Below are 57,671 nucleotides of genomic sequence, written 5' to 3' on the forward strand. Positions count from 1 at the left end.
GAGTTTCTGTATCATCAGCAGTGCCTTTTCGGCTCTGGGACGGTCGTTCTGCAGTGCTTTTTCAAACTCACGGCGCGCATGTGCCCAGCAGGCCAGATGCGTGATGTCCTTTTTCTGTCCATACTGCTGGTATGCGGCATACCCATCCGTCTGGAGGTAACCCTTAAAGTTATCCAGCATGGATTTAGGCACGTGGCCACCACGTGAAGGATTATAGTCAAACAGTACGGTCCTGTCCAATGGGCAGTGGTATACCCAATACCAGCCCTGATGGGCAGCGCCTTTTTTATCGCTATCGAGTACTTTTATGGGTGTCTCGTCAGCCTGCAGGTAACCTTTTGTTCTTGTATCGAAGACCAATTGTTCATAAAGTGGCTCAAGTTTGATCAGTGCCTCCTTTGTCCAGCCTTCGATGGTCGAGGAGGCGACCTGTATGTTCTCCCTGGCGAAGATCTGCTTCTGGCGGTACAGTGGGAGATGGTCCTGGTATTTACCGGTAAGTATCATTGCCAGTAAGCCTCCTCCGGGGGTACCTCTGTTGATGACACGTTCGGGAAGTTCGCCGATCTTAACGCCATCTCCATTTTTAGGCGTGTATTTATAGCGGATATAGCGTTTGATATAGAACTTTGCCGGCTCGCACTCCAATTCTTCGGTGATTTCCTTTCCGATACATACCATATCCGATAGGTCACCTTCGGGATAGATCCTGATCTCTTCTACAGGTAGATGTTTAGGTAACTTAGCACGTCCCTTATGGTTAGGGCGCTTGCGTGTATACTCGATCTTTTGTTTGGTTTCTTCCTGCTGTTGCTCTACTTCTACAGACCCTGCTTCAAACGGGAGTGCGATCTGGTTGGGGTCGCACTCAAAACGCTCACGCTTCTGTCCGAACTGCATGCGTTTGTACATGGCAAGCTGGGATTCCAGATATCCGATCTTTTCGTCTTTTATGGAGGAGTCTTCGGATAGGGCTGTGATCTTTTCGTCACGCTCTTTCAATGTACGGTCACGGCTGGAAATAACCTTCAGAAGGTCTTCTTTCGAGAGGTTTTCCAGCGCTGTTTCCATAGCCTAAAGATACGGTTTTTTCTGCGCTCCTGCAATCAAAAAAGCTGTTTTTGTGGCAATGAATAACGTTTTTTCTGTATGCTTTTTACAACCTGGACGCCCTCGATGAGCAATACCAGATCGCTCCATGACAGCTCACCTTTTTTAAGTGAAGATGTACCAAAAGTCCCCTGCTCCAGCCGTTTGTAATACAGCACAAAGCCCCCGTGTTCCCAGTGCAGAAGTTTGATATGGGTACGGCTTCTGTTCAGAAACACAAATACCTCACCACCGGTCGGCTGGCGATGCATCACTGATATGACCAGGCCGCAAAGACCGTCAAAACTCTTGCGCATGTCGCAGTGTCCGTCGTAAAGATAAAAACGGTGAGAAGACCCCAATGAAAACATATCAGTAAAGACGTATCAACTGGGAAAGTAGACCAAGATCGGTATTTACCTTGATACGCACCCCATTGGGGTAGATAACCTCAACATCGCCTTTTCTGCCGGTATTATCCATTGCTATAAAGCCCCCGCTGGATGTATCGTTTTCTTTACTACGAGAAAACCAGTAATAAAATGTAGCCTCATTGATGCTATTTTCCGCGCAGTAGCGTTTCTTGCTCAGGCCGCTCTGCTGCCAGTCTGCTATCATAGCAAACATCTGAACTCTTTTTTCTTCTTTGCTCATCCAGCAAAGCTACCCACGGCATAGGATTATTCATAGACGTGGACCATAGGGCGGATACGACATATTGGAGTACGATATCTTTGAACTTTTAAACATGTTTTAATATAATTAGACACTAATGTTTAAACCTATCAAATAACATGATAATTTAAAGCGCTACTATAAATTATCATGTTATTTTAAAGTGGCACTTTTAATGAATTTTTCGGTCGGTAATCCATTTTCAAAACCGCGAAAAAAGCTCCTAAATCCAAATTTTTCAAGTAGACGCCTTGAGGCTGCGTTTTCTGGATGTATAATACCAATTATATCTTTTGTGGGGTCGATATACTGTGCAAGATTTAACAAGTCCTGACAAATTTTTGATCCTAATCCCTGTCTCCAATATTCTTTCTTTAGAAGATACCCAATCTCAAAGACCGTCGGATCATCGAGATAATACACCAATTTGCATTCACCTAGAACATCTTTTGTGTTTTGATCTAACACCTGGAAGTAACCAATTGAATGTTGTTGGTTGTTGATCGATAGAATTGAGTTAAATTTTGCCTTAGATTGAATGCCATCCATCCCGAGGCCAGTAATATAGTACATTACTTCGGAACACCGAACTAATTGTTGATAATCGGGTAAATCATCTTTTACATATTTCTTTAATTCAATAACGCGTTCCATACTCACTAAGATACACTTTTTGCAGTCTCAAATAGACACCGTCGATTTCTAGATGAAAATAGGGCGAGAGAATTAATTAAATCACATATATAGTATTCAAGGTCCTAACAATATTTAGGACCCTGAATACTTAATTAATTTTCGTAGAGGTTGTTCGATGAATCGATATCTGCTAACCGTAACGACGGGTCGATTTGTACTTTGACAGGCTTCTTGGTTACTTTAATGTTGTAATTCGGATTTGTCCAAAACCAATCTTCAAGCGTTGTTCTGGTAATGCCTTGGTACATTACTAACTGCTCGGTAGGCTTTTCTCCACGCATTTCGCGAAGCGGAATGTAGAAGAGCTCTTTGCTACCGTCTTCGTATTCCACGAGAAGATCAAGTGGCATAGCGAAATTTGATTTGTTCGTGAGGCGAATTTCGTTTTCGGTAACGCTCTCAATAGCATAATCTATTGTCCGAGTCGTATTGATAAATAGGTTAAAGTACCATTTAAGATTCATGCCTGAAGTTTCTTCTGCCACGCGTTTGAAGTCATTTGGCGTAGGATGCTTGAACTTCCAACGGTCGTAAAAGCTTAGAAATGTTTTTTGAAGATTCTCTTTACCGATAATATAACCAAGCTGCTCGGCAAGAACTTGTCCTTTATTGTAAGCTGCATTTCCGTAGGCATAGTTCGTATCGTAATAGTCTGCAAGTAGGCTTATCGGTTCCTCTTTTCCCGAGAGCGCTAGTTTGTAATACGAGCGGTATGCATTTATCACAGGATTACTCTTGAGGGCTCCCTTTTTTTCGAAGAGACTTTGAAATGCATACTCTTCAATATAGCTGGTGAAGCCTTCGTCGAACCATTCGTCAACAGTTTCGTTAATACCGAATAGTTGTTGGTACCAGGAGTGAGCTGCCTCATGGAAAATTACGCCCACCAAACTCTTAATGTCACGCCCTCCTGTAATAAGTGTGGCCGTTCCATATTCCATCCCACCGTCTCCTCCTTGAATAATACTGTACGTAGGCCATGGGTAGGCACCAAAGTGCTCCCCACAATAATCAAAGAACTCAGTGGACAGCGACAGTGCTGTTTTCCAGTTTTCTTTGACTTGTTTGTTTGTCGGCAAGTAAACCGTATAGATGGTCGTTCCTCCATTCGATGTAGCGGAGTCTACTTCAAATTTAGGATCTGCCGCCCATACGAAATCGTGGATGTTTTCTGCTTTGAAATTCCAAGTTGCTTTGCCATTCTTCGCGGCAATTTTGGCTTTCTTGTCGTAACCTTTAACCTGTAGCGGGTTTTGGAGTCTGCCCGAAGCGCCCACAACATAGTCTTTGTTTAGGTTTATGGTGACATCGAAGTTGCCGAATGGAGCGATAAACTCGCGCGCCACGTATTCATCCAGATGCCACCCAAATTCATCGAATTGTGCCATTTTCGGATACCACTGCGCCATCGATAACGCGACACCCTCTTTCGAGTTGCGCCCACTACGACGAATTTGTTCGGGAATTTGGGCTTCCCATTTCATTTCGATGGTTGCGGTCTTACCCTGGGTGATAGGTTGAGCTAGGGTGACTTCTAGAATAGTTCCATCAACTTTATAGTTTGCGGCTTGACCGTCAACGGTAAGGCTGCCGATCTTTTGATAACCGATCTGATCGGGCTTCAATACAGCAATGCGGCTTTGGTACTTTGGATTTTCTCTAGTGCCGATATTGGTGCTCATGCGCGCATCGGGGTCGATGATGTTTGTCAACCGGTAATCCATCATGCTGCCAGGTTGAAAGGCATTAAAATACAGGTGAAAATAGATCTTAGGAAGATCATGGTTTGAATTGTTGGTGTATTTTAGGGTCATTTCACCAAGGTATTGATAGTTTTTTTCATCTACCTCAACGTTCATTTTATAATCCACGTGTTGTTGCCAATAGCCGGGACGCTGTGCTGAGGCCGCCGTTGCCAATAGCGCTAAAACAGTAAAAAGTATGATTTTTTTCATATTCGAGTTTAGTTATGCATAATAATATTCCACGCCGTGTGTCTTTAAAACGTGCATGAGGGAGTCCAAGTCATCGGAGGCTTGAAAAAGTTTATTTCGCCAGTAGCGCTTAGGTTGCTTTGCATCCTTCACGAAGATCATGATCAGATTTCCGCCGGAGCGAGGCACGTTACGGATATATCTTATCGTACCGAGGTCAATATCTTGGGCTTTGTTTTTGAAACTGATCGACAAGCGATCTTTTTCGATTGTCCACCGGGAGGGGTTGGCGCTCCATTTTATTCCTAAAAATAGAGATAGGGGCACACTGAGAAGGACGACAATAATTTTTAGTACTTCTTGTATGGGCAGTCTAGCTACTAAAAGTGCCGCCATACACACGCCTGTTAATAGCAGGATCATGTATTTCCCTCGATGTAAGGTTGCAATTTCAAAGTTGACTTCGCACATGCTTCAAAATTAACAAAGCCCATTTAAAAAACGACGTTTTTGCAAAGATTCATTTGAAAACTGGTGCCAGCGAGTAAAAAAAAACGCCTCAAAATAGATTGAAGCGTCACGATCATGCACCAAATGATTCTAGAAATTAAAATATTTCGCAGGGTTTACTTTCCTACTATTAACGAGTACTTCGTAGTGCAGATGCGGTCCTGTACTGCGCCCCGTGCTGCCCAGCAATCCAACGATTTCGCCTGCTTCCACATATTCTCCTTTTTTTACGCGTGTGCGTACTAAGTGCGCATAGCGTGTTTCATACCCATTACTATGTTTCATCATCACGACATAGCCGTAATTCCCTTGGTAGCCCGCGAAAGTTACTTCCCCCTTTGCTGTTGATTTTACCGGATCCCCGGTTTTTCCTTTAAGGTCGACGCCCGAGTGCATTTCTCGACCGCGATTGGTAAACGGATTTCTACGGTATCCGAAGGGCGAAGTAATACGACCGGGGTGGGGCGTACCTAGCGGCATTCCTTCAAGTCTGTTTTCTAATTTTATGAGTTGCTCTTTGTAAAATTGAGATAGCTCAATGAGGTAGTCGTCACTTTCTTCTTCGATAGGTCCTCCAACGTTTTCCATCTTGATCGCCTTGAGCCCACGTTTCTTCATTTTTTGATTGATACGTTCTAAGGTGCTGTCGATCGAATTGAAAGATTTTTTCATTTCTTCAGCCGTCGTCTGGCTGTCGAACTCATCTTTTTCGAGTTGACGATTCTGAGCTTTCAGGTCATTAATTTGGCGACCATAAACTGTGGTATAACGTTCTGAGGTATATTGTCTGACCGCGAAAATTGCAGTTAACACGATAGCCGATATCAAAATAATTGATGAAATCATTACTTTTTTCCAATGGGTGACAACGACTGTCGGGACTTGTATTTTTTTTGTAGATGTACCATCCGGTTCGACGAAGAGCACGGATGTTTTTTTCTTTAGCATATCTCCTTAGTAAAAACATTTTATGTTACGGTGCACAAAAGTAACTTATCATGTTGTTTGTAGTCAATATTTTACATTTTTTAACATTTTTAACACCTATGGTTATTGTTAAAAATTGACCAACTTTGTGAATGTCATTTTCTCAAAAACTGATAGATTGGTACCAGGTCAATGGACGTGAATTACCTTGGCGGACAACGTCTGACCCTTATGTTATATGGCTCTCGGAGATCATCCTCCAGCAGACGCGCGTGGAGCAGGGGTTACCCTATTTTTATCGGTTCCTCCAAGAGTTCCCGATTGTAACAAAATTTGCCGCCGCAGACCAAGAATTCATTCTGCGCTTGTGGCAGGGCTTGGGGTATTATTCCAGAGCCCGAAATATGCAAAAGGCGGCCAAAATGGTCGTTGAGGAATATGGAGGAGTATTTCCCGGTGGCTATGATCAAGCGATTCGACTGCCTGGGGTCGGCGAATATACGGCGGCGGCAATAGCTTCATTCTCTTCCAATGAGCCCCGGGCGGTAGTGGATGGAAACGTGTATCGCGTGTTGTCCCGTTATTTCGGGGTTTCCGAGCCCATCAATAGCTCGGCAGGTAAGAAACTGTTTGCGAGCCTCGCCCAACAGATGCTGGATGTGCGGGATCCGGGAACCTACAATCAAGCCATAATGGATTTTGGCGCGCTGCAGTGTAAACCCAAGAATCCCGGCTGTGATCAATGTGTATTTAGGCTGGAATGCGCCGCTTACCAATCCGGACAGACACATGTTCTTCCGGTGAAGATCAAAAGCCGCGTTAGCCGCGATCGTTATTTTCATTATTTTCTGATTGCCGATCAGCACGGGTTGCTCATGGTACAGCGCGGCGATAAAGATGTCTGGGCGAATTTATATGAGTTTCCTTTATATCAGACAGATACAAGCTTGCCGGTTGATGAATTATTCAAAGAGCTTTCGGATTCGAGTTATTTCGGCCAGCCGATAACGTTAGATAAGATCGGTAGGCAGGTGAAGCACGTGCTCAGCCATCAAAATATTTACGCCTGTTTTTATTTGGTGCGTGGATTCTCTTCGATAAAAGATAAAAAGTGTTTAGGGGACTACTATATGTGGGATAAAATAGATAATTTAGCTAAACACAAACTAATATTCTCGTTTCTGGAAGAGAACAAACATCTGATTGATACTAAATTATAGAAATGGCGAGCGTTAATAAAGTTATATTGGTGGGGCATTTGGGTAAAGATCCCGAAGTAAGATATTTGGATGGCAATGTCACGGTGTGTAGTTTCTCCTTAGCGACTTCAGAAAATTATAACAAGGATGGAGCCCGCGTGCAGCATACGGAATGGCATAATATTGTCATGTGGCGAACGTTGGCCGAGATGGCCGTGAAATATCTGAAGAAAGGAAAGCTTATTTACATTGAAGGGCATCTGCGTACGCGTAACTTCGAGGATCGCGATGGTAATCGACGTTTTGTAACGGAGATTGTGGGGGAAAGTTTCAAACTCTTGGGGCGTCCTTCGGATTTCAATCCCCCGGCGAAGGAACCTACAGAAACCCAGAATACCGATGAAGCGGATAAAAACCAGGACGTAGATTTCCTAGAGAACAACGACGATAACGACGGTTTGCCATTTTAAAATTGTTGCTCGAGCACGGAAAAATTCAGTGTGCTCGCGGACGACTTTAATTATTTTGCCGTATCTTTGGCCTTATGTTGCAGGATAAAATTAAGCAGTATACAGGAGAAATTAATGCTTTTCAAGCTACCTCGGCGGCCGATGTGGAGAACTATCGGTTGAAGTTCCTTGTTGCAAAAGGCATCATTAAATCGTTATTCGAAGAATTTAAGACGGTATCGATCGAGGAAAAGAGAACTTTAGGAAAAGAATTGAACGAATTTAAACAGCTTGCTGAAGCCAAATATTCCGAATATCAATCGTTATTCAGTGGTACCTCCCAAGAAGTAAAAAGGGAAGAAGGGGATCTAACTCTTCCGGGGACTGGCTTTCAGATGGGGTCCAGACATCCCTTATCGTTAGTCCGTAAGGAAATTGTCGAGATTTTTAAAAAGCTTGGTTTTATCGTTGCTGAAGGGCCTGAAATAGAAAATGACTGGCATAACTTTTCAGCTCTAAATTTTCCACCGGAGCACCCTGCTCGTGATATGCAGGATACTTTTTTTGTCGAAAAGCAAGAAGGGAACGATATTGCGCTACGTACGCACACCTCTTCGGTACAGGTACGATTAATGGAGATGGGCAAACCACCGTTTCGTGCTATTATGCCCGGCCGCGTGTATAGAAATGAAGCGATTTCTGCACGTGCACACTGTTTCTTTCATCAAGTAGAAGGACTCTATGTGGATGAAAACGTTTCTTTCGCCGACTTAAAACAAACCCTTTTCCATTTTGTGCAAGAGCTATACGGTGAAGGAACCAAAGTGCGTTTCCGCCCGTCGTATTTCCCTTTTACCGAACCATCAGCGGAGATGGATATCTCCTGTACTATATGTAAAGGTGCAGGGTGTCAGCTTTGTAAACATTCCGGATGGGTAGAGATCCTAGGGTGTGGTATGGTTGATCCGAATGTGCTAAATAATTGTGGAATTGACAGTAAGAAGTATTCCGGATTCGCCTTCGGGATGGGCATCGAACGTATTACCAATCTGAAATACGAAATTCGCGATCTTCGTCTTTTCTCGGAGAATGATGTTCGATTTTTGTCGCAATTTGAAACTGAAATCGTTTAAAATCCTGAAGATTGGTACTGTAGCGCATAATCTAGATGATAGTGCTTGTGTTAACCAATCCTCACCAGAAGGGTGTAAGCGAAACAGCTGGTCCTTAATTTATCAATCAAACTAAAGTTGTCAATTCGTTCAAAAGAGCACTGTGGAAAATGATCTTGTCATATTAACAATTAAAAAGTCAGCGCGGGACCTATTCCGGCGCTATGGATATAATAAGACCAGTGTCAATCAGCTTTCAAAGCACGCAAATATTGCTAAGGCGACGTTTTACAAACATTTTTCCAGTAAAGAGCTTATTTTGCATCAAGTGCTCTTGGATTACATTCGGGAAAATGTGCAAGATATCTTAAACAAAAATGTGCGGGAAAAAGATCTGTCCACTTTTCTAGCGAATACGATATTAAGAGTCAGCCGGGTCACGTATACAGTATGTAACGAATTTGTTGGATGGGAATTTATCCGAGAGTCTGCAAATGCGCAGGAGTTCCTCAAGACCCTGTCGGACGACTTAGAGTTTTTGTTGCTAAGTTCCTTTATTCAAAATGATACTATTGCCCAGACCGTTCCCGAAGAGCGGTTAACTTTTTTAATAAAATCGAGTAAGAATATCGTTTTTTCATTTGCATTCACGGCCGTGACCGAAGCAGATGTACGTAAGAACTTTATCTCCTTTCAGAAGGAAATTCTCCCTTACCTTGTACAAGCCACCCTGCTTTAACGAATCGAGATCGTATTCTTTAAAGGTGCCATGGCTCAAGATTAAAGATTCCAATGAACGCTAACTAAAAAAAGCGTATTTTTGCAGCCATTATGGGTAGAAAAATTCCACAGGATAAGCGGTTTATTGCGGATTTAAGAATCCTAGATATTGCCGAAGAGGGCAAAGGTGTTGCCAAACAAGATGATTTAGTGATGTTCATTGAGCATGCGGTGCCGGGTGATTTGGTGGATGTCGAACTTTTGCGTAAGAAGAAAAGTTTTGCGGAAGGGCGTCTCGTAGCAATAAAGGAACCCTCGGAACATCGCGTGGAGCCATTCTGCCCCCATTTTGGAACCTGCGGCGGGTGTAAGTGGCAGCACATGGAGTACAAAGCGCAGTTGCTTTTTAAACAACAATATGTTGAAAATGCGCTTCGCCGCATCGGTAAAGTGGATACCTCCTCCATGGAAAAAATCCTTCCTTCTCAGAAAACCGATTATTACCGTAATAAGCTAGAATTTACTTTTTCGAATAAACGCTGGTTAACTTCGGTTGATCAAGAAGTTGCTCCCGAGCAGATGAATGCTTTAGGGTTTCATGTCCCGGGCCGTTTTGATAAAATTTTGGATATTGATCACTGTTTTTTGCAGCAGGACCCGTCGAATGTTATTCGAAATGCGGTAAGAGACTTCGCTATTGCGCATAAAATTTCTTTCTACGATTTACGTGCGCACGAAGGTGCCTTGCGTAATTTGATAATCCGCACCTCTTCGACCGGAGAAGTGATGCTGATTGTAGTTTTTGCATACCCTAGCCAGGAACAGATAGATGCGCTGATGGGATTTATACACGAAAAGTTCCCGAGCTTAGTTTCCTTACTCTACATTGTCAATGAAAAACGCAATGACACCATTTTTGATCAAGAAATAATTACATTCAAAGGGCGCAACTATATTTACGAAGAGATGGAAGGCCTAAAGTTCAAAGTCGGACCCAAATCTTTCTACCAAACGAATTCCGCGCAGGCCTACGAGCTTTACAAAATAATACGTGAGTTCGCCGAACTCTCGGGCGATGAGCTTGTTTACGATTTATATACGGGGGCGGGCACCATTGCAAACTTTGTCGCAGGCTCAGCGCGTGAGGTGGTAGGCGTGGAATATGTTCCCACAGCGATCGAGGATGCGAAAGTAAACTCGCAAATCAACGGAATTGGAAACACTAAATTTTATGCCGGCGATATGAAAGATGTCTTGACTGCCGATTTTGTGGCGCAGCATGGACGTCCAGATGTCGTTATTACGGATCCGCCACGAGCAGGGATGCATGCAGACGTAGTAAACCGAATTCTGGAAATGGAGGCCGTGAAGGTAGTTTATGTGAGCTGTAATGCTGCTACCCAGGCGCGCGATTTGGAGATACTACAACAAAAGTACGACGTGCTTCGGATAAAGCCTGTCGATATGTTTCCGCATACTCAGCACGTGGAGAACGTGGCACTGCTCAAACTAAAGGCATAGTGTTTGCAGCGGAAATAGTTTAAATGATGTTGGACTTATAATTTTATATTTTGGATATAGAAGACTTAATAGCTGCAAGCGGGACCCAGGGGGGTGATAAGGCTACAACTAGCCCGTTGAATAGCTTAAAAATAGATTTAGATTTTTACGCAGACTCCATCAAAGAGGTTTCTGACGAAATGCGTGCCGAGCAGTATACAGCCTACCCAATCTTTATAGCCCATCAGCATACGGTCAAAATCGGGGAGTTGTTGTTGAACCGAGAAGAACTGCAGACACAGTGGTCTATCAACGTAAGCTCGTTAGAGGAGTTTCTCGAAGCGGGCGTCATCAAGGAAGACCGCAAAGACTATTTTATCAAACATTATAAGAAGTCAGAAGATTTTATGTGTCTCTTCGTGGTTATTCCCGAAGGCGCAAATTTTGTTTTTTATCCATACCCTTCACTTAAAAAGTAGATTTAGTACTTTTTAACATTGTCTCGATCAAACATTTGTTAATTTTAGTCCGAATGTATATTAAAATTAAAAATTTATGCTTGCTGCTGGGTACGGTAGTTTTTTTCGTTCTTGGAATGAGCTCGACCACGGCGCAGTCAAACGGGATCTCTGGATTTGTCGTAGAAAAGGGCGAGAGCACGCGCATCACGGATGTGAATGTGATGAATATGAGAACCAAAAAATCCACGAGAACCAATACCTTCGGGGTTTTTATCATAGATGCCTCTGTGGGGGATAGCTTGTTATTTACAAAAACGGGCTACGGTCCAGTAAAGACGCGGCTTTTTACCGAAGAGGATATTCTGATCGAATTGCAACAAGGTTTAACCATCGAGACCGTCGTTATCAGCCGCCAGACCAAAGAGGCCGAAATGCGTGATATGTTAGACGACTATCGCAAGAAAGGTGTCTACAATGGCGGGAAAAATACATTCGGCACCTATTTAGGTAGCCCAGCTACTGCCCTTTATAATTTATTCGGACGCGACGCAAAGAATGCTAAGCGGTTTGCTAAAGTTATGGACAGGGAACTCGAACAGTCACAAGTGGACCGGGTATTTAATAAAGGTTCTGTGGGTAAAATAACAGGGTTGGAAGGGGATGAATTGCAGTCGTTTATGGATCTGTATCGTCCTTCTCACAGTATGGTGCAGCGATGGGGGCAATATGATTTCTTGGCGTATGTAAAAAACTCTATGGAAAGCTGGGAGCGAAATGGTCGGCCTCGATCTACACGTCTTCCGAAATTAGAAATTCCCCCTCAAGAGAAATAATTATTTCCCTTTTTGTGTCGGTATTGATAATTAAAACACTTTTGGCATTTCCTTTGTTTAATAATATGCGTATTAAATAAAAGTACGAAGTAAATTAGGTTGATTATGAAAATGAATAAAAAAGTAGCTGTTTACGGCTTATCAGTAGCAACGTCCGTGATGTTGTTAGCGAGTTGTTCTACGATACAGAACACGAGTAGCACGACAAAGGGTGCCGTGATCGGTACTGCTGCGGGTGCTGGACTTGGCGCCTTAATCGGTGGTAAAGCGGGTAATACTGCTGTTGGTGCGCTTGCGGGTGCTGCAATTGGGGGGGTAGCAGGTGGGCTTATCGGTAAAAAGATGGACAAGCAAGCAAAGGAAATTGAGAATACTGTTGCCGGTGCAGAAGTAATCAAATCCGACGAAGGTATCATTGTAAAGTTTGATGAGGGTATTTTGTTTGACTTTAATAGTTCAACATTAAAATCAGCAGCAAAAGAAAATATTGCAAACCTAGTAGCGACATTAAATAAAGAGCCAGGAACGGAAATCTTGGTCATTGGCCATACAGATAATGTTGGTACGTTGAATGCAAATCAAAAAGTTTCGGAATCTAGAGCTGCAGCAGTGAAAGCATTTGCAGTATCTGAGGGATTAACAAATGGTCGTATTAAGACCCAAGGTAAGAATTTTTCCGAACCTATTGCATCAAACGATACGGATGCAGGGCGTGCGGAAAATCGCCGCGTAGAGATTGTAGTCGTTGCTGGCGATGATATGGTGAAAGAAGCAGAACAAGAAGCTGCGCAATAGTTACAAATCGGTACATTGTTTTTCGATATAAATAGCAGCTCGCCGAGCTGCTATTTATATTTTTAGTAGGATTTGCACTTTAAACAGTGATGTTAAATTTCAATCTCAATCTGCCAAAGTGTCATCATTCTAAGTTTTTATTCTTAACTTTGTAGTCTTTTAAAATGTGCTATGCTAGAATTGGATCATATTACAAAAACACACGACGAATCGCGTCAAGGGGAAGTATTAGACATGCTTCCAACAGGTAAATCGCAAGGTAGAAAATTGTATATTGAGAGCTACGGGTGTCAGATGAATTTTTCTGACAGTGAGATCGTTGCGTCGATTCTGTTGGATAAGGGGTTTGAGACTACTAAAGATTATAAACAAGCAGACGTAATTTTTATCAATACTTGTTCGATCCGTGAGAACGCCGAGCAGCGTGTGCGCAATCGACTCAAAGAATTTGAATCCGCAAAAGCGAAAAATCCAGGATTGATTGTCGGCGTGCTAGGCTGTATGGCCGAACGTCTGAAAGCCAAGTTCTTGGAGGAAGAAAAATTGGTGGACGTGGTGGTCGGTCCAGATGCGTACCGCGATCTTCCCAATCTAATCGATAAAGCAGACGACGGTACCAAAGCGGTCAATGTGCTGCTTTCTCGCGAAGAGACTTATGCGGATATCAGCCCTGTTCGCTTAAATTCGAATGGGATTTCGGCATTTATCTCTATTATGCGTGGCTGTGACAATATGTGTTCATTCTGCGTCGTTCCGTTTACGCGTGGCCGCGAGCGTAGTCGCGATGCATACTCTATTGTTCAAGAGGCCCGTGATTTATTTAACAAAGGGTACCGCGAGGTAACGCTACTTGGTCAAAATGTCGACTCCTATAAATTTACCCCCGCCCAGCAAGAAGGGCAGGAGCCGAAAGCTACCATCAACTTTGCAGAGCTATTAGCGCGAGTTGCTGATGTCAGTCCAGAGCTGCGTGTGCGCTTTTCCACATCTCATCCTAAAGATATCACCGATGAGGTCCTTTATACGATGGCTAAGTACGAGAACATTTGTAACTATATTCATCTCCCAGTGCAATCTGGCAACTCTAGAGTGCTTGAACTGATGAATAGAACCTATGACCGCCCTTGGTATATAGACCGTGTAGAAGCCATTCGTCGTATTATTCCAGAATGTGGAATATCTACCGACGTGATCACCGGTTTCTGTACTGAAACAGAAGAAGAACACCAAGAAACATTGTCGATGATGGATTACGTGAAGTATGACTTTGCTTATATGTTTGCGTACTCCGAGCGTCCGGGGACTTTAGCCGCAAAACGCTTTGAAGATGATGTTCCCGAGCTCGTGAAAAAGAGACGCTTGACCGAGGTAGTGAATAAACAACAAGAGCATAGTCTTTTCCGTCAGCAGAATTTTGTAGGAAAGGTTCATAAGGTCCTTATCGAGGGTTTCTCGAAACGTTCAGATTTGGACTATTGCGGTCGGAATGACCAAAATACCATGGTTGTTTTTCCTATCGATGCACGTTTCAAGCCGGGTGAGTATGTGCATGTATTGGCTGAGCGTTGTACGTCAGCAACATTGATGGGACGAATTATAGACTAATTTTTAGCATATAAATTCCAAGGAAGTAGCGTGGATAATCAAGATATAAAAAATAGGTTTGGAATAATTGGTAACTCGCCATTACTCAACAGAGCATTGGATGTAGCCAAGCAGGTTGCTCCTACAGATATCTCTGTGCTTATACAAGGAGAAAGTGGATCGGGGAAAGAGGTTTTCTCTCACATCATTCATCAGCTAAGCGCACGTAAACATGGATCGTTCATCGCAGTTAACTGTGGTGCGATTCCCGAAGGAACGATCGACTCGGAGCTTTTCGGGCACGAGAAAGGTTCCTTTACGGGCGCGCATGAGGCTAGAAAAGGCTATTTCGAGGTGGTCGACAGTGGTACAATTTTTTTGGACGAGGTTGGTGAACTTCCAATGGGTACACAAGCACGCTTGCTACGGGTGTTGGAGTCCGGCGAATATATACGCGTTGGATCTTCCAAAGTTCAAAAAGCGAACGTACGTGTGGTGGCCGCTACGAATGTTGATGTTTACGAAGCTGTAAAAAAAGGAAAGTTTCGCGAAGATCTTTACTACCGGCTTAACACTGTTCCCTTGCGCATACCTTCTTTACGTCAGCGCAAAGAAGATATTAATTTATTGTTTAGAAAGTTTATTGTTGATTTTTCGGACAAGTACCGCACACCGGGTATGCAGCTGACACCCGATGCGCAGGAAATGTTGATGAATTATCAATGGCCAGGGAATGTGCGACAGTTAAAAAATATTGCCGAACAGATCGCTGTACTGGAACAGGAGCGTATCGTTACTGGTGCGATCCTCACTAAATATCTTCCGACCGAACACGTGTCCTCCCTTCCGGTCTTTTTTAAAGACAAATCGAAGGAGGATTTCTCGGAACGAGATCTCCTTTACAAAGTGCTTTTTGATATGAAAAAGGATATGGTAGATCTTAAGAAGTTGGTTGTTGAACTCATTCAAAAAGGCGTAAACACCAGTACTTTTGAAAAGAATTCTCCTTATATCAATCAGCTGTATGACGATGTGCAGCATAACAAGCAAGCTTACTTGAATGACGAGGCACCTCACCCAACCTTGACCATACATAATCCTAAGCAGGCGCCAAAAAGCAATAGTGATTATATGTCGTATGAGACCGAGGATGCTGAAGAGGTGGAAGAGTCTCTATCGCTCGTTGAAAAGGAATCCGATCTTATAAAAAAGGCACTCAAGAAGCATAAAGGGAAACGGAAAGCTGCAGCAAAAGAACTTGGTATTTCCGAGAGAACTTTGTACCGAAAAATTAAAGATTTAAACTTAGATTGATAACTTAGCGTCTATGCAAAGAAATGTTACCCTTATATCTATATTAGCAGTTCTCTGTTTAGGGCTGTTTAATCGGTGTGGAGTAAGCTATAGTTTAAGTGGAGGCTCTATTCCGGAAAACATGAAGACGGTAAATGTGCAGTATTTTGAGAATATAGCACCAATGGTTTACGCAACACTGAGTCAAAATTTCACCGAAGGATTAAAGGAAAGAATTCGGAGTCAATCGCGCTTGAGTCAGGTTAATGGCGAGGCCGACGCTACTTTTGAAGGGCTCATAACCGGATACGATATCAGTCCCGTAGCAGTAGAAGCAAATTCAGATAGGGCAGCAATGAACCGTTTAACGATTACTGTAAAGGTCACTTATACCAACCGCCTGGATGAAACCGGTGAAAGTAATTTTGAAGAAAGTTTTACGCAATTTCGGGAATTTGCGGGTACCGTTGCTGCACAAGAGGAAACTTTGAATGGCGAAATTATAAAATTGTTAACCGAAGATGTTTATAATCGTGCATTTGCAAATTGGTAGGTAATATGGGGAATACAGGTTTATCTTTTTCATCTTTATATCGACAGGCATTAGCAAATCCAGTAGAAGTATCCCTGGAAGATTTGGAACGCCTTATTTCCAAATATCCATACTCACAACCACTGTATTTTGCGCGCGAACGTCGTCGGTATATTAGCGATGGTACGACCGGTGAGTTAGCGGCGCACACGAAGTTGCTAGCTAGTAGCCCGAATTGGTTGTTCGAATATTTACACCTACCCCTCGAGCAAGTGCCAATGGTAGATGTGGTCGACGACGACTATGTCGCCTTTGAAGATGTTGAACCAGTGGATTCGGAGCATGCGCCAACGAAGGAGCCTGATCAGACGACGGAAATAGAAGCGGCGGACCAAGAGGATATGCCGGGAACTGAGCCGCTAGAGGCAACAGATCGCGCGGACCACGAAAATCCAATTCCACAATTTAAATTTGAAAATTTAAACTACGACCTTTCGCGCTCGTCTCAAGAGGACGACTTGCACTCCTTAGTGAATGAAGGTATTGGTGGGGGTGACTTCTTTGCCCTGCACAGTAAACCGGTCACCGGCGAGACTGCAGAGGAAGGCGCTTCGCGTGCGGAGAAAGCAGCACAAAAGACAGAAAAGGAGAAGGAAGAGGATATTAGCTTATACAACGACGAGCTTATGCCTTATAGTTTTCGTTGGTGGTTGCATAAAACACGGCTTGAATTTGCCGAAACCTATCAACCATTTGCAAGTCCCAGTTTACCGATAAAAAATAAACCGGCTTTCGATGCTTCGGAGTTAGATCGCGTTATTCTAGACCAGCAGATTAGAGAAAGTATAATTCATTTACAGGATCCCGAGGATAAACTAAGTGATGCTACAAAACAGCGCGCAACGGCGCCGCCAGCCGAGAGCCGCACGACAGAAGTTATAGAGCGTTTTATTCGCGAGGAACCGCAAATACAACCTCCTCCTGCAGAACAACTGAACATGGAGAATAAAGCACGGAAAAGTTCAGAAGAGCAATTTGATTTAGTAACAGAGACATTGGCAGCTATTTATACTGACCAGGCAATGTATGTGAAAGCGATCGAAGTCTACAAAAAATTAATTGTGAGATTTCCAGAAAAAAAATCGTATTTTGCGACCCAAATTAAAGAATTAGAAGAAAAACTATATTAACGAAATAAAACAATGCAAACATTTTTAATTGTCCTGATTGTATTAGTAAGCGCCTTGTTAGGTTTGATTGTATTGGTTCAGAACCCGAAAGGCGGAGGGTTGTCGTCGGGATTTTCGGGTAGCTCCAACTTAATGGGCGTACAACGTACCGGAGATTTTTTAGAGAAAGGAACTTGGGGACTAGCAATTGGCTTGATGGTATTTTGTATAGCCCTGAATATACTCGGTCCTTCTGCTGGAAGCTCTTCAGCTGGCGGCTTAGGAAGCCAAATTGAAGCGCCTGTACAAGCTCCGCCATTGAATCTAAACAATGCGCCCGTGCAAGAACAAACACCTAGTGCAGCAGAGGTACCTGCAGCGACAGATTCAGCACAATAAAACGCCGTTTATAAAGATACCAATAGCTTCACATAACTTTTATGTGGAGCTTTTCTGTTTTAAGTGACAGGTTGGCACAGCAGTGCTATGCACTGTCAATTTTGATGACCCAAAAGTGCAAAAATGGCAAGAAATATCTCCTTTTTTCATTTGGCATAGTTGGTGCTATTACTATGGTAAGTTAAAGTTAGTATAAAATAAAACTAGATAATTATGGCATTAAACATTAAACCTATTGGAGACCGAGTGGTAGTAGAAGCCGCTCCTGCAGAGGAAAAGACAGCATCAGGACTTTACATTCCGGACACAGCCAAAGAAAAACCATCTCAAGGTGTAGTCGTTGCGGTTGGAACGGGAAAACCCGAAGAACCTCTTACCGTTCAAGTAGGTGATAAAATTTTATATGGTAAGTACGCTGGAACAGAAATCACATATGAAGGGAAAGAGTATTTGATTATGCGTGAGACGGACATTTACGCGGTATTATAATAAAAGTTCATAGTAGATTAAAATAGAGAATAATTCAGCCGGGCCCGGACAATATCGTTTCTTAGCTCGTGCTTGACTTCGATCAAAAAAATAATAATAAAAATGGCAAAACAAGTAAGATATAATGTTGAAGCTCGTGACGCACTGAAAAAAGGTGTTGATATACTAGCAAATGCGGTTAAGGTAACTTTAGGCCCTAAAGGTCGTAATGTAATTATCGAGAAAAAATTTGGTTCACCGATGATTACTAAAGATGGTGTTACCGTAGCGAAAGAAATTGATTTAAAAGACGCACTAGAAAACATGGGTGCTCAGATGGTCAAAGAAGTTGCTTCGAAGACTGCTGATCAAGCAGGTGACGGTACAACGACAGCTACAGTTCTAGCGCAAGCTATTATTGCTCCAGGTTTAAAATCTGTTGCCGCGGGTGCTAATCCAATGGATTTGAAACGTGGTATCGACAAAGCGGTTGCTGCGGTTGTACGTAATTTAAAGAGCCAGTCACAAGAAGTTGGCACTGATAACAATAAAATCAAACAAGTTGCTACGATTTCAGCAAATAACGATGACGTAATCGGTGCTTTGATTGCGGAAGCAATGGAAAAAGTAGGTAACGATGGTGTTATCACTGTTGAGGAAGCAAAAGGAACGGAGACGGAAGTTAAAACTGTAGAAGGTATGCAGTTTGACCGTGGTTATTTATCACCTTACTTTGTTACTAATTCAGACAAAATGGAGGTTGATTTAGAGACCCCTTATATCTTGATTTACGACAAGAAGATCAGCAACATGAAAGAATTGCTACCTATCTTGGAAAAACAAGTACAAACTGGTAAACCATTATTGATTATTGCTGAAGACCTTGACGGCGAAGCGTTGGCTACATTAGTAGTTAATAAAATTCGCGGTTCACTGAAAGTGGCGGCTGTTAAAGCGCCTGGATTTGGAGATCGTCGTAAAGCTATGTTAGAGGATATCGCAATCTTAACTGGTGGTACCGTGATTTCTGAAGAAAGAGGATACAAATTAGAGAATGCGGAGCTTTCTGACTTAGGTCAAGCAGAGAAAGTTGTTGTTGACAAAGATAACACAACAATCATCAACGGTTCTGGTGTGGCGGACGATATCCAAGCACGTGTTGCTCAAATTCGTACACAAATCGAGACAACTTCTTCGGAATACGATCGCGAGAAATTGCAAGAGCGTCTTGCTAAACTTGCCGGTGGTGTTGCTGTACTTTACGTTGGTGCAACTACCGAAGTAGAGATGAAAGAAAAGAAAGATCGTGTTGACGATGCTTTACATGCAACGCGCGCAGCCGTTGAAGAAGGAATTGTTGCCGGTGGTGGTGTTGCCTTTATCCGTTCTACATCTGCGTTATCTGATCTAAAAGGAGCGAACGAAGATGAATCAATTGGAATCGATATAATCAGACGCGCAATTGAAGAGCCTCTTCGCCAAATCTGTAACAACGCTGGTATCGAAGGTGCTGTCATCGTACAAAAGGTTAAAGAAGGTACAGAAGACTTTGGTTACAATGCACGTACCGATGTTTACGAGAACTTGATCGGTGCAGGTGTGATTGATCCGACTAAAGTTTCGCGTGTAGCATTAGAAAATGCAGCTTCTATTGCATCGATGTTGTTAACAACAGAATGTGTGTTAGCTGATGAGCCAGAAGAAAATCCTGTAAGTGCCGGTGCCCCTCCAATGGGTGGCGGAATGCCAGGGATGATGTAAGGCTAAATCTTAGATAAAATACGGGCCCCGGAATTATTCGGGGCCTTTATTTTTTTAATTTCTTGAGATGCGTTCGGAACAATTTTTCAGCTAAAATGCTCTTTCCTCGCTTTAAAATGAAAATAGCTTCTGTATTTTCGTGAAATTAATTATTAACTTTAATGATCATAAGAACCTAATATGCAAAAATACTATTATACAGATGGCGCAAAAAGTTTTGGACCATTCTCGATTGACGAACTGAAAACCAAAGGTATAACTGGGGATACCTACGTATGGATGGAAGGGATGGCAAATTGGGCATTAGCGAAAACTATCCCAGAATTGGCTGCTGCGTTAGGGCAGAGCGACCAACCCTATTATACTGCTAATGCAGGAGTGCCTCCGCAGTTTTCTCCAATTCAACAACAGCAGAATACGACTTTCGGTCGCCCTGCCGGAGGGAACCCACCTAAGAATTACCTTGTAGAGACTATTCTAACCACGATCTTCTGTTGTTGGCCACTAGGGATACCATCGATTATATATGCAGCACGAGTCGAGAAGAAATTTTATCGCGGAGACATAGCAGGTTCGGAGATAGATTCGGCCAACGCGAAGAAATGGATGACAATAAATATTATTGCATGCGTAGTGGTGTGGCTCTTCTACGGCGCCCTTCTGGTTTTTGGCGTTTTTGCCACATAGATAGTATGTTTTCTACATGTTAGAAAAAATGTTGTACGGTCGGTATAGGTATTTATGGTACTTAGTGGGTACGGGAATAGCTACAGTTTTGATAGCCATCTACTATAAATACAACCCCGCTGAATATCTGTTCTTTCCTAAATGTCCCGTAAAGGAGCTCTCCGCACTAGATTGTCCCGGATGCGGATCGCAGCGTGCCATCCATAGTTTATTACATGGCGATTTTCGTAGTGCTTTTGAATACAACGCACTGCTACTGCCATTTATGCCGTATTTAGCGCTCGGTTTTGGCTTTCAACTCGTCAAAAATCCGGGTCGGCGTCAGCTATTCTGGCGCAAGGTGCTGTACGGTGAGTGGGCCATTAAGGTTGTAAGCGTTGTTGTAATTCTTTATGTTATTTTTCGAAACCTATAAAAATCGAGGTAAATTAGTTTACCGATGGGAGATACGGTGGGTTCGTTTATGTGCACGGGGTCTTGGTGGCTGGATGTGTACTGAAAGTAAACGCTTCATTAGTTAAGTTACTATGATGTTGTGTTATGATGGTAAGTTGTAGTTTCAATATGTTATTCCACCTAGCCGATTACGGTGATCGGTGGGTTCGCGGGGATTTTCTATGAAAAAAATATTTGTTCGAATGATACAAGTTTTATTAGTTCTTTTAGTGCTGCTAGTTATAGGTACGTTTACTTACCTACAGCACGCTCGTTTTGGTGATCATTCTTCCGGAGCAAGGCTTGAACGTATGCAAAATGCGCCCACATACAAAGATGGTGCTTTTCATAATGTGGAAAATACGCCAATGACACCCGAAGGAGTTACCACACTGGAAATGCTTCAAGGGTTCTTTTTTGATAAGGACAAACGTAATGTCCCAAAGGACACGATACCGGTGAAGCAAACAGATCTTAAAAGTTTGCCGCTCGACAGTAATTTGTATGTGTGGTTCGGGCACTCTTCGTATTACCTCCAGCTCGACGGAAAGCGCATTTTAGTGGATCCCGTATTTAGCAAATATGCAACACCGGTAAGGATTAGTGTGCGCGCTTTTGATTACCAGTACGAATATACAGCAGAGGATATGCCCGAGATTGATATTATGGTTATTACCCACGATCATTGGGACCATCTTGATTATAATACTTTCAAAAAATTACAGCATAAGGTTAAGCATATTGTTACTGGCCTGGGTGTGGGTAGTCACCTGGAGCGGTGGGACTTTCCTGCAGCAGACATCACCGAATTGTATTGGGGAGAAACAGCAAGCGTAAACGGACTTCAATTTACTTCCACCGTTGCCCGTCATTTCTCCGGAAGAACATTTAAGCGCAACTCGACTTTATGGTCATCATTTGTGTTAAAGGGATCGCAGAATATTTTTCTTGGAGGCGACAGTGGGTACGGAAAACACTTTAAGGAGATTGGTGACAAGTATGGTCCCTTTGATTTTGCGATACTCGAGAATGGACAGTATAACCTGATGTGGAAATATATTCACATGATGCCCGAAGAGGTTGTTCTTGTAGCGGATGAATTGCAGGCCCGATATACAATACCTGTTCATTCAAGTAAATTTCCGCTTGCTAATCATGCATGGGATGAACCTTTAATTCGTGTGACAAAAGCAGCAAAAGAAAAGGGCGTGCGTATAATTACTCCAATGGTGGGCCAAGTCGTCAGTCTGCAAGATATTCACGTCAATAGGGAGTGGTGGAAGGGAATTCACTAAACGACGGTCACCCGGCCTGTTTGCGTCTATAGAAATAATAAAAGGGGGCTCAATCGTTAGATCAAGCCCCTTTTTAGGAATTTGAATTTTAATATCCTTCGTTTTGTGTTAAGTTCGGATTTACCGGGATTTGTTGACTTGGTATTGGATACACCAGGGTTTTTGGGTCCGGATCTGCCTGCTTTTCTTGCCACGGCTGAAGGAACTGTCCAAACCGAATTAGATCTTGCCTTCTCCAGCCTTCCCAATAGAGCTCTCGGGCACGTTCATCGAGCAAATTCTCAAGCGTTAATGTGTTCAACGCTGGAACTCCTCTTGCAGTACGTATGCTATTCACTAAAGCCAAGGCCTCACTATCTGCTCCATTACCTCCTCTTAAGATTGCCTCGGCCTGCATTAAAATGATGTCTCCGTAGCGGTAAACCACCCAGTCATTGTTTCGTTGTCCGTTGCTAGCATAGTCGAATGCATACTTTAAGGGTCTAATTCCTGCTGTCTCTAATGTTGCCCCCGAGGTGCGTATGGTTACTTCTCTTGTGAACTTCAGTGCGGCGTTAGATGGGTTTCGTGCCATTAGCGGTTTATTGGTTGACCAATTATACTGCTGCCCCTCGAAAAATCCCACATTTTGGCGTTTAAAGCTTAGTTTTCTGTTGGAGGTGGTATCAGCTGGATATTCGTAGTATATCCCCCTTCTTTCGTCCGTGTCGGTGAATTTGTCATAGTAATCCGATAGCGTACACCATCCGTTCCAGCCTCCTGGATTCATGTTGTAATGTGCCACGGTATTCCAAGTTCTATCGACCGCACCCCCACGGATGCCATTTTCGTTGTAGAGCGTGAAGATATTTTCTGTTGATTTTTGATCGTTGTCGGGGGCGAAATTATCGAAGTATTTTCCTTTCGGGGAAATACTATAATTCCCCGAAGCAGTAATCTCCTTCGCTAGCGCAATCACCTGGTTCATATCCGAAGGATCAAACGTAGGAGATTGACGATTGTTAAAGGTACCTCTATTTAAATGCACCTTCATCAGCAGAGCTCTTGCGGCATTTTTGCTTGCAACGTAGGCCGTTTTTGGACTTCCTTCAGGTAACGCGGGAATCGCTTCATTTAACTCGGTAACAATAAAATCCATTGCTTCGTCCGGATTCATCACGATCGGCGGGATTCGAAAATCGTCTAGTGATTCGCCCTCACGTAACGGCGCAGCTCCAAATAGGTCAATAAAGTCAAATGTGGCTACCGCTCGAATAAACCGAGCCTCAGCGGCTTGCTGTTCTGAAGGATTAAATCTTAACACATTCGTCGCGTTGAATATTAGTGTACCTAAACTGACGAAGGTGTTATTCATATAACCATTGTCAGCATTCCATTCATGAAGGTGTATTGAGCGGTGCATCCCGTTGTCATCCCAGTCTCCTCCACGGGTCGGAGCCATTGCCGCATCCGTTGATATTTCCTGTAGTACCCACCGCTGTTCTTGTTGGTAGGGCGTATTGAAAGCTGAATAGGCCGATGTGAGTAGGGCGGCTGGATCAACAATTTCTCCACTACCTTCTTCGAGCTCCCCTCGAAACTCTTCCTCTAGCTTTGTACAAGATGAATTGAAGACCATAGTCCCCAATAATGTTATGTAAATTAAATATATAGATTTCATATCTGTAAGTTCTTATTCGAGTTAAAGTGAAAAATTAACGCCTAGTAAAATGCTTCTTGCAGGAGGGTAGGGTAGATACTCAATTCCTAAGGAAGCAATTCCTCCACTTGATCCGTCCGTATTTACTTCTGGATCAAAACCTGTGTAGTTGGTTATAACAAATAGGTTTTGTCCAGTGAGTGAAATATTGAAATTTTTAAAAGTCGTTCCAATATCCCCCACGCGATAGCCAAGTGTCATGTTTGAAAGTTTCAAATAATCACCTTTTTCAAGGTAACGGGTTGACGGCGCTGCGGAGTTTGATGTCGACTCTTTTACGCTGGTATCAAAAAACGCTGAGCCAATATTCCTCGATGAAAGGTTACTTATACCAAGTGTAGTTGCCGCTGTATTGTTGAATAGGTAATGGCCAAATGCACCGTTCATATTAATACCTAAGCTGTACTTCTTATAGGTGAGATTGGTTGAAATACCGAGCAGCGTACTCGGATTTGGACTATTAACATAAAACTTGTTTGTCGCTGGATCATTCGTTGTGCTAATGCTACCATCTAGACCGAGGTATTGGCTCTGCCCTGTGGCAGGATCTATTCCTTCGTATTTAGCAAGGTACCAGACATTTAGTGGTTGATCGTTGATCATGCGTTGTCCTGTCACCCCGGAGAAACCTTGACCTCGTAGTGCCGCTGTTTCATAATATCCAAGTAGACCCGAGACACTATTTTTCAGGAACGTGGCGTTTGCAGAGAGATCCCAATTCCAATCCTCTTTTCTAAGGATATTTCCTGTTAATGCTATCTCCACACCTTTATTTATAATTTCGCCATCTAGATTCACCCAGATACGGCCTGCAGGTCCTGGAGGAGCAAGCGTTTGTTCAAATAAGGCATCCGTCGTACTTTTTTTAAAAAAGTCAACCGAACCGTAGAGTTTGTTTTTCCAAAGTGAAAAATCAATACCAGCATTTATTGTCGTCGAGGTTTCCCATTTTAGATCGTCATTTTTGATGTTGGTCTGGTTGTATACGCCCGTACCAAATACAAAGCGGTTAAGTGACGCTCCCGAAGGAAATTCTTGATTCCCTGTTCTACCCCAGCCGACGCGCAGTTTAAGCTGTTCGATATTCTCGTTGCCTTTTAAGAAGCTTTCTTCGGCAATGTTCCAGGCGAAAGCCAGGGACGGAAAGATAGCATATTTATTGTTTTTACCAAATTTCGTGGACCCATCTCGACGGACCGTTGCGGTGAGTAAATAGCGATCCATGTAATTGAATGCTCCCCTCACAAATTGAGATTGAAGCTCATTTGTTGGACTGCGGTAGGAGTTGATCTCCCGTGTGTTTATTTCTGTGTATTGCAGATAATCCCAGTAATCAAGGCCCAAATAATCAAAACCACGACCGTAGCTCATATTATTGTTCAAGTCATAGCTGAGAAATTCGTAACCAGCAACTGCATTCACGTTTAGTTTTTCTGTTACTTGCTTGTTGTAGGAAAGTGTGTGGGTCATTTGAAGATTGGTCTCGCCATTATTCGAAATGAAAGCTTCTTCATTTTTCTCGTCACTTGGGTTGATAATACCAGCCCTGTACATTCCGCGACGATTTCCTATTTGACGCATTACACTATAAATAAATTTATATTCCAGTTCATCGGTAATCTTGTAGGAAGGCGCTAGGTTTGCCACTATTGTATTAGTTACGCCATGATCTTTAAATGCATCGATGCTCGCTAGCGGGTTACGTGTGGTGCTGCTAACAAAAGTGAGATCGCCATTTTCATCGCGGAGAGGCCGGGTAGGGTTCCACTGTAATGCCTGTGAAATCAAGTTTCCTTGTGAACCTACCATCGCATTTACCTGCGCATATTGGTTATTCATTTGCGTTGCAAACAAGGAAAAATCCAACCCTAGTTTTTTGCTTTCCAGAAAACGGAAGTTTCCCGTGAAATTTGTCGTATATTTTTTTAGTTTCGAACCTAAAAGTATTCCTTGCTGATCCATATATCCGCCGGATAGCCGATACTTACCTTTCTCGGTTCCACCAGAAATGTCAGCGTAATAATTCTGGGTGATTGCGTTGCGGCTGATGGCTTTAAATGCATCCTCATCGTCGCCGAAATCGACGTCACCAATTTCCTCTGGCGTATAATAATTTACGGCGTTTCGGAATTCGTTAGCATCGAGTATTTGGGGATACTCACGCATTCGTGAAGTTCCTGTGGATGCGCCGACCGAAATTACGGGCTCGCCTATTTGTCCCTTTTTGGTCGTAATAAGAATTACCCCGTTGCCCCCCCTAGAACCGTAGATTGCGGTTGCCGAGGCATCCTTGAGTATATCCATACTCGTGATATCACCGGGATTTAGGTAGGTGAGCGGGTTTCCGCGATCTGAGGAAAAATCACCGCGACCAGCAGGCAACGGAGAATTTCCCGACATTGGGACACCATCTAGTACGAATAGTGGATTGTTTCCTGCTCGGATTGAGGAGTTCCCTCGTATGCGTACGGTCACTGCACCACCAGGCTGTCCCGTGTTATTTATAACCATCACCCCTGGAGTTTTACCTTGTATCAGCTGGTCGGGGCTTGTCATAATGCCTCTGTTAAAGTTTTTTTCACTGATTGTAACCATAGCACCTGTAAGGTCTTTTTTACGAGCTGTACCGTATCCAACGACCACGACTTCGTCAAGGTCTTGCCCTAAATTGGGCTCTAATGTTATGTTTGCTTGCGTTCCTTGTACTGGAAATTCTTGTGTTACATATCCAATAAAGGATATTTCGAGCAACGGGTTCGTTGGAACATCTTTTAGTGAAAATGTTCCGTTATTGTCCGAAGAGGTAGCGTTGTTCGTACCTTTAACTTTGATGGTTGCACCGATGACCGGAGCTCCCGTCTCATCAACGACCTTCCCTTGAACCTCAGTTGTTTGGGCAAAGGATCTTATTGAAATCAATGTAAGTGTCAGTACGAGAATATATCGTACGAGCAGATTAAGCTTCATAAGTTTTAGTTTTAGTAAGATTAGTTATTAGATGACTGTGTTTGTGTAAGTGGTTTCTACATAGACTCTGGTTTTAAGTGTATATTAGTTAATTTAAAAATTTGTGTCGCGAATTAGCAGGCGTTATAAAAACCCTCCGCATACTTACCGAATAAATCGACTCGGCCTTAAGATTTTATTTATAATTATAAACGGTTTCCAAAACATAGATAAATGCGGTTAATCTAAAATAAGAAAAAAGGTGAAATAATTGGATGTTTTTTAAAAACTGGGCGTAGGCTATCAGTCCTTTTCGCTCATGGGACCCAATAGGCGATGTAATAACTTTGGAACTGAATTCCAGAGATACCGCTTAGTAACAATTAAAATGTTAACCGAGTGATTCGATTCTTCCGTATGACCTAAAAAAAATCATTTATTGAAGCCTTTTATGTTTGAAAGTAGAGTCCTAAGGACTTTATTACCCATTTTGTTTTCTCATAATTTAGTAGTTTCTTGAAACGTTTTTCGAACCATAGTGGTGAAATTAAACTTGAAAGAAAAGGTTGACGTGTTTTCTTAATATTGATCCGTTAGAAGTTAGTGTCATTTCTAATGATGTAATAACCTGGGAAACTATGCAAATAATTACAGCTATTCGCGAACCAAAGGGAGATAGGAACTGCCAGAAAAACTGCGGTCGAACATTTAGGGCCTCTACGACGGGGTAACCATTATAGAATTTTAGCTCACGAAAAAATTGGCAGTGTAAAGAGCGCTGTGTCAGCGCTCCTTTTTTACTGCCATTATGCCGTAGACTTTTGGTTGGGCGGTGCGGATTCGCTTTACCTCTACTACCTTTTGTTCTTTTTTTGGATATGATTTTATTCTTTTCTTCTATAATGCAGTTGGATTAATCCTGTCTCGAAAGCTTTTGTATGTACAAGTTCAAGTAATTGCTCAGGTCTTCCTTCTTTGAACAATCTTGTTCCATTTCCTAATAAAACCGGCACGACCGAAATGATATACTCGTCTATTAAGTCGTGATTCATCAGTTCATTGATTACTTCTGCTCCACCGTCACAATATATGTTTTTCCCATTTTCGGATTTAAGACGATCAACCAAATCGGGTAAATTTCCAGTATAAAAAGTCGTTCTGCCTACACTCGGTCTTTCGGTTCTTGTTACGACATAAACATCTCTCTGTCCATTATCGTAATGAGATGTACCAATTTCATTAATGACATAATCATAGGTTCTTCTACCGATAATTAAAGTGTCGATTGTTTCTGTAAATTTTGCATATCCATAATCTTCACCCTCTTTTTCTACGAGTTTCAAGAAACTGAGATCGTCATTGGGTTTTGCAATATAGCCGTCTAAACTTGTTGCAATGAAAAGTGAAATTTTTCGCATATGTTGTAGTTTTTAGATGTTTCTGTAAAATTAGTTTTAGGAAACAATTGATACTTTGTAAAAATGCGACATTTTAAAGTTGCGATGGCGAAAAACCCGTATTTCGTTTGATTTCATTGGCAAGATGCGAATGGTCATAATAGCCACATTCAAAAGCAATATCTAAAAAACTTCGACTTTTACTTGAATTTTTGATTATACCCAAAGCGTTTTGAAAGCGGATAATATTTGAATATTCTTTTGGTGACAATCCGATATACTTTTTAAAACTTCGCTCTAATTGCCTTACTGTTGTGAAATTTCGTTTTGATAGCATGCCAATACTGATTTGTCCGTTCGTGGAGTGGATGTCATTGATTACGGATTGTAATGGATTAGATTTATCTGCTTTCCTGTCGGTATAAAATTGATTGAGATAATTGAAAGGGTTTTTAAAAATTTCATCAATCTTAAATGAATTGGGTTTTTCAAACTCAACCGTTTCGTTAGTCAATACATTTTGTGAGGCATCGTTATAAAAATTAGGAAAGGTTCCAGGTTTGAAACAGACTCCTAACAAATGCGTATCGCAGTCAATATAACTGTCCTTGAATGATGTCATTGCACCAACTACATAGGTTTTTCCGAACTCCATATAAAACGAGCCATTATCAGTCAAACAATTAACTCCCAAATTCATTACTATACCTGCACAGCCATCTGGAAAAACCCGCTCCCATTGTTTGTTGTGTTGGTTTCCTTTCAGTTCCCAATAGAAATGAATAAAGGATTTTAAGTCGTTGTAGGGCTTTATCTTTCGGTATTCCATTGTTTTTAGGGTATGGTTCTACACTAACCGCCAACTCATTCATCGAGTGTTACAAAACTAAACAAAAAACTCAAATGTCGGTCGATTCGATATGCTGAATTCGGTTTACACGAGGTCTGATACGGGTTTCGCTTTACCGACCGGTGGGCACGCAACAAAACAAAAATCCCAAATGAATTATTTAGCCTCTGAACACCAAGTGTAACCCTCACTGCAACTTTGCAAGCCCTGCTTGCTCACCTAACTGATTTAGTCAAAATAAAAATTTAGGCACCCTAGAAGAGAACCGAAAATAGAGCAAATACCTATTGACGAAGCAATGGAACTTCTCTGTAAATGCGGTATTACCGTGGCATAGGAAGATAGCGAACTGATTTTAGGATTTCTATACAACCTCACGATTATAGTTGTCCGTGAACGCTTTTGTTGAATAGTTTTAAAAGAAAAATTCAAAGACCGACTGACCTTATCCGGTTTACCGAAGGGGAAGGTTCAGCCGTAACGCAGGTGATGCCTATCAAATGGTTAGCAAACGTAATAAACTAAACAAAAAACTACTGGCGGAAGAACAATCTTTAGGTCCGTCGGTCCTTTCCCGTCAATAAGAAGATGTTTCCTATATACCTCTCCGTTCCCGAAGTAGAGAATGACCGCGGCGTTTAAGGGGCAGAGCGCCCGTTCTGCTATCGACAAGAGCAAAGTCGATGGACGAAAACACATTGCGTCAAAAGAACTTGAAGTATCAGGCATGCATTGGGTTTTTAACGAAATAGCAAAAGGTGGGTTTTGCCTGTGACCAAGTGCTGCAAAAAATGAGCACCTTATTCCAGCCAAATAAAGGCTGAAATGATTTCCACGTAGCCATATGCAACTCGAAATACTTTGGGAAAATATACATAACCAAATTCAAGGTGAGAAAAGCACATCTTGTACAAGGTCAGCACTAACCGCTAATAACCAAAGACCTTTTTAATATGGCGCAACTGATATTAGACGGAAATAAAAATAGATAAACTACGTGCAAGGTTATCTGTAGCACGCAACAATCTGCTGTCTGAAATTATTGATGATGTATACCGCGAAATCAAAGATGAATGTAGGGAAACGGATCGATCGTTTGAAAGAACAGTTGAGCAAGGACGGTACTGATGCCTAGAAAATTAATCTAGAAACATCTCTGGAAACGGCTTTAAAGTAGATAAAAAACATTCCGAAAATATACGGCGAGGGTGCGATAAACAAAAGGCCAGATATAATCGGTTCGATACTCCCGGAACAATTGGAGTTTAGCGAAAAAATCGCTCGCTCGTTCGAATGTAGTCGTAAGAGATATCTTTCATATAATCAATTGATTACCTCCGAAATAAAAACAGGAGAAGCGATAATAATCATTTCTCCTGTTTAGTAGTTCAAACTGAACAAATCTCGAAACATTTTTTTAGAGATTTGGAACTATTATCATCATTAAATACTGAATAATCTAATCTTTAGTAAACATCCCCCTTTATATATTCTGCAATACAGAGAGGGGCTTTAATGGCAACTCTACTTACCAAAATTGAAAATTCGGCAAGCACAATCAACGGAATGGAAGTGAGTAAACTCCCCTGTATAATGTTTAGGTGCGATGTTGTTTTGATTTCGCTTAATAACGAGCTGACTATCGTAATCGACCAACGCAATCCTCTTGATATCAGAATAATGACGGCCGTACTAAGCCATAATCGGATTTTATTTTCTTGGATTATTTATTCCACTTCAAAAATTGCCGATATAGAAACCGATGAGCCAACAGGCAAAGAATATGCTCCACCTGTATTTCGTGTGTGTTTGCCTTTTTCTCCAAATATTTCAACAGTAAGATTGGAAGCAACATTCATCAAATCTGCATGTTTAGTGTAATCGGCTGTTGTATTGAACGTTCCTACAAGTTGCACACATTTTTTTACCTTGTTCAAATCGCCACCAACCGCATCTTTCAAGATTGCAATGATGTTTAGCATAGTTTGCTTTGTTGCTTCCTGTACCTGTTCTTCGTTTACATCTATGCCTAATTTTCCAGCATTCAAAATTTTGCCGTCTTTTAATGATACCTGATTGATAAATACCAAATTTCCGGAACGTGAAAAGAGTTCATAATTTCCAACAGATTTGGGCAATGTAGGCAACACGATATTCTTTTCGTTCAATACATCATTGATTGACAGTTGTTTTGTTTCCTTTGCTGTTACAGTTTTAGAAAATGTACCTTTCAAAGCGGAAGCGACTTTTGCAAAGTTTTTGCCTTGTAACGCTGCCAAATAACGTTCGCTTTCACTTGGTCTTGCTGTATTTTTCAAAGAAGCAAGACTTGTGGTCCCCAAAACAGAATTTCCCTGGGGAATGTTTTTGTCAATGTTTTCATAACCTCTGATACCGTTTGAAACCAATACCATTCCGTGAACAGCTAAACTATTCCAAAACGACTGTAAAGCCAATTCTTTTCCTGCTCCGCTTCCTGCTGACATAAAAACAGTCGCCGGCATTCCCTCTAATGCGTGGTTTGTCCACAGATCAGTTGTCTTCGACAGAAATTCACTCATTCCTGTACTGATATTGCCAAAATAAACAGGCGAACCAAACGCAATGCCATCATAAGTTGGCAATTCTTCAACCGTGGCAACAGGAATATCCTTTAATTTCGGATTTACAGAAACCTTAGCTTGTTTGACAACAGCCGTTACATGTTGATCGCTTTCAATACCTTTAGCTACTTCTTTTGCCAATTCATACGTTCCGCCATTATCGGAATAGATGAGAACCAAAATTTTGGTTGTTTTTTCCTGTGCCATAATCGTATTTGTTGTAAATGTTAATAATATTCCAGTGAAGAAGGTACATAACTTTTTCATACTTATTTTTTATTTAAAGTTTGATGGCAAAATTAATAATGACGTTTTTATTAACTTTGCCAAAAAGCATATGCAGAACGACAATGTGAAATGTGGCTTAACCGAAAAAAGTAAAGGTTTGTATGCAGATGATATATCAGCGGATGCTTACGTTTGGTATGAGAAAGATTGGCAACATGATGAATATGAGCATACTCATCAACGCTATCAATTAACTTATGTAGAGGACGGTTATCAGTATTTTCACATTGACCAAAAAATATATCTCGTCCCGCAAAACCACGTTATCTGGATACCATCAAATATAGAACACAGCATAACCTCGGAAGCAAAAACCGTCAATTTAATGATTGTATTATTTAAAACGGTTTTTGAACAGGATTTTTATCAGGACGTTCACGTTTTTTCTGCACCAACGGTATTGAAGGAAATGCTGTTGTATGCTTCTAAGTGGAATAAACTGTTAGCCGAAGAGCAGACTATCTTTTTAAGGGCAATTCTATACAGTCTGCCATCCTTTTGTAATGAAAATAAATTTTTACAAATCCCTGTTCCTACCGATGCCCGTTTGATGCCGGTTTGCAATTACATAAACGCAAACTATCAATACAATTTTGATGTTGACAAACTTGCAGATAAAGCAAAAATGTCTGTACGCAGTTTGCAACGCATATTCAAACAAGAAACAGGTATAACGTTGCAGAAATATACGCAGTTAATTCGGCTTTTGAAAAGCATTGAATTGATTGATACAAAGCAATATACATTAAGTCAAATTGCTTTTAGGGTTGGCTACAAAAGTCTCTCGGCTTTTACTTCTTCGTATTACGCTATAATGAAAGCGAAACCGAAAAAATAAAAGTTCTTTTCACGTAGCTATCCGAAATCTGTTTCATGACGGTAAGATATTCATCGCAAAATTCAAGGACCGAGAAGTCCATTTGGTGCAAGGTGAGCATGAACCGCTTATCAGTGTGGAACTTTTCAATAAAGTTCCATTAGTGCTGGATGGCAGCAGAAGCGCAAAGCGACCATACACCCAAACCCTTTCTAATGTTAACCTACCCTTCATAGGGTTTTGGTTTGCCGTGATTGCGGTCCCAACTGACTGGTAGCGCATCTAAAGGCAGAACTAAACCTTGGTAATTATTGCCACTCGTTTATTCATCTGGTTGCCCTCAGAAAGCCGATGTAGCAAATGATGTTTTGTGGTTAGGAGTTCCAGTTTTAAATTAATGGTGGTAAAAAGAGCCTTCTCAAAGCTACTTTTGGACAGCGACAAAAAGTTTATGCAAAACCCGCCTAAACGCAAAATTCTCCGTCGCACGGAACAAGTAGTTTGCAGAAACCATTGATAAGGAGGAATTTCTTGAGATAAAAAAGAATGTACGGTCTACAAAGAACAGTTGAGCAAAGACGGTTTGGATGTTATGAAAGTCAATATAGAAAAGTCTTTGGATAGGGCTTTACAGAGTATTGTAAATATCCCTAAACTGTATATCGAGGACGAAATCTATACAAAGAGAGCCGTAACTGGGTCGATATTCCCTGAAAAACGGAAATTTGACGAAAAAAACTTATCGAATCGCCCGGGTGAATGTAATCGTAAGAAGCATCTTACAGATAATCAATCGATTATACTCGGAAATGAAAACAGGAGAAGCGATAATAATCACTTCTCCTGTTTAGTAGCCCGTAGGGGAATCGAACCCCTGTTTCTAGAATGAAAATCTAACGTCCTAACCCCTAGACGAACGGGCCTTTTTGTGTTTCGGTGTGCAAATATAGGAACCTTTGTTTAAATTTCAAAAAAATAGCAGTAAAAAAAATTTATTTCATTTTTTACTGCTATTTTTAACTCATATTTTCATAAACACCAATAAGATTATGTCATTACGTAACGTCTTTGTTAGATTACTATTTTTCGTTTGCATGCTTGGATCTACCTTATGCGTACGCGCACAGATGGATCCACGTAATGTTACGCTTCATTGGCAGATATCCGATGAATATAATGCGACGGATAATCTCGACTTGATTTTAACAATCAAGAACATGGGTAGCGATGTGTTTGATTTAGGTGATTTTGACCTTTGGTTTACTTCGATCTATCCAATTATTGAACAACAAGATAAGTTGTACACGATAACGGATAACGGAGGGAATTTATTTTGTGTTCGATTTAATGGCGACCTGGTTATTCAGCCGCGCGATTCTATTTCATTGAGATATACGTCACAATTTCCGATTTTTAATACTTCAATAATGCCTAATGGTTTTTATTTTCAGGATCGGGAAGTACCGTCCTTATTTTTTCCGGTTGAATTAGATGGCTCACCGATTGTTGTCACAGCGGATGCCCAAAACACTTTTTGGGCCGAATTATATGATAAGAATGAAACTCGTCAGTCCTCATCTCGACAAAAGCTAGTTCTACCCACTCCAGCTTCATTAGACTTAAAGAAGGGTGAATTGGTCCTCTCGGGGGATGTTTCCTATCAGATAGACGAGGCGTTCGACGAATTTGGAAAGGATATCGAGGAGTTTGCTTCTTTATTCGAGGGATTATCATTCACCCCCTCGAGGGATAGCCCTCAGCTATCCATTATAGCGGCAAGATCGTATCCGCGTGAAGCATACGGCTTGGTAATTGACGAGAATGGTATAAAGATAAAAGCGTCAACCACAACAGGCGTATTTTATGCTTTGCAGACGCTGCGATCTGTCCTCGAAACAGATATGTTAAGCGCGAATGAAGTCGCATTTCCGTTCCTCACAATAGAGGATGCACCGAGGTTTAAATATCGGGGACTAATGATCGATATTGCACGGAACTTTCAATCTAAAAACACAATTATAAAATACTTGGACATCATGTCCAGATATAAATTAAACACCTTCCATTTTCATTTTAGCGACGACGAAGGGTGGAGAATTGCGATGCCGTCATTGCCCGAATTAACGGAAATTGGCGCAAATAGGACGCCGCTATTCGCCGAGCAAAGTGGAATTCAACCCGTGTATGGTTCAGGGGGGTATGCCACGTCGGGAGATTTTCTCTCCCGCGCAGATTTTGTTGAAATTTTAAAATATGCCAAGAATCATCATATAACGATTGTTCCCGAGATTGAGACACCGGGCCATGGGCGCGCTGCTATTAAAGCAATGGAAGTGCGCTACCAGCGCTATTTGGCACAAGGTGACACGGTAGAAGCTAAAAAGTATCTTTTGAATGACTTCGCGGACACCTCCGTTTATACCTCTGCACAATACTGGCATGACAACGTGATGAATCCCGCCCTACCATCGGTATATACATTTTTAGCAACCGTAATCGATGATTTCAAAGCAATGTATAGCGATGCCGGATTAGAACTTAAAAAGATATCGCTTGGTGGCGATGAAGTTCCAACTGGGGTATGGGAAGGTTCGCCGCAGGTTCGCGCGCTGATGGATCGAACAGGGATGACATCGGTGAACGAAGTATGGCCTTATTATGTCCAACAGATTCACAAAATTTGTGCCCAAAGGGGGATTGTGCAGGCAGGATGGGAAGAGATTGGGATGGTTAATAAAGGGGCGGGGATGGATGTTAACGGCGAATTCACTTCTTTGGCTATGCAACTTGATGTCTGGAATAACCTAATAGGTGGCGGGAATGAGGACCTTGCCTATCGTTTAGCAAATGCGGGTTATAATACCGTGTTTATTAGTGCGAGTAATAACTATTTTGACATGGCTTGGAACTCGAACTTTGTCGAGCCAGGGTTGAAATGGGCGACTTATGCTGACATCTACCAATCGTACTTATTTATGCCGGAGAATTTTTTCGCGAATATTGATCTTACGGTAAAAGGTGCCAAGTTTGAGAAAAGTTACTTCAAAGATAAAGTACGTTTGAATGAGAAGGGCCGTGCGCATTTAATTGGTATCAAGGGAGGCTTATGGGCAGAAACTGTGGTCGATGAGAAGCGGTTAGACTATATGGTTTTCCCTCGGTTTTTCTCGCTGGCAGAACGAGCCTGGTCCCCACGTAAAGATTATGAAAATGATGGGCCATTCGATAGGGAAGCTTTTAACAAAGATTACAGTGAACTTATAAATACGATCGGCCAGAAGGAGCTGCCTAAAATTGCATCAAAAGTGAAATTTCGTTTACCCGCAGTGGGTGTTCGCGAGCGAAACGGCGAATTGTACGCAAACACCGAATATCCCGGCTTTGCAATACACTACACCGTAGACGGTTCAATGCCGAGTAGAACAAGCCCTGTTTATAGGGAGGGTATAAGAGTTGAGAAAGGGCATTCCTATTCTTTCGCAACCATTACCGATGACGGTAGGAGTGGTACTGTTTCAACTATTCAGAAATAAACGGCAATACCGCGTCTAATTCTATATCTGAATGGGAAGCGTCATAGAGACACGAGTCTGCTTTTAAAACTAATATTTGGGGAGACTCGTGCTGTATATTCCATCTTGAGGATATGTAGTTCGAGACTTCACGTAAGGCAATAAGGTCGAGATAGTAAACTGGAACGTCAAGTTGGGTCGAGTCAAAATCCATCGCTAAGTTCCTTTTTGCCATGTTGCTGACCGAACATCTGGTGCTGTGTTTAAATACAATAAAAGCACGATCTTGTTGAGCAAGTTGCTCGAGTTGTTCCACCGAGGAAAGGTTTTCCCAATACATATTGTTTTCTTTGATATTATAAGCTAGTGAATTTAGATTCTTCCATTTCTGTGAATGCGGCAACCGTAGTGTAAGTCGCGTTGTTGCCTTGCATAGACATGCTTTTAAACGTCGTTGGTAAAATTAATCCACCACCAATGTCTTTATAGTTGTTTACAAAGTATTCATTTCCCGACTGGTCGATTACCTGCTTAATTTGTCCTGTCTCTGGGTTGTAAAGAATTTCTCCCGAGAGCGTATTGTTATTTAGTTCAAAGGAAAACGCTTGAAGCTTCTCTGAATTCACAATCTTTGATGTCTCTGTGCCCTTCGTAGTATTTGCATTTTCAAGAAGTACGGGAAGAAAGATAAAAGAAGCATCGCGTTGGAACTGCTTGTTGATAAGCGTAAAGAGTGCCGTCGACTCTTCATTCGTTGCCTTAAGCTCTTGTCCACCACGAGAAAGTTTTGTGAGTTTGTGCGACTTAAAATTAAACAGTGCGACGAGCTGATTTCCTTCGGACGATTGGCCCTCGAATCGGACTTGTCCAGACTTTTTGTTGATCAAAAATTTACGTGCGTTCCCAAGGCTATCCATCGATCTGCCGTTCGCTGTAAAAAGAATGTAGTTGGTGCTATCCCATTTGGATTTTCCACCCACGCCTTTCCATAGTGCGTCCGGCGTTTGTGCGTCCGCTCGTACACCCGATAACATAAGTGCGAATACGATAATAATATTAAAAATATTTTTCATGTTGATCTCCCATATAAAATGGTATTCTTTTCTTGTTATTTAAACTAAAGAATAATGTGAAATTTATTGGATGATATCTATGTGTGCGGCCTGATTGCGTGATGTTGCATTGATGGCATTATGTTGTTGTCCAGAAGGATATAAGGAGAGTGCGTATTTTCCATTGTGTAGAAGACCTAGTAACTGATAAATAGCGTTCCATAAGTGTCGTTTTTACAGTAACATTAGTATTTATGACTTAAAAGGGCCATTTGAATTGCGGTAACCGCCGCCTCGGCACCTTTATTCCCGTGTTTACCACCCGAACGGTCGAGTGCTTGGTCCAAGTTGTCTGTAGTTAAGACGCCAAAGATGACCGGTTTATTGTATTTGATGGCAACATTTGCAATTCCGTTGCCTACGGCATTACAAATAAAATCAAAGTGTCTGGTTTCTCCTTGAATAACACATCCTAAACAAATAATAGCATCGAATTTAGATGCGCGCAATGCGATATCAGCTCCTGAAATTAACTCATAGCTTCCGGGTACCTCGATGATATCGATATCCGCTTCGTTGGCGCCATGGGTTTGTAGACCTTCTACCGCCCCATCCAAAAGCGCGCCAGTTACTTGTGCATTCCATTGTGATACGACGATCGCAAACTTTAATCCAACTGCATTACCAACTTCGATGTGCGAGAAGTCGGATAAATTTTTCAAGCTACTTGACATGGGGCAAAGATAAATAAAAAAGGCAGCTTAAAGAAATAAGCTGCCCATCTGATAAAATGAATGGAATGTGTTATAAATGAGCTTGAACACGCGCTAATGCACCTTCGATCATATTTGCTTCTGGGCTCTCTGGGAAGTCAGATTTAATAGTTTGATAGGCTTTCTCAGCAGCTTTAAAGTCTTCTGAAGCTTCATATACTAATCCTAGCTTTTTCAGGAAAAGGGGAGCGGTGTACGAGTTGTCACTTTTCTTAGCCGCATTCTTATAATATGTTGAAGCATTTTTGTAGTCTTTGGATTCCGAATAAGCATCGCCTATCATTCCTGTTACTAACGGATCTAAGATTTTGCTCCCCGTGTCAGAATATTTTTGAAGATATTCTATTGCAGCCTGAAAGTTTCCTTGACGTAGGTAAAGACCGCCGAGGTAGGCATTGGCAATGTTTGCTGACTTTGTATTTGAATATTCATCGGCAATTTCTTTAAATCCAAGGAATGAGCCGTCGCCGTCGATAGCTTTAGCGCGCAATGAATCAATCATTGCATATTCTTCTGCTTTATATATTTGATTCGCAGCTTTTTCCGCGCGAGGAGCCAAGTATAATTTTTGATAACCAAGATATAGTAATATCAACACGACGATACCGCCAACGATGAATGTTATGCTCTTTTGGTTGTCTTGAAAGAAGGAGCCTGACGTCTTTTTAGGTCCAGCTTGATTTACATTAGTTTTTGACATTTGTTATTATCGTATAATAAATATGGAACGCAAAATTACACTTTTAAAAATTTAATACAAGTATTTAAATAAATTCTAAGCTTTCTATCAATTAGTTGAGGTCGTTACGCCCTTGTCGAGCTGTTCATATATCGAATTCTGTGACTTGAATTCCGGAACAATCAGTTTCATTTTGTGGACTACCTCCAAGCTATTGTTGGTTGTTGTAGCGTCGAAAAGTTCGTTTAATTGCTCTTTAACGCTGTTAAAGTTGTTTTCTCGCACTTTTGCAATCATAATCTTTTGATGATGTGTAGGCAGCGTGTTCTCTAAATCATTGAGTAGCTCTTCGTATAATTTTTCTCCTGGACGCAAACCAGTGAATTTGATGTCAATATCTTGATACGGCGTGAATCCCGATAATTTTATCATTTTTTCTGCTAAATCAACGATTTTTACAGATTTGCCCATGTCAAAGACGAATATCTCACCACCATTTCCCATACCACCAGCTTCAATCACCAATTGGCAGGCCTCGGGGATCGTCATGAAGTAACGTGTAATTTCGGGATGCGTTACCGTTAGTGGGCCGCCTTTTTCGATTTGTTCACGGAAGCGTGGGATCACAGATCCGTTTGACCCAAGTACGTTTCCAAACCGCGTGGTAATGAATCGTGTATTAAGCTCCGGCTGTGTGTTAAGAATATGGTTGTTAAGCGATTGCACATACATTTCGGCGATGCGTTTGGTACCTCCCATGACATTTGTCGGGTTGACCGCTTTATCAGTGGAAACAAATACGAACTTTGAAACATCGAACTCGACAGCCAAGTTAGCGATAGTGAAGGTTCCGAGCACATTGGTGCGTACACCTTCAATCGGATGATCCTCCATCATCGGTACATGCTTGTAGGCTGCTGCATGATACACATACTGTGGTTTGAAGGTTTCAAATAAGGTACGCATGCGAGTCTCATTTTTCACATCGGCGATGAAAGATTGATAGGCCTGATTTTTAAACCGGTCCTGCAGGTCTAAATGTAAGTTATGCAGGGGGGATTCCGCCTGATCGCATAGTACGATTAATTGCGGATTGAAAAAACCTAATTGTTTGGCGATTTCGCTACCTATGGAGCCGGCAGCACCCGTTACTAGGATACGTTTGCCTTCAAGCTGGTCCTTGATATTGTCATGTGAGAGCGTGATTGGAGCGCGCTCGAGTAAATCTTCGATTTTCACCTTTTTAATTTGGCTGGGTGAAAGCGTTCCGTTGATAATTTCATGGACAGGAGGGAGTGTCAAGACGTTGACTTTTTTCTCTAAACAGATATCGATAACCTGGTCTTTTTTATCGGGGCTAATATTCACCGAAGCAAATATTAATTCGTCGATTGCAAGTCTGTCGATTAAGCGGGCGAGCGTCTTTGAGTCGTAGATCTTAATACCGTCAATATACTTGCCGATTTTGCTTTCGTTGTCGTCAATGTAAGCGACAATGAATTTATTTGATTTTAAATCATGGTCAAAAGTCCGTTTCACCGCGATGCCCAGGTCGCCTGCGCCGTATACGGCAATGTTTTTCTTTTCTGCAGTTTTGGTTTTGCTATACTGGAAGAAAATTTTTATTAACGTTCGGTAAGTGGTTAACCCCGTGAATGCAAATAAAGTGTATATAATAATTACATTCGTCGGGATAATTGTTGGAATATGTAAAGCAATAAGAGTTAGTTTGATTGCAAAGAGTATGATGATGTTAAACAGCAAAGTGGATAATATTCGGATGGAATCGACCGCGCTTGTGTAACGAACAATGCCGGAATATAGTTTAAATACCAAAAAGGAGAAGGAAGATATTGCCAAACAATATATGATTTCGATCGCGAATTGGCTACGTAAATAGGCGTTTAAATTGAATGAGTAATAAACAGCGTAAGCAAATACGAATGCTATTGCTGCAATTGAAAGGTCGAAAATAAAAATGGTCCATCGAGGAACTATACCGATTTGGTTAGAAATAGAGAGTTTTTGCATTTGCATCTTTTTTCATTGACGTAAATTTAGAAAAAAAAACGGATTAACCCTTCCTAGTGCGAAATATCAATAATAATATCTAAATTGAGACCCGTTATCAATCGGAAGTTGTTGTTATTATGAACGATATCTCGAAAATTGCTCAAAATGCTATTTTTCAACCTAAAGAAGCACTAGCTAGTTTAGGGAAGAACAGTCGAACGCTAAAGATCGGCATACCGAAGGAAATTTCATTCCAAGAAAAAAGAATGCCCTTAACCCCCTTATCGGTCGCGTTATTAGTAGAGTATGGTCATCAGGTAATAATTGAATCTGGCGCAGGTAATGCTTCGAATTTTCTAGATCAGCATTATAGCGAACAAGGTGCCCAAATCAGTCACGACACAGCGGAGGTATTTCAATGTGATATTCTCGTGAAAATTTCAAGTCCTACATTAGCGGAAATCGATATGATGTGCAACAGGCAGGTTCTGCTATCTTCGCACCAGCCATCACTCATGAGCCTGCAGGTGTTGCAGGCATTGATGCGTAAACACATCACCGCGCTCTCCTATGAATACCTTAAAGATGAGGGTGGGCATTTGACGGTCGTGCGAGCGATGAGTGAAATCGTCGGGGCAACTTCGGTGCTAATCGCTGCGGAATATCTGAGTAATATTTTTGACGGTAAAGGCTTAATGCTGGGCGGGGTGACTGGTGTACCCCCTACCGAAATGGTCATTATCGGCGCTGGCACCGTTGGCGAATATGCTGCGCGTACCGCTATAGCGCTAGGGGCACAGGTAAAAGTGTTCGATAGTTCAGTCTATCGCCTCCGCAGGTTGCAAAGCAACGTTGGTAGCCGCGTGTTTACTTCGGTTATACAACCAATTGTGTTAAATAAAGCTGTACGTTCGTGTGACGTTGTTATCGGTGCGGTCCGCGCGGTACATGGACGCTCTCCTTGTATTATTTCTGAAGACACTGTATCCAAGATGAAAGCTAATTCGGTACTTATTGACGTGAGCATCGACCAAGGTGGATGTTTTGAGACCTCCGAAGTAACCACGCACGATAAACCGACATTCCGCAAATATGACGTAATCCATTATGGTGTCCCCAATATTGCTTCACGCGTAGCGCGTACAGCGACCTATGCGCTGACCAATATTCTCACTCCGCTACTCGTTCAAATTGGCGAGAGTGGGGGTATGAACAATATGATTTGGGGTGATAAATGTATCCGTAGTGCGATATACCTCTATCAAGGCATGCTCACGAATAAAGATATCGCGGATAAATTTAACTTACCTTCTAAGGATCTAGATTTAATTATAGTAGCTAATCAATAATAATATGAAATTTTTATATACTTTTTTGTTTGTGGTACTTATCAATTATTACACCCTAGCGCAGGAAAAGGTAGCGCTATATTCGACTGTTCCAAATACTAATGTGGAGTCTCTGCCACCGGAAGATGTGCCGGTGTTATACCTCTACGAAAAGCCGGGGAACGATAAAGCTGTCCTGGTTATTCCTGGCGGCGGTTACGCACACGTGGCTATTGACCACGAAGGACATGCGGTAGCCAAAGAGTTTAATAAACATGGATATAACGCTTATGTGTTATACTACCGTTTGCCAAAAGATGGGACGATGGTTGATCGCAAAATAGGCCCTCTACAAGACGCCGAGCGTGCTATGCAGCTGATTCGTGAAAAACACCCCTACAAAGAAGTTGGCGTTATTGGCTTTTCTGCCGGCGGACATTTAGCAGCAACGCTTTCCAATCACTATGACGATGTGGAAATAAAAAATGAGTCTAAAACATCTTTACGCCCTGATTTTTCCGCGTTAATTTATCCGGTCATATCGATGGACGATGCGATAACACATCAAGGGTCAAAAACCAATTTGTTAGGTCAGCAACCCACGCAAGATGTTGAACTTTATTATAGCTTGGAAAAACAAGTTAATAAACAAACGCCCGTTACATTCTTAGTACATGCCGAAGATGATAAAGCCGTGCCTATTGAGAATTCCTTGCGCTATAAAGCGGCACTAGAAGAAAACGGTATCTCCAATCAGTTCGAAATTTATGAAACAGGAGGTCATGGATTTGGTCTGATTAATAAGACAGATCCTAAGTCGTGGTCGGACAGTTTGTTTAAATGGCTCGATAAGCAAAAGTAAGACTTCGATTCTTCACGGAAACTAGGAATCCTGAAAATTCACGTGTCGGATGATATGTACGGTTGCGCGTTGACCAATATGAACATTCGTGACTGGATATAACAGGGTGTGCAGTGTCAATTGCGGTTTACTTAACACGATTTCTTTGTAAAAACCACGGAATCGAATATCTGTAATCAAAAAATCGCCCGTCTGGCTTAGCGTAAAGGAGATGTCTTCCTGGTGTATCCCAATGTGTTGGACAGACCGAATTCCCAATAGTGAGGCTTGGCTACTGGAGAGGATATTGCTTTTTGCAAGGAGTTGCGCCGTGTAACTATTGTTCGGCTTGTAATATAGCTTCTCTGGGTTTCCTTGTTCGATAATTTTCGCGTTTTTCATCACAATTAGCTCATCGGACATGGCGAGGACCTCGGTCGGATCGTGGGAAACAAGTAGAATTGTTAGTCCGGTTTCTTGTACGATTTGTTTAATGTCTTGTTGCAAAGCATCGCGAAATGCTGCGTCCACCTGGTTAAATGGTTCGTCCATGAGCAGTGTTTCGGGCTCGTTAATCAGCGCTCGAGCAATTGCTACACGTTGCTTCTCTCCTCCACTTAAGTCGGCTACGCGCTGCTGGGCAAGATGTGCAATTTTTAACTTTTGCAAAATTTCTATCGTCTTGGACTCCTTACGAGCGATATTTGTGTTCGGTAGCTGCGAGGCAACGTTATCCCACACCTTCGCATATAAGTTTAGGTCGTCGAACCCTTGCGAAACAAGTTTCATGGCCTCATGACCAGGGATGAGTTTGTCTTTACGGGTTGGCACACGCCACCCTTGGTAACGGACCTCCCCCGCGGAGGGTTCCAGTAAACCGTATATAAGTTTAAGTAGTGTGCTTTTGCCACTCCCGGACTCCCCGATAATCGCTGTTATTTTCCCTTTTTGAATGCTAAAATTCACGCTGTTCACCGCGATTACATCTTGTTTAGATTCAAAAACCAGTGAAAGGTTTTTGCCGAATATATGCGGCGCATCTATTTTTTGGGTATCAGCGGGGTTGTGTTGACAAGAAGAAGAGTTTTGTGCCATATGTTAAAAGCAAAAGTAAGCAATTATTTTTCGGCTAAAAACACGGCTTCAAAAATGCACGTGGATATATCGTAATATGCATGTGGATTGCTTTTTTTTAAATAAAAACGAGCGTTTCTGGTAAAACAAACGCCCGTTTTATTTTCGATGGTATTTTTTCATTAAAGCCAGAGCGTTGCCCCGAACGTGAAGTTGCTTACCCCCTGTTGGTTGGGGCTGTTCTCAAACACGTCATTGAGGTAATATTTGGTGAAAAGGCCAAGGTCGCCAAAACCTATGCGTGCGAATAGACCGTACTGAAAGCTTGCTAGGTTATAGTTATCTTTAAATTTCTGCTTACCTTCTTGTTTGCTTTTTAAGCGTTGGGTACCCTTAAGGAGTATGCCCGACATGGCGCCGACGGCGATTTTAGCGCGGTGGCCATGTTTATTTCTGTTTCCTCGGAATTCAAAGGTAAGGGGGACGCGTAGATAGGTCGAGGTAAAGATATTTTTTTTATATTCTATCTCGGAAGTGACATACTCAAGAGGGGTCGCCTCGGTATTGAAAATGACATTTTGTTTTAATCGCAGGTAGTTCCACTCAAATCCAGTGGAAATATATGTTTTGAATTTGTCATTAAAACGTACGCCAAATTGAGCGATATCAAATCCGAAGTTGGAAGCTTTTTTGTAGTCTAAAAATTCGTTTCCTTCAGATAAGGTAAAGCTGCCATCATCAATAAGACGGGAGAAACCCCAATCAATCCGCGCCAAGGTGAGTCCTCCAAAAAACCGCGGATATTTAATTTCATCTCCGTAGTAATCGTAGTCTTTTTTACCGACGGTTGGGATAATATCGCTATGGATGTGTTCGTCTTTTATTGTGTCCTGGGTCGTTACTGTGTCCTTTTGAGCTACCAGTGGCGTTCCGATACTGAGTAGTAGTATACTACATAACCAAGTTTTAATGTTGCGTTTATTTTTCATGCGGTTTATCTTCTTTTTTTGAATCTAGATTTTACATACGATGTGGAAACGTCAAGCTGAAAAGAGCCTTCTTCATCATGACTAAATCGGATAATTTTATTGTCGTCCAGGTTGATGACGTCGCTGATTTTATTCAGGATAGCCGGGATGATTTTGTGACCCTCTCCTTTGGATTCTGCTAAGAGTATATCTTCCTGTTCCGGACTTTCAATCAATGGTTGGATAGGGGTGATCTCGACTACCCCGTAAGTATTAATCTTCTTTGGGGCATCTGTTGGTTGATTGTCGAAAGCTAATTCGGCAAATGCCAACTCGGCGGCTGCAGGAATGGTAACCTGTTTTTGTTGAATTACAGGCGTCATTGTACGGCTCGTTTTATTTTCACGTGCCGCCGTCTCCAAGGGCAAGGGTTCTATGGCCGGTCGCTGATTTTCGGCCGATCGTTTTTGCGTGATTGGCACAGAACCGGGAGTTTCATATTCGCTTGGATGGGTGTGGGGTATTGCTGATTTTTGCGCCCTTGGCGCTTTGCGTGAGGAATGAACGATCCTCTCGTAAGGGCGCGATGATTGGTTTGCGTAAAACATATAGCCGATGCCGATGAGCAAGACGGCGGCGGCCGCGGCGGTCAGCTTAACCCAGGAGCGTTTAATTAGAGCGGGTACCTTAGGTACGAGTGCAACTTCGATGGCCGCCCATGTTTTTGGACTTGGCGCCGCTTCTTGTTCAGCTGCCGCATCCCGGAAAAATTTGTCAAATTGTTCGTCTTTCATTGTGTTCGTTCTAATTGTACCAGTCGTTCTTTCAGCCATTTCCGTGCACGCGATAATTGTGATTTGGAGTTGGTCTGGGTGATGGTTAACATTTCTGCTATCTCCCGGTGTGAATACCCCTCAATTGCATACAAGTTAAATACCGTGCGATAGCTGAGGGGGAGCATTTTTATAAGTGCAAGTAGATCTTGGTAATCTAGATTATCGGGCGTCTGCAGGGATTCAGCTATTTCTGTATGCTGCTGCTCGAGAGGCTCAGTGAACTTCACTGCATTACGTCTGTAAGCCTCGATTGCCGTATTCACCATAATCCGCCGTATCCATCCTTCTAATGATCCCTGTTCATTAAAAAGGTGTGACTTGTTAAAAACTTTTATAAACCCGAGCTGTAAAATATCTTGCGCTTGATCCTCGTCTTTACTATAACGAAGGCATAATGCAAACATTTTGTTGGAAAAGATTTGGTAGAGTCTGAATTGGGCTTTCCGATCACCCGCGATGCATCCCTTCCAAATGGTCGTTAAATTATTCTTTTCCAAGGTTAGTTCGTATTTATATTAGAAAGACGATCGAAATCCTCTGAAGGTTGCAACCAAAGTGATTTATTTTGCAATTATTTTTCTGCTGGTCGCAGAGAGGACCTCAATGGTTATATTGACGACTTTATCTGGAAGCAAGTTTGGAATTTTTTCAGGCCACTCTACAAAGCAATAGGCCCCAGAATAGAAATATTCTTCGTAACCTAAGTCTAATGCTTCGGTTTCGTGTTTCAAGCGGTAGAAGTCAAAATGATACACCGGGGCATGCGGTGAGAGATATTCATTGACAATGGAAAAAGTAGGACTGGATGTGTCATCGCTTACCTCCAGAGCGCGGCAAAATGCATTCACAAGCGTCGTTTTACCCGCGCCCATCTCTCCATAAAGCAGAAAGATACGTTCATGGGGGAAGGTATTTAAAATTTCAGCCGCCAGTAGTTCTAGTTCGTGAAGGCTATTAACAATGGTTTCCATACACAAAGGTAGCTACTTTGGGCTGTAAACGGCAAATGGAATGATCATTTCCTCTAACGATACCCCGCCATGTTGGAAGGTTCCGTTGTAATAGTTCATAAAGTGATTGTAATTATTAGGGTAAACGAAATAGTAGTCGTCTTTAGAGAATACAAATGAAGAGCTAACACCTAATTTGGGCAGCTGCGCGTCGTGTGGGTTTTTTATTAGAAACACCTCCTTCGCGTTGTAATTTAAGTTTTTGCCTTGTTTGTAGCGCAGATTGGTATTTGTATTTCGGTCTCCAATAATTTTACTTGGTTTTTTTACCCGAATGGTGCCATGGTCAGTAGTAATGATGACACGGACATTTCGCTGCGCCAACCATTTCAGCGTGTCTAAAAGTGGTGAGTGTTCAAACCAAGATAGTGTGAGCGAGCGGTAGGCACTCTCGTCGTTGGCTAATTCTCGAATCATGGCCATATCGGTCCGCGCATGGGAAAGCATATCTACGAAATTGTATACCAATACATTTAGCTCATTACGCATGAGGTTGTTGAGTGAGTCAAGAACGTCCTTTCCTTGTTCTAAGGTTAAGATTTTGTGGTACGAATGTTTTATGTCTCTGCGGTAAACGCGATTTATTTGATCGGTTAGAAATTCGCTCTCATGCATATTCTTGCCCCCTTCATCGTCATCATTCTGCCAAAGTACTGGGAAACGGCGCTCCATTTCGAGTGGGGTTAATCCGCTGAATATCGCGTTTCTTGCATACTGGGTTGCAGTCGGTAGGATGCTGTAGTAGGCATCTTCCTCGTCGAGTCGGTAATAGTCGGTGATGACTTCATTGAGCATTTTCCACTGATCGTACCGTAGGTTATCGATAAGGAAAAAGAAGGTGGGTTTGTCTGGTTCTAGAAGTGGAAATACCTTTTTCTTAAATAATTGGTGCGACTGAATAGGCCCGTCCTGTTTATTCTGAATCCAGTTGATGTAGTTTTTTTCGATAAACTTACTGAATAAGGTGTTGGCGTCTGCTTTTTGCATGGTAAGGATTTCATGCATCCCTGCATCTTCAAGTTTTTGCAAAGAGAGTTCCCAATAGATAAGCTTTTTGTAGGCTTCAACCCATTGCTTGTCATCCAAGTCATCATTAATCGTCATCCCAAGATTCCGAAATTCTTGCTGGTAGGCCATGGATGTCTTTTCGCTAATAAGACGCTTATTTTCTGTAAACTTCTTTATGGTCAGTAATATCTGTTTGGGGTTTACTGGTTTGATAAGGTAATCGTCAATTTTTGAGCCGATTGCGTCCTCCATGAGGTGCTCTTCTTCATTTTTAGTCACTAAGACGTTCGGAATCGTTGGGTTTATTGTTTTTAAAATGGCCAAGGTCTCCAGCCCCGTCTTTCCGGGCATGTTTTCGTCGAGAAAAACTAAATCGAAGGGTTCATTTTGAAAAGCTTCCACAGCATCGTTGCCATTATTGACGGTCTTTACGCGATAGCCGCGCTCTTCCAAGAGTAATATATGGGGACGTAAAAACTCAATTTCATCGTCGGCCCAAAGAATATGTATTTTGTTTACCATGTGTTGTTTGTTTTTATGATGGAGGTCTATTTTATCCCAGCTTATTTGAATAACGGCTGCAGTAAAAAATTGAACTCTGTACTAGAATAGTCAAAAAGGAAGATTTTTACTTTATTTTTAACACTAATTAACTTCATTCTCTGTATCTTTGCCCTTAATTTAGACGTCTAGTGTTTAGCTAATAAATCGTGATTATCAAGCGAATATCCCTGTAAATCAGGTTTCTTCAAATAGATATGAACTAATGTGAGACACTTTCATTTGTAAGAGATAGAAGACAAACGGCAGGTTTGTGTCTAATAACTTTCTGGCGTTTGTTTCAAAAATAACGATAAAATATCATAAAGGTTGGCAAAATTGAATAAGAAGAAGATAATTAATGACCCAGTGTACGGTTTTGTTTCCATTCCGTCCGACTTCATTTTCGATCTTGTTCAACATCCTTTTTTGCAACGCCTACGTTATATCAAGCAGGTGAGCATGACCCACCTGGTTTATCCAGGGGCACTTCATACGCGTTTTCAGCATGTCATCGGATCAGTTCATTTGATGGGCTTAGCGATCGACACTTTGCGGAGCAAAGAGGTGGAGATAAGTTTTCAAGAAGAGGAAGCGTTACTAGCCGCGATATTGCTACACGATATCGGTCACGGCCCGTTTTCACATTCCTTGGAGCATACGCTGGTGGAAGGGGTATCGCATGAAGTGATATCGTCGCTGCTAATGGATAAGCTTAATAAGGAGTTCTCAGGGAAATTAGACCTTGCGCTAACGATTTTTAAAGATCAGTATCAAAGGAAATTTTTTCATCAATTGGTATCCAGTCAGCTGGACATCGATCGGATGGATTACCTTAATCGGGATAGCTTCTTTACCGGAGTTTCCGAAGGGGTCATTTCTTTCGATCGTATTATTACGATGCTTAACGTGCAGGATGGCGAGCTTGTGATCGATGCCAAAGGCATCTATTCGGTGGAGAAATTTTTGATTGCGCGAAGACTCATGTATTGGCAAGTATATCTGCATAAGACGGTCCTGGGGGCCGAGCAGTTGTTAATCAAGATCCTTTACCGCGCAAAGGAACTAAGTGCGCAAGGTGCGTCTTTATTTGCCACGCAGGCGTTACAACATTTCTTGTCTCATAAGATTGACATCGAGACTTTTTTGCAAGATTCGGTGCATTTGGAATGGTTTACCAAGCTTGACGATACAGATATTATGTCTGCATTGAAAGAATGGATGTCTCAAGAAGATAAGATTTTAAGTGCTCTGTGTCGCAAGGTGATGAATCGTGATTTACCACGAACCGTATTGCGCAAGACACCTTTTACGGATCAAGAGGTGCAATTGGTCAAACAGCATGTCAAGGATTATTTTGAGCTCGACGATGATCAGGTAGACTATTTTGTTTACACCCAAGTGATTGCCAATAGCGCGTACGACATAGAACACGATAGCATCAAAATTTTAAATAAGCTGGGTAACGTCCAGGATATTACGGAAGCCTCAGATCTTTCGAATTTAGAAGCACTAGCAAAACCTGTACAGAAGTATGTGATTTCCTATCCCAAGGAAGTTGGGTTCTTATTGTATGAAGGTTAACAATTGATAAGATTTAATTAATAAAAAGTATACATTTGTAAGATGCAATTTACTGCAAATCAAATAGCAACGTTACTCCATGGGTACGTAGAAGGAAATCAGGAAGTGGTTGTTAATCAGCTGGCTAAGATTGAAGAAGGTGAGGACGGTTCCTTAGCTTTTTTATCGAATCCAAAGTATGAGCACTTTCTGTATGAAACCAAAGCGTCTGTGGTGATCGTTAACGAAGACCTTGCGCTTCAAAAACCTGTAGGTGCTACGCTAATACGTGTGAAAGATGCCTATTTAGCATTTTCTGAATTGTTGCGTGTTTACGACAGGCTCCGTAATGAACGGACCGGTACTGAGACACCTTCGTTTGTCCATGAATCTGCGATTCTGGGGCAGGACGTTTATTTGGGCGCATTCGCATATGTAGGTCGCGATGTTAAAATCGGAAACAATGTGAAGATATATCCACAAGTATATATTGGAGATGGCGTTGTGGTAGGTGACAATACAACACTCTTTTCGGGCGTGAAAGTATATTACGATAGCAGGATCGGTAGTAATGTTATTTTGCATAGCGGCGTAGTGATTGGTAGCGATGGTTTTGGCTTTGCTCCTCAGGCAGATGGCACCTACAGCAAAGTTCCGCAAATTGGAAATGTTATCGTTGAAGATGATATTGAGATTGGCGCAAACACTGTGATCGACCGAGCAACGTTAGGCTCAACGATTATTCGAAAAGGAGTTAAATTGGATAACTTGATTCAAATAGCCCATAATGTGGAGATTGGGGCAGACACCGTTGTCGCAGCACAGACCGGCATCTCGGGAAGTACTAAAATAGGTAGCTCGGTGGTGATTGGAGGCCAGGTTGGGGTCGTAGGCCATATTCAGGTCGCCTCCGGGTCACAAATTCAAGCGCAGTCAGGTATTAATCGTACGATCGCATTAGCAGATAAAAAATGGGGAGGATCACCGGCGATGCCCTATAGTAGTAATCTTCGTTCGCAGGTGATATACAGCAAACTACCGGCGCTCGAACGACGCTTAACGGAGTTAGAAGCACGGTTAAAGAAACTAAATGATGATACACGATAATTTGCTAATTTGATGTTAGATATGAATGTGAAACAAAGGACTATACAAACTGAAATCTCGATTTCAGGTATTGGCTTGCATACAGGTCGGACAGTGAATATGGTGATTAAGCCGGCCCCCGAATTTCATTGGTACAAGTTTAAACGCGTAGATTTAGAAGGCGCACCTATTGTAGCTGTGGATGCTGATAACGTAACCGACACTTCGCGCGGTACGACCATCACGCAAAGTGGTGCTTCGGTAAGTACTATTGAGCATTTGATGGCCGCATTAGTGGGCTTGCAAATTGATAACGTATTGATCGAAATTGATGGTCCAGAAGTCCCTATTCTTGATGGTAGCGCGAAAATTTATGTGGAGAAATTACTGGAAGCTGGTTCGGTGGATCAAGCGTCCGATCGGGATTATTACGAGATAAGGGATAATATTGCTTACGTAGAGAAAGATCGTAAAGTGGAGATTATGGCGATGCCATTGGATGGATACCGGTTGACATGTATGATCGACTTTAATTCTCCGGTGCTTGGTAGCCAACATGCCTCCATTAGTAATATTTCAGAATTTGAGGACGAAATTGCGGGCTCACGTACGTTTTGCTTCTTACACGAACTAGAGAGCCTGTTGAATCACAACCTCATCAAAGGAGGGGATCTCTCGAACGCGATTGTGATCGTTGATAAAGAAGTCAGTAAAGAGGAATTAGATAAGCTCTCCGGGTTATTTAACAAGTCCGTTGATGTAGCGACTGAAGGGATCTTGAATAATATTAAATTGCGTTATCAGAATGAGCCTGCCCGTCATAAATTGCTAGATATGATTGGTGACCTTGCTTTAGTAGGTCGTCCACTGAAAGGACATATCATGGCTGCTCGTCCGGGCCATGCAGCCAATGCTGCATTCGCCAAAAAGATCAAGGCGCAGATACGCAAAGATAAAAACAGAAAAAATGTAAAGGTATACGATCCAAATATGGTGCCCGTATACGATACCGTTCAGATCATGAAGATTCTGCCGCATCGTCAACCGATGTTAATGGTAGATAAAATTCTCGAACTCACCGAGAACCATGTTGTGGGACTGAAAAACGTGACCATGAATGAAGATATTTTTATGGGCCACTTTCCGGATGCACCTGTATTCCCTGGCGTGCTACAGATTGAAGCCATGGCGCAGACCGGTGGAATATTGGTTTTGAATACCGTACCCGATCCTGAAAATTGGCTAACATTGTTTCTAAAAATAGAAAATGCTCGTTTTAAAAACCAGGTAACCCCCGGGGATACGATTATTTTCACCTGCGAACTGCTAGAACCGATCCGTCGCGGAATTGCGCGAATGAAAGGAATTGGCATGGTAGGTGATAGAGTAGTGAGTGAAGCCGAATTGATGGCTCAAATTGTAAAAGTAAAAGGTAATTAACATGATACAACCGTTATCATACATACATCCTGAAGCAAAAATCGCACAGAATGTAGTAGTGGAACCCTTCTCTACCATTCATAAAGATGTGGTTATTGGGGAAGGAACTTGGATCGGATCGAATGTCACTATCATGAATGGCGCCCGAATCGGAAAAAATTGTCGAATTTTTCCAGGGGCAGTTATTTCAGGGGAACCGCAAGACTTGAAATTCGAAGGCGAGGTGACCACCGTAGAGATTGGTGACAATACAACCATTCGAGAATGTGTTACAATCAATAGAGGAACGAAGGATCGATACAAGACTGTAATCGGTAAAAATTGCCTTATTCAGGCATATAGCCATATAGCACACGACTGTTTTGTCGGCGACTATTGTATTTTCTCGAATTCCAGTACACTCGCTGGACATATAACCGTAGGCGATTACGTTGTGCTCGCGGGTATGGTTGCTGTACATCAGTTTTGTCAAATTGGTTCTCACGCATTCGTTACCGGTGGTACGCTAGTGCGTAAAGACGTTCCTCCATTTATTAAGGCGGCTCGCGAACCTATTTCTTATGCTGGTATTAATTCTGTTGGATTACGACGTCGTGGTTTTACAGCAGAGCAAATAACAGAAATTCAGGATATCTATCGCGTGTTGTTCGTTCAGAATCGTAACCTCACCAAGGCGCTCGATTTGATAGAAGCTGAATTTGCACCGACAGAGCTTCGCGATGAGATATTAACCTTCGTCCGCAGCTCGAATAGAGGTGTCATAAAGGGGTTTAATCAAGGAAGAAATACTTCACTTTAAAAGAAGGACGTTATTGAATATAACTTTACAAAATCTAGGTAGGCGGTATAATAGAGAGTGGATATTTCGCCACATTGACTATACCTTTTCATTCGGAAAGAAATACGCGATACTCGGACCAAACGGTTCGGGGAAATCCACCTTGTTGAAGGTGATTTCGGGGAGTTTAACGCCGAGTGAAGGAAGTTTAGTTTACCAAAATCAATCCCAAGGGGATATTACAGTTGAGGACATTTACGGGGAGCTGACCATAGCAGCTCCTTATGTGGAACTCATTGAAGAATTCACGCTCAAGGAAATGCTGGAATTCCATTTTAAGTTTAAGTCTTATCTTCAGGGCTATAATTTACACGAGGTCATCGCGCTACTGCAGCTTGAAAAAGCGATCGACAAGGAAATTCGTTTTTTTTCCTCAGGGATGAAACAACGTGTAAAGTTGGTTCTTGCTTGCTGCTCTATGGGCGGTATTGTGCTGCTGGATGAGCCAACAAGTAACCTTGATCTTGCAGGAGAAGCGTGGTATCTTTCTCTTATTGAAAAAACCATTCATGAGAATCGGATCCTCATTGTGGCATCTAATCAGGAAAAAGAATACCCATTTTGCGATGCATTCCTTCATATACTATCCTATAAATAACGCTGCCGACACATTTTAATTACAGGACTATATTTTGTACTTTTGTGTTATTAAACCCAAACGTATTATTATGTCGAAAGCATCTGAAGTGAAATCAGGAAATATACTTCGTTTTAATGGAGAACTAGTTGCGGTAGAAGAATATATCCACCGTACTCCAGGAAACCTCCGCGCATTTTACCAGGCGCGAATGCGTAATGTGCGCACCGGTAAATTGGTAGAATATCGTTTTCGTACCGATGAAGAAGTCGAAATTGCACGAGTAGAGACCAACGACTATCAGTATCTTTACGACGATGCGGACTTTTTTGTAGTGATGGACAACAACACCTTTGAGCAATTTAATATTCCCAAAGCACTGTTTGGTGATACTGCACGCTTCTTGAAAGAGGGTATGAATGTGATCGTTTCATTTGAGAGCGAAGAAGCCATCATGGCGCACGCACCCACCACAGTTGAATTGGAAATTACCTATACGGAACCAGCTGTGAAAGGCGACACATCGACAAGTGCGTTAAAGAATGCGACTGTCGAGACCGGAGTAGAAATAAAAGTTCCTTTGTTTATTAACCAAGGCGATAAAGTAAAAGTGGATACACGTACAGGTGATTACCTCGAGCGTGTCAAATAAGAATTTGGTTTAGGTTGATTATTCGGTCTTGTTTACCCCTACGGGCGACAGGACCGTTTTTTTTAAAGTAAATGGATAAAACGTCTTTACGTATACAATACCGGAAAGCGAGAGCCGAGCTTTCGGCCGCAGAAATAACAACTTATAGCCAGCAAATAGTGGAGCGTTTGTTAAATTTTGATTACTCGACTATCAAATATGTACACACTTTTCTACCGATATTAAGGAACAATGAGCCGAATATGTGGGACTATATACAGGGACTTGAAGAACGTTACTCGCAAATTTCGCTAGCAATTAGTAGGTCCAATCCACACGATTATTCCATGGATCACTTTTTGTATTCGGGGAAGCTGAACCTCATTGAGAACCAGTGGGGAATCGTTCAGCCTGAGGCTGGCGTCCGTATTAAAGAGTCGAGCCTCGATATGGTTATTGTTCCCCTTTTAGTCGCCGATAAAAAAGGGAATCGAGTTGGTTATGGTAAAGGCTTTTATGACCGATTTTTAGCCAAGTGCCGAAAAGACTGTGTAAAGGTTGGAGTGTCATTCTTTGAGCCTGTGTCTGCGATAGCGGATGTTGACCGCTATGATATCCACCTGGACAAATTAGTGACTCCCCAAACTGTTTATTCTTTTAATTAACACGTGAATGGTCCGTTACTTGTATAGTATCCGGAATTTTATCGTGTTATCGATTTGCTTTAACTCTTTGAGCATCTTCTTGTCATAAGCGACATGGACGTCAGTAACTGCATACCCGAGATTTCCTTTGGTCATTAGGAACTGGGAGATGATGTTGATGCCGTTTTCTGCATAGACGTTATTAATCTGTGCCATGATACCCGGAACATTCTCGTGAATATGCAACAACCGATGAGCCTTCGTTAATCGCGGCAAGGTCAGGTTTGGGAAATTTCGACTCATGTCGGTATCACCGTTGTTGATGAAATCGGCCATTCGGCGAGGGATGAACTCCGCATTGCGTTTTTTTAATTTCTTATCATCGAAAATAACAACCCCTTTCTCGGTACAAATTTTTCTGTCGATCGTTTCTTTGCTATCACCGAGCACGCCAATGGTTTTTAACTTATCTGCGCGCGCGAGCTGCTCGTCGTTAAGCTTAACGCCATCGGCCAGTAGCAGCATTCCTACATCTTTGGTGTATTTTTCCTCGAAGGTGTCCTTTATGCGTATGGAAAAGCCGTCACGTTTTAATATGTGTGCAGCAATTTCGGGAACGTCGCCAACCAGTAAACAGAGTATCCTGTTTTTAGGGTATGATATAGCGCGAGGAAGGTCGTTGACATATAGAAATTCATCGAAACTTGGTGTGATATGATCCGCCTTTTCCGTCACACTTTGTCGCGAGATGTTTTCCGTAAAGGCAAAGAATTTTTCGATCAATCCCGACTCCTTCAACTGAAAATCGGAATACCCATCACCTATACCATAGATGCGTCCATCGATTTTTAATTCTTTTAAAAGTTTTACCTTTCCACCCTCGTCAGATAACGGGTTTGTGTCGTCATACCCGATGATGTTTCCCTCCCCATCGAATTTGAAAGTATTGGCATAGATATTTTCCTTTTTAATATGATAGGGAGTGACAACCGGGGTTATGAACTCTTTAAAGCCGCCCGAAACAATCCACGCGGTATCTTGATTTTCTTTAAAAAATTCTTTATTTCTCTCAAATGATCTCGAGACGCTCTTTTTTAAGCGGCTGACTAGTTTATTTAGATGGCTTTTGTTGGCATTCAGTAGTTTCACGCGTCCCGTGAGGGCTTCACGGAAAGATATTTTTCCTTCCATCGCTAAATTCGTGAAGTTCTCTATCTTTTTGTAGATCGCGTCTTTGTCGGGATGGTTTTCCAAGGATATACGTGCCAGCTCATCTAAAGCTTCGACTTGTGTAAAGGTACTATCGAAATCGATGATATAGTAATTTTTCACGTTGGTTTGGTTTGTTATGGGATTATGTATTGAATTCTTTACTCATTTCCTGCAAAGTTACCTCAACAGGTTTGAAAATGTATCCTGTACTATCGGTTACCTTTTTGTTGCTATATGCCAAGCTTGCGGCGGATGCTTCTGCTCCTTCTCGTGTAAGGGCCGCTTTTTTTCGTGTTACAAGCGCAATTAAATGAGCGGCGCGCCAGGCAATACTTAACATAAATGGTTTGGCCGCTATAGTTGGGGCGGGTTTGTTCAGAACATGTGCTACCCGCTCTAAAAGCTCTTTATTGGTGAAATTTTGACTATTTAAAACATATCGCTCCCCAGAAATTGAGGTGTCTTTCATTAAAATGATCATCAGTTTAGCAACATCGGTCACGTCGACGACGCCGACGGTGCCCGGCGGGTAAATTTTCAATCCTTTTTTCACCATGTTAAATATCGTTCCTGCAGATTTTCTGCCGGTGCCTATGCCCATGATGACTGAAGGGTTAACGATCACGGCGTCTAATCCTTCCACGATTCCGCGCCATACGATCATTTCGCTTTCGTATTTTGAGATCGCATAACGTGAATTTTTAGCGCCCTCATCCCACTTACTGTTTTCGCCGATAAGTTCACCGTTTTTACTTTCCCCTAAAGATGCTATTGAACTGACGTGGACAAGCCGCGCACCATGTTCTAAACATAAGTTAACGATGTGGTGTGTGCCTTCAATATTGGTGTGCAACATGGACGCCCAATCGCTTTTTTGGTAGGATATTTTAGCTGCACAGTGATAGACATGGGTAACGCCAGTA

General features: G+C 42.0%; 54 protein-coding genes and 1 tRNA gene (1 of these 55 running past the window's edge). 29 read left to right on the forward strand and 26 right to left on the reverse strand.

The features are described 5' to 3' along the window. The 7 genes from FM107_RS18150 to FM107_RS20120 all read right to left on the reverse strand — a co-directional run. On the reverse strand, window positions 1-1,071 hold a 1,071-nt coding region (locus FM107_RS18150), incomplete at its 3' end, for an IS66 family transposase (RefSeq protein ID WP_143559537.1). A gap of 35 nt (window positions 1,072-1,106) precedes the next feature. Further along, window positions 1,107-1,460, reverse strand: a complete 354-nt coding sequence (tnpB, locus tag FM107_RS18155) for an IS66 family insertion sequence element accessory protein TnpB (RefSeq protein WP_086949898.1) — start codon at window positions 1,458-1,460, stop codon at window positions 1,107-1,109. A gap of 1 nt (window position 1,461) precedes the next feature. Beyond that, a complete protein-coding gene (locus tag FM107_RS18160; protein ID WP_086950063.1) occupies window positions 1,462-1,716 on the reverse strand; it encodes a hypothetical protein in 255 nt (84 codons plus the stop codon). Between the two features lie 201 nt (window positions 1,717-1,917). Continuing rightward, window positions 1,918-2,418, reverse strand: a complete 501-nt coding sequence (locus FM107_RS18165) for a GNAT family N-acetyltransferase (RefSeq protein ID WP_086949899.1) — start codon at window positions 2,416-2,418, stop codon at window positions 1,918-1,920. 134 nt (window positions 2,419-2,552) lie between these two features. Beyond that, on the reverse strand, window positions 2,553-4,415 hold the full coding sequence (locus tag FM107_RS18170; protein WP_086949900.1) for a M1 family metallopeptidase: 1,863 nt from the start codon (window positions 4,413-4,415) through the stop codon (window positions 2,553-2,555). Window positions 4,416-4,427: 12 nt separating this feature from the next. Next, on the reverse strand, window positions 4,428-4,865 hold the full coding sequence (locus tag FM107_RS18175; RefSeq protein ID WP_086949901.1) for a hypothetical protein: 438 nt from the start codon (window positions 4,863-4,865) through the stop codon (window positions 4,428-4,430). Between the two features lie 129 nt (window positions 4,866-4,994). Further along, the gene (locus FM107_RS20120) at window positions 4,995-5,852 is read right to left on the reverse strand and encodes a M23 family metallopeptidase (protein WP_086949902.1); all 858 of its coding nucleotides are present in this window, start codon (window positions 5,850-5,852) and stop codon (window positions 4,995-4,997) included. 131 nt (window positions 5,853-5,983) lie between these two features. Here FM107_RS20120 and mutY point away from each other — a divergent pair, with 131 nt between their 5' ends. From mutY to FM107_RS18270, 18 genes are all read left to right on the forward strand, one after another. Next, window positions 5,984-7,051, forward strand: a complete 1,068-nt coding sequence (mutY, locus tag FM107_RS18185; protein WP_086949903.1) for an A/G-specific adenine glycosylase — start codon at window positions 5,984-5,986, stop codon at window positions 7,049-7,051. A 2-nt stretch (window positions 7,052-7,053) separates the two neighbouring features. Further along, window positions 7,054-7,500, forward strand: a complete 447-nt coding sequence (locus tag FM107_RS18190; RefSeq protein WP_086949904.1) for a single-stranded DNA-binding protein — start codon at window positions 7,054-7,056, stop codon at window positions 7,498-7,500. A 74-nt stretch (window positions 7,501-7,574) separates the two neighbouring features. Next, the gene (gene pheS, locus FM107_RS18195) at window positions 7,575-8,612 is read left to right on the forward strand and encodes a phenylalanine--tRNA ligase subunit alpha (RefSeq protein ID WP_086949905.1); all 1,038 of its coding nucleotides are present in this window, start codon (window positions 7,575-7,577) and stop codon (window positions 8,610-8,612) included. A gap of 142 nt (window positions 8,613-8,754) precedes the next feature. Then, on the forward strand, window positions 8,755-9,330 hold the full coding sequence (locus FM107_RS18200) for a TetR/AcrR family transcriptional regulator (RefSeq protein WP_086949906.1): 576 nt from the start codon (window positions 8,755-8,757) through the stop codon (window positions 9,328-9,330). A gap of 92 nt (window positions 9,331-9,422) precedes the next feature. Next, window positions 9,423-10,832: a 23S rRNA (uracil(1939)-C(5))-methyltransferase RlmD gene (rlmD, locus tag FM107_RS18205; RefSeq protein ID WP_086949907.1), complete on the forward strand. Its 1,410-nt coding sequence runs from the start codon at window positions 9,423-9,425 to the stop codon at window positions 10,830-10,832. A 50-nt stretch (window positions 10,833-10,882) separates the two neighbouring features. After that, window positions 10,883-11,290, forward strand: coding sequence for a hypothetical protein (locus FM107_RS18210; protein ID WP_086949908.1), 408 nt, complete (start codon window positions 10,883-10,885; stop codon window positions 11,288-11,290). A 53-nt stretch (window positions 11,291-11,343) separates the two neighbouring features. Next, window positions 11,344-12,105: a hypothetical protein gene (locus FM107_RS18215; RefSeq protein ID WP_086949909.1), complete on the forward strand. Its 762-nt coding sequence runs from the start codon at window positions 11,344-11,346 to the stop codon at window positions 12,103-12,105. A gap of 105 nt (window positions 12,106-12,210) precedes the next feature. Further along, the gene (locus tag FM107_RS18220) at window positions 12,211-12,900 is read left to right on the forward strand and encodes an OmpA family protein (RefSeq protein WP_179204541.1); all 690 of its coding nucleotides are present in this window, start codon (window positions 12,211-12,213) and stop codon (window positions 12,898-12,900) included. 171 nt (window positions 12,901-13,071) lie between these two features. Further along, entirely contained in the window at window positions 13,072-14,505 is a 1,434-nt protein-coding gene (gene miaB / locus FM107_RS18225; RefSeq protein ID WP_086949911.1) for a tRNA (N6-isopentenyl adenosine(37)-C2)-methylthiotransferase MiaB, read from the forward strand. A gap of 30 nt (window positions 14,506-14,535) precedes the next feature. Further along, on the forward strand, window positions 14,536-15,798 hold the full coding sequence (locus FM107_RS18230) for a sigma-54-dependent Fis family transcriptional regulator (RefSeq protein ID WP_086949912.1): 1,263 nt from the start codon (window positions 14,536-14,538) through the stop codon (window positions 15,796-15,798). A gap of 13 nt (window positions 15,799-15,811) precedes the next feature. After that, window positions 15,812-16,330, forward strand: a complete 519-nt coding sequence (locus tag FM107_RS18235; RefSeq protein WP_086949913.1) for an LptE family protein — start codon at window positions 15,812-15,814, stop codon at window positions 16,328-16,330. Between the two features lie 5 nt (window positions 16,331-16,335). Beyond that, on the forward strand, window positions 16,336-17,499 hold the full coding sequence (locus tag FM107_RS18240) for a hypothetical protein (RefSeq protein WP_086949914.1): 1,164 nt from the start codon (window positions 16,336-16,338) through the stop codon (window positions 17,497-17,499). A gap of 12 nt (window positions 17,500-17,511) precedes the next feature. After that, a complete protein-coding gene (gene secG / locus FM107_RS18245; protein WP_086949915.1) occupies window positions 17,512-17,877 on the forward strand; it encodes a preprotein translocase subunit SecG in 366 nt (121 codons plus the stop codon). Between the two features lie 213 nt (window positions 17,878-18,090). Next, a complete protein-coding gene (gene groES, locus FM107_RS18250; RefSeq protein WP_086949916.1) occupies window positions 18,091-18,366 on the forward strand; it encodes a co-chaperone GroES in 276 nt (91 codons plus the stop codon). 102 nt (window positions 18,367-18,468) lie between these two features. Beyond that, window positions 18,469-20,106: a chaperonin GroEL gene (gene groL / locus FM107_RS18255; protein ID WP_086949917.1), complete on the forward strand. Its 1,638-nt coding sequence runs from the start codon at window positions 18,469-18,471 to the stop codon at window positions 20,104-20,106. Between the two features lie 180 nt (window positions 20,107-20,286). Then, window positions 20,287-20,793, forward strand: a complete 507-nt coding sequence (locus FM107_RS18260) for a CD225/dispanin family protein (protein WP_086949918.1) — start codon at window positions 20,287-20,289, stop codon at window positions 20,791-20,793. A gap of 16 nt (window positions 20,794-20,809) precedes the next feature. After that, window positions 20,810-21,208, forward strand: a complete 399-nt coding sequence (locus tag FM107_RS18265; protein WP_218779050.1) for a DUF2752 domain-containing protein — start codon at window positions 20,810-20,812, stop codon at window positions 21,206-21,208. Between the two features lie 223 nt (window positions 21,209-21,431). Next, entirely contained in the window at window positions 21,432-22,523 is a 1,092-nt protein-coding gene (locus FM107_RS18270; protein ID WP_086949919.1) for an MBL fold metallo-hydrolase, read from the forward strand. Between the two features lie 88 nt (window positions 22,524-22,611). Here FM107_RS18270 and FM107_RS18275 read toward each other — a convergent pair whose 3' ends face one another. From FM107_RS18275 to FM107_RS18295, 5 genes are all read right to left on the reverse strand, one after another. Continuing rightward, window positions 22,612-24,183 carry a RagB/SusD family nutrient uptake outer membrane protein gene (locus FM107_RS18275; RefSeq protein ID WP_086949920.1) on the reverse strand — a complete coding sequence of 524 codons (1,572 nt, stop codon included), beginning with the start codon at window positions 24,181-24,183 and terminating at the stop codon, window positions 22,612-22,614. Between the two features lie 21 nt (window positions 24,184-24,204). After that, a complete protein-coding gene (locus tag FM107_RS18280; RefSeq protein WP_086949921.1) occupies window positions 24,205-27,189 on the reverse strand; it encodes a SusC/RagA family TonB-linked outer membrane protein in 2,985 nt (994 codons plus the stop codon). An 863-nt stretch (window positions 27,190-28,052) separates the two neighbouring features. Beyond that, entirely contained in the window at window positions 28,053-28,586 is a 534-nt protein-coding gene (locus FM107_RS18285; protein WP_086949922.1) for a dihydrofolate reductase family protein, read from the reverse strand. 73 nt (window positions 28,587-28,659) lie between these two features. Continuing rightward, window positions 28,660-29,394, reverse strand: coding sequence for a helix-turn-helix transcriptional regulator (locus tag FM107_RS18290; RefSeq protein ID WP_086949923.1), 735 nt, complete (start codon window positions 29,392-29,394; stop codon window positions 28,660-28,662). Window positions 29,395-31,142: 1,748 nt separating this feature from the next. Continuing rightward, complete coding sequence (locus tag FM107_RS18295) at window positions 31,143-32,285, reverse strand: Atu1372/SO_1960 family protein (protein WP_086949924.1); 1,143 nt, start codon at window positions 32,283-32,285, stop codon at window positions 31,143-31,145. 70 nt (window positions 32,286-32,355) lie between these two features. Between FM107_RS18295 and FM107_RS18300 the strand changes: the two genes are divergently transcribed. Continuing rightward, window positions 32,356-33,144: an AraC family transcriptional regulator gene (locus FM107_RS18300; RefSeq protein ID WP_086949925.1), complete on the forward strand. Its 789-nt coding sequence runs from the start codon at window positions 32,356-32,358 to the stop codon at window positions 33,142-33,144. Between the two features lie 830 nt (window positions 33,145-33,974). Here the strand turns inward: FM107_RS18300 and FM107_RS18305 are convergent. Beyond that, window positions 33,975-34,046: transfer RNA gene (locus tag FM107_RS18305), tRNA-Glu, on the reverse strand. Window positions 34,047-34,172: 126 nt separating this feature from the next. On the opposite strand from FM107_RS18305, the gene FM107_RS18310 reads away from it, so the two are divergent. Then, on the forward strand, window positions 34,173-36,656 hold the full coding sequence (locus tag FM107_RS18310) for a family 20 glycosylhydrolase (protein WP_143559538.1): 2,484 nt from the start codon (window positions 34,173-34,175) through the stop codon (window positions 36,654-36,656). On the opposite strand, the gene ytxJ is transcribed toward FM107_RS18310, so the two are convergent. The 5 genes from ytxJ to FM107_RS18335 form a co-directional block, all read right to left on the reverse strand. Beyond that, a complete protein-coding gene (ytxJ, locus tag FM107_RS18315; protein WP_086949927.1) occupies window positions 36,643-36,975 on the reverse strand; it encodes a bacillithiol system redox-active protein YtxJ in 333 nt (110 codons plus the stop codon). The genes FM107_RS18310 and ytxJ overlap by 14 nt on opposite strands. A 16-nt stretch (window positions 36,976-36,991) precedes the next feature. Continuing rightward, a complete protein-coding gene (locus FM107_RS18320; RefSeq protein WP_086949928.1) occupies window positions 36,992-37,708 on the reverse strand; it encodes a hypothetical protein in 717 nt (238 codons plus the stop codon). Between the two features lie 224 nt (window positions 37,709-37,932). Beyond that, window positions 37,933-38,421 (reverse strand): 6,7-dimethyl-8-ribityllumazine synthase, encoded by a 489-nt coding sequence (gene ribH / locus FM107_RS18325; RefSeq protein ID WP_086949929.1) that lies wholly within the window; start codon window positions 38,419-38,421, stop codon window positions 37,933-37,935. A 70-nt stretch (window positions 38,422-38,491) separates the two neighbouring features. Further along, entirely contained in the window at window positions 38,492-39,160 is a 669-nt protein-coding gene (locus tag FM107_RS18330; RefSeq protein WP_086949930.1) for a tetratricopeptide repeat protein, read from the reverse strand. Between the two features lie 87 nt (window positions 39,161-39,247). Continuing rightward, a complete protein-coding gene (locus FM107_RS18335) occupies window positions 39,248-41,170 on the reverse strand; it encodes a nucleoside-diphosphate sugar epimerase/dehydratase (protein ID WP_086950065.1) in 1,923 nt (640 codons plus the stop codon). 119 nt (window positions 41,171-41,289) lie between these two features. Between FM107_RS18335 and FM107_RS18340 the strand changes: the two genes are divergently transcribed. Continuing rightward, window positions 41,290-42,501 carry an alanine dehydrogenase gene (locus FM107_RS18340; protein WP_086949931.1) on the forward strand — a complete coding sequence of 404 codons (1,212 nt, stop codon included), beginning with the start codon at window positions 41,290-41,292 and terminating at the stop codon, window positions 42,499-42,501. A 4-nt stretch (window positions 42,502-42,505) separates the two neighbouring features. Beyond that, window positions 42,506-43,342, forward strand: a complete 837-nt coding sequence (locus FM107_RS18345) for an alpha/beta hydrolase (RefSeq protein ID WP_086949932.1) — start codon at window positions 42,506-42,508, stop codon at window positions 43,340-43,342. A 21-nt stretch (window positions 43,343-43,363) separates the two neighbouring features. On the opposite strand, the gene FM107_RS18350 is transcribed toward FM107_RS18345, so the two are convergent. The 6 genes from FM107_RS18350 to FM107_RS18375 form a co-directional block, all read right to left on the reverse strand. Then, window positions 43,364-44,416 (reverse strand): ABC transporter ATP-binding protein, encoded by a 1,053-nt coding sequence (locus FM107_RS18350; RefSeq protein ID WP_086949933.1) that lies wholly within the window; start codon window positions 44,414-44,416, stop codon window positions 43,364-43,366. A gap of 161 nt (window positions 44,417-44,577) precedes the next feature. Beyond that, window positions 44,578-45,384 carry an outer membrane beta-barrel protein gene (locus FM107_RS18355; RefSeq protein ID WP_086949934.1) on the reverse strand — a complete coding sequence of 269 codons (807 nt, stop codon included), beginning with the start codon at window positions 45,382-45,384 and terminating at the stop codon, window positions 44,578-44,580. 5 nt (window positions 45,385-45,389) lie between these two features. Beyond that, window positions 45,390-46,157 carry a hypothetical protein gene (locus tag FM107_RS18360; RefSeq protein WP_086949935.1) on the reverse strand — a complete coding sequence of 256 codons (768 nt, stop codon included), beginning with the start codon at window positions 46,155-46,157 and terminating at the stop codon, window positions 45,390-45,392. Continuing rightward, a complete protein-coding gene (locus tag FM107_RS18365) occupies window positions 46,154-46,696 on the reverse strand; it encodes an RNA polymerase sigma factor (protein WP_086949936.1) in 543 nt (180 codons plus the stop codon). The genes FM107_RS18360 and FM107_RS18365 overlap by 4 nt, the downstream gene beginning before the upstream one ends. A gap of 63 nt (window positions 46,697-46,759) precedes the next feature. Continuing rightward, window positions 46,760-47,170: a tRNA (adenosine(37)-N6)-threonylcarbamoyltransferase complex ATPase subunit type 1 TsaE gene (gene tsaE / locus FM107_RS18370; RefSeq protein WP_086949937.1), complete on the reverse strand. Its 411-nt coding sequence runs from the start codon at window positions 47,168-47,170 to the stop codon at window positions 46,760-46,762. A gap of 12 nt (window positions 47,171-47,182) precedes the next feature. Continuing rightward, the gene (locus FM107_RS18375; protein WP_086949938.1) at window positions 47,183-48,739 is read right to left on the reverse strand and encodes a PglZ domain-containing protein; all 1,557 of its coding nucleotides are present in this window, start codon (window positions 48,737-48,739) and stop codon (window positions 47,183-47,185) included. Window positions 48,740-49,096: 357 nt separating this feature from the next. Here FM107_RS18375 and FM107_RS18380 point away from each other — a divergent pair, with 357 nt between their 5' ends. The 7 genes from FM107_RS18380 to FM107_RS18410 all read left to right on the forward strand — a co-directional run bounded on the left by FM107_RS18380 (window position 49,097) and on the right by FM107_RS18410 (window position 55,557). Beyond that, window positions 49,097-50,341 (forward strand): HD domain-containing protein, encoded by a 1,245-nt coding sequence (locus FM107_RS18380; protein WP_086950066.1) that lies wholly within the window; start codon window positions 49,097-49,099, stop codon window positions 50,339-50,341. Window positions 50,342-50,383: 42 nt separating this feature from the next. Next, window positions 50,384-51,427: a UDP-3-O-(3-hydroxymyristoyl)glucosamine N-acyltransferase gene (gene lpxD, locus FM107_RS18385; RefSeq protein WP_086949939.1), complete on the forward strand. Its 1,044-nt coding sequence runs from the start codon at window positions 50,384-50,386 to the stop codon at window positions 51,425-51,427. 21 nt (window positions 51,428-51,448) lie between these two features. Beyond that, the gene (locus tag FM107_RS18390) at window positions 51,449-52,846 is read left to right on the forward strand and encodes a bifunctional UDP-3-O-[3-hydroxymyristoyl] N-acetylglucosamine deacetylase/3-hydroxyacyl-ACP dehydratase (protein ID WP_179204542.1); all 1,398 of its coding nucleotides are present in this window, start codon (window positions 51,449-51,451) and stop codon (window positions 52,844-52,846) included. Between the two features lies 1 nt (window position 52,847). Next, window positions 52,848-53,645 (forward strand): acyl-ACP--UDP-N-acetylglucosamine O-acyltransferase, encoded by a 798-nt coding sequence (gene lpxA / locus FM107_RS18395; protein WP_086949941.1) that lies wholly within the window; start codon window positions 52,848-52,850, stop codon window positions 53,643-53,645. A 13-nt stretch (window positions 53,646-53,658) separates the two neighbouring features. Continuing rightward, entirely contained in the window at window positions 53,659-54,282 is a 624-nt protein-coding gene (locus FM107_RS18400; RefSeq protein ID WP_086949942.1) for an ATP-binding cassette domain-containing protein, read from the forward strand. A gap of 70 nt (window positions 54,283-54,352) precedes the next feature. Continuing rightward, the gene (gene efp / locus FM107_RS18405) at window positions 54,353-54,913 is read left to right on the forward strand and encodes an elongation factor P (protein WP_086949943.1); all 561 of its coding nucleotides are present in this window, start codon (window positions 54,353-54,355) and stop codon (window positions 54,911-54,913) included. Between the two features lie 71 nt (window positions 54,914-54,984). Then, window positions 54,985-55,557: a 5-formyltetrahydrofolate cyclo-ligase gene (locus tag FM107_RS18410; protein WP_086949944.1), complete on the forward strand. Its 573-nt coding sequence runs from the start codon at window positions 54,985-54,987 to the stop codon at window positions 55,555-55,557. A 15-nt stretch (window positions 55,558-55,572) separates the two neighbouring features. Here FM107_RS18410 and FM107_RS18415 read toward each other — a convergent pair whose 3' ends face one another. Both FM107_RS18415 and FM107_RS18420 read right to left on the reverse strand, forming a co-directional pair. After that, complete coding sequence (locus FM107_RS18415; protein WP_086949945.1) at window positions 55,573-56,868, reverse strand: HAD-IB family phosphatase; 1,296 nt, start codon at window positions 56,866-56,868, stop codon at window positions 55,573-55,575. Between the two features lie 22 nt (window positions 56,869-56,890). Next, window positions 56,891-57,671: the 3' portion of an NAD-dependent epimerase/dehydratase family protein gene (locus tag FM107_RS18420; RefSeq protein ID WP_086949946.1), read on the reverse strand. It continues 188 nt past the right edge of the window; 781 of the gene's 969 nt are visible here — the last part of the coding sequence; its start codon lies off the right edge, out of view — the gene reads right to left on this strand; it ends in the stop codon at window positions 56,891-56,893.

Source organism: Sphingobacterium sp. JB170 (genome assembly GCF_900163865.1).
Classification (GTDB): domain Bacteria; phylum Bacteroidota; class Bacteroidia; order Sphingobacteriales; family Sphingobacteriaceae; genus Sphingobacterium.

Excerpts from the sequence above, each read along its gene's own strand:
- tnpB (WP_086949898.1), bottom strand. The coding sequence starts at position 1,460 with ATGTTTTCATTGGGGTCTTCTCACCGTTTTTATCTTTACGACGGACAC.
- FM107_RS18160 (WP_086950063.1), bottom strand. The coding sequence starts at position 1,716 with ATGTTTGCTATGATAGCAGACTGGCAGCAGAGCGGCCTGAGCAAGAAA.
- FM107_RS18165 (WP_086949899.1), bottom strand. The coding sequence starts at position 2,418 with ATGGAACGCGTTATTGAATTAAAGAAATATGTAAAAGATGATTTACCC.
- FM107_RS18170 (WP_086949900.1), bottom strand. The coding sequence starts at position 4,415 with ATGAAAAAAATCATACTTTTTACTGTTTTAGCGCTATTGGCAACGGCG.
- FM107_RS18175 (WP_086949901.1), bottom strand. The coding sequence starts at position 4,865 with ATGTGCGAAGTCAACTTTGAAATTGCAACCTTACATCGAGGGAAATAC.
- FM107_RS20120 (WP_086949902.1), bottom strand. The coding sequence starts at position 5,852 with ATGCTAAAGAAAAAAACATCCGTGCTCTTCGTCGAACCGGATGGTACA.
- mutY (WP_086949903.1), top strand. The coding sequence starts at position 5,984 with ATGTCATTTTCTCAAAAACTGATAGATTGGTACCAGGTCAATGGACGT.
- FM107_RS18190 (WP_086949904.1), top strand. The coding sequence starts at position 7,054 with ATGGCGAGCGTTAATAAAGTTATATTGGTGGGGCATTTGGGTAAAGAT.
- pheS (WP_086949905.1), top strand. The coding sequence starts at position 7,575 with ATGTTGCAGGATAAAATTAAGCAGTATACAGGAGAAATTAATGCTTTT.
- rlmD (WP_086949907.1), top strand. The coding sequence starts at position 9,423 with ATGGGTAGAAAAATTCCACAGGATAAGCGGTTTATTGCGGATTTAAGA.
- FM107_RS18215 (WP_086949909.1), top strand. The coding sequence starts at position 11,344 with ATGTATATTAAAATTAAAAATTTATGCTTGCTGCTGGGTACGGTAGTT.
- FM107_RS18220 (WP_179204541.1), top strand. The coding sequence starts at position 12,211 with ATGAAAATGAATAAAAAAGTAGCTGTTTACGGCTTATCAGTAGCAACG.
- miaB (WP_086949911.1), top strand. The coding sequence starts at position 13,072 with ATGCTAGAATTGGATCATATTACAAAAACACACGACGAATCGCGTCAA.
- FM107_RS18235 (WP_086949913.1), top strand. The coding sequence starts at position 15,812 with ATGCAAAGAAATGTTACCCTTATATCTATATTAGCAGTTCTCTGTTTA.
- FM107_RS18240 (WP_086949914.1), top strand. The coding sequence starts at position 16,336 with ATGGGGAATACAGGTTTATCTTTTTCATCTTTATATCGACAGGCATTA.
- secG (WP_086949915.1), top strand. The coding sequence starts at position 17,512 with ATGCAAACATTTTTAATTGTCCTGATTGTATTAGTAAGCGCCTTGTTA.
- groES (WP_086949916.1), top strand. The coding sequence starts at position 18,091 with ATGGCATTAAACATTAAACCTATTGGAGACCGAGTGGTAGTAGAAGCC.
- groL (WP_086949917.1), top strand. The coding sequence starts at position 18,469 with ATGGCAAAACAAGTAAGATATAATGTTGAAGCTCGTGACGCACTGAAA.
- FM107_RS18260 (WP_086949918.1), top strand. The coding sequence starts at position 20,287 with ATGCAAAAATACTATTATACAGATGGCGCAAAAAGTTTTGGACCATTC.
- FM107_RS18265 (WP_218779050.1), top strand. The coding sequence starts at position 20,810 with ATGTTAGAAAAAATGTTGTACGGTCGGTATAGGTATTTATGGTACTTA.
- FM107_RS18270 (WP_086949919.1), top strand. The coding sequence starts at position 21,432 with ATGATACAAGTTTTATTAGTTCTTTTAGTGCTGCTAGTTATAGGTACG.
- FM107_RS18275 (WP_086949920.1), bottom strand. The coding sequence starts at position 24,183 with ATGAAATCTATATATTTAATTTACATAACATTATTGGGGACTATGGTC.
- FM107_RS18280 (WP_086949921.1), bottom strand. The coding sequence starts at position 27,189 with ATGAAGCTTAATCTGCTCGTACGATATATTCTCGTACTGACACTTACA.
- FM107_RS18285 (WP_086949922.1), bottom strand. The coding sequence starts at position 28,586 with ATGCGAAAAATTTCACTTTTCATTGCAACAAGTTTAGACGGCTATATT.
- FM107_RS18290 (WP_086949923.1), bottom strand. The coding sequence starts at position 29,394 with ATGGAATACCGAAAGATAAAGCCCTACAACGACTTAAAATCCTTTATT.
- FM107_RS18295 (WP_086949924.1), bottom strand. The coding sequence starts at position 32,285 with ATGAAAAAGTTATGTACCTTCTTCACTGGAATATTATTAACATTTACA.
- FM107_RS18300 (WP_086949925.1), top strand. The coding sequence starts at position 32,356 with ATGCAGAACGACAATGTGAAATGTGGCTTAACCGAAAAAAGTAAAGGT.
- FM107_RS18310 (WP_143559538.1), top strand. The coding sequence starts at position 34,173 with ATGTCATTACGTAACGTCTTTGTTAGATTACTATTTTTCGTTTGCATG.
- ytxJ (WP_086949927.1), bottom strand. The coding sequence starts at position 36,975 with ATGTATTGGGAAAACCTTTCCTCGGTGGAACAACTCGAGCAACTTGCT.
- FM107_RS18320 (WP_086949928.1), bottom strand. The coding sequence starts at position 37,708 with ATGAAAAATATTTTTAATATTATTATCGTATTCGCACTTATGTTATCG.
- ribH (WP_086949929.1), bottom strand. The coding sequence starts at position 38,421 with ATGTCAAGTAGCTTGAAAAATTTATCCGACTTCTCGCACATCGAAGTT.
- FM107_RS18330 (WP_086949930.1), bottom strand. The coding sequence starts at position 39,160 with ATGTCAAAAACTAATGTAAATCAAGCTGGACCTAAAAAGACGTCAGGC.
- FM107_RS18335 (WP_086950065.1), bottom strand. The coding sequence starts at position 41,170 with ATGCAAAAACTCTCTATTTCTAACCAAATCGGTATAGTTCCTCGATGG.
- FM107_RS18340 (WP_086949931.1), top strand. The coding sequence starts at position 41,290 with ATGAACGATATCTCGAAAATTGCTCAAAATGCTATTTTTCAACCTAAA.
- FM107_RS18345 (WP_086949932.1), top strand. The coding sequence starts at position 42,506 with ATGAAATTTTTATATACTTTTTTGTTTGTGGTACTTATCAATTATTAC.
- FM107_RS18350 (WP_086949933.1), bottom strand. The coding sequence starts at position 44,416 with ATGGCACAAAACTCTTCTTCTTGTCAACACAACCCCGCTGATACCCAA.
- FM107_RS18355 (WP_086949934.1), bottom strand. The coding sequence starts at position 45,384 with ATGAAAAATAAACGCAACATTAAAACTTGGTTATGTAGTATACTACTA.
- FM107_RS18360 (WP_086949935.1), bottom strand. The coding sequence starts at position 46,157 with ATGAAAGACGAACAATTTGACAAATTTTTCCGGGATGCGGCAGCTGAA.
- tsaE (WP_086949937.1), bottom strand. The coding sequence starts at position 47,170 with ATGGAAACCATTGTTAATAGCCTTCACGAACTAGAACTACTGGCGGCT.
- FM107_RS18375 (WP_086949938.1), bottom strand. The coding sequence starts at position 48,739 with ATGGTAAACAAAATACATATTCTTTGGGCCGACGATGAAATTGAGTTT.
- lpxD (WP_086949939.1), top strand. The coding sequence starts at position 50,384 with ATGCAATTTACTGCAAATCAAATAGCAACGTTACTCCATGGGTACGTA.
- FM107_RS18390 (WP_179204542.1), top strand. The coding sequence starts at position 51,449 with ATGAATGTGAAACAAAGGACTATACAAACTGAAATCTCGATTTCAGGT.
- lpxA (WP_086949941.1), top strand. The coding sequence starts at position 52,848 with ATGATACAACCGTTATCATACATACATCCTGAAGCAAAAATCGCACAG.
- efp (WP_086949943.1), top strand. The coding sequence starts at position 54,353 with ATGTCGAAAGCATCTGAAGTGAAATCAGGAAATATACTTCGTTTTAAT.
- FM107_RS18410 (WP_086949944.1), top strand. The coding sequence starts at position 54,985 with ATGGATAAAACGTCTTTACGTATACAATACCGGAAAGCGAGAGCCGAG.